Here is a 57,671-nt window from a genome sequence, read left to right as displayed (position 1 = left end):
AGCATATGGTAAGAGGGTGCGTTCTATTCGACTCGACATTAGCGATGCGAAGAGCGTAGCGGAAGCCCTACTTAGGGTGACTGCTGAAACGGAGCAGCTAGATCTGCTCATTAATAATGGCGCCATCCTGGGTAACATTACCTCCACGATTCAGGATGAGTTGGATTTCGAGGACATCGAGCAGGTGTTCCGCGTGAACACGCTAGGCGCATTGCGGATGACGAATGGCCTGATGGATCTTATTTTAAAAAGCACCGACAAAATCATTGTGAACATCTCGTCCGAAGCAGGCAGCGTCGGGGCTTGTAAGCGAACAGCTTGGTATGCCTACTGCATGTCCAAATCTGCGCTCAACATGCAATCCCAGCTCGTTCATAACCAGATTTCGCCGCAAGGCGGCAAAGTGCTGGTGGTGCATCCCGGGCATGTGCAGTCCTACATGAAGGGCGAGCTTGATGCGACCGCCAAGCTGTCGCCAGAGCAATCCGCTCAGCACATTCTTGGCCTCCTCGAGCGGCGGCTCGAACCCGATTGGCCGGATCAGGCGTTGGCACTGACCGACTACCAAGGCGGACAATGGCCGTGGTAAGACATGGCGACTTGAAGTGAAAAGGAGATGGATTCGTATGGCAAGTATACCTACCTTGCTTCTTGGCAATAACGACGATGCGCCTCACCATACGCTGCGAGCGGTGCAGGAGCTTATTATCGACAACCTTGGGGAGGCTTTTCAAGTGACAGCGGTAGAAGGGACCACTCACTTGAAATTGAACGTCCTCCAGTCCTATCCGTTAGTCGTTTCCTACTTGGATATTTGGGGGAGAGTACCCGAGGTTGAAGAAACAGCCGGCCTCCTCCAATATGTGGCTGGCGGGGGTGGCCTGCTGGTCATTCATAATGGCATCTCCATCCAGGGCAGCCCGGAGCTTAGCCAGTTGATCGGGGCTCGATTCACAGGGCATCCGGCTTACACGACACTCCCCTTCACGAAGTTGGAGAGTGATCATCCGTTGACGAACGGACTCGAGCCGTTCGTGATGGACGAAGAGCCTTACCGATTCGAACTAGACCCGTTCGCGCCGATCGAGCTCCTTCTGACGTACACACATGAAGGCCAAGAATGGCCAGCAGCTTGGACGCGCACATATGGGTTGGGCAGGGTCGTTTACCTGATGCCTGGCCATCATCCGCTGTCCTTTCAATCTGAAAGCTATGGGAAGTGGATCCGTTCTGCGGGCTTGTGGGCAGCAGGCTTGCCAGTAACCTAAGATGACAAAGAAATCTCTCCTTTATAGAATGGTTGGGTGTTACCTCCATTTTACCAAGGGGAGATTTCTTTTATTGCTGGAGAGATCCTTTGTTGTAGGCATCCTTTGCACAATTGCACGCATTTCATCCAGAAGGGTTCTAAGCTCCTGTTCAAAATTGCAAGATCTATCGCCACTTACATGGCTTTTAAAGCACCCTCTCTGGAATGTTCCATTCATCCGAAGATAACTAGCGTTTGCAGATGCAGAGGCAATTTTCCCTTTGTAAATAGTCAATTTAAAGACTTGTCTTTTATATGTCCCCTTTCATACAATAGGAGAAGATAGTAAGTAAGACCTTAGGATTGGAGCGCTGTGTGATGCGTTTTAAAGATGTGTTTTCCATCATTGGTCCCTCGATGATTGGCCCCTCCTCCTCACATACTGCGGGGGCGATTCGATTAGGCCGCGTTGCTAGGCAGCTCTTTGGCGAACTTCCGCTGAAAGCGGAGATTACGCTATACGGGTCCTTCGCAGATACGTATCGAGGGCATGGCACGGATCTCGCACTGATCGGCGGGATTTTGGATTTTGAGACGGATGATCCACGTATTCCTCAAGCAGCTGAAGAAGCGGAAGCGCTTGGCGTAGCTATAGCTTTTCAACTCAGTAAAGATAAGGCCGATCACCCGAACACGGTGGGTATTGTACTTACCTCAGAATCGCGGAAAATTAGCATGAGAGGGGCTTCGATCGGTGGCGGTAACGTAGAAATTATTAATGTTGACCAATTTGACGTGAAATTCACGGCGAATTACCCCACCCTAGTCATCTCGCATCATGATCGCCCTGGAATGATTGCGGATATTACGACGCTGTTAGGCAGCAATTTAATCAATATTGGATTTATGGATTTGGATCGGAAAGGGCGTAACCGCGAAGCGATGACGGTCATTGAGACGGATGCGTCGATTCCAGCACCTTTAGTTGAACAAATTCTGCGGTTAAACATGATCACTGATGTTAGAAAAGTGGATCTTGCAGAAAGGGGCGAGTCATGAGATTCCGGACATTAAAGCAACTTGCTGACCTATGTGCGGCGGAAGGCTTGACGATTGCGGACGTGATGCTTGCTGATCAAAGTCATGAGTCAGGAAAATCGCCCGAGTATGTTTTTGAGAAGATGCGAGCGTACTATCAAATCATGAAAGAGGCTGTGTCCAAAGGCCTGACTGAGGACACGACATCGCGAAGCGGGTTAACGGGGAAAGATGCGCAGCGTGTCGCCTCCTATCTCACAACGACAAAGGCATCGCTCGGAGAAGAGGCTTGTAAGGCGATGGCTTATGCCCTAGCAGTTTCGGAGGTTAACGCATCCATGGGACGCATTATTGCGACGCCTACTGCGGGCTCGTGCGGGATCATTCCAGGGGTATTTATTAGTTCTCAGCAGCGTTTTGGCTGGGAAGATGATCATCTGGTGAAAGGGCTGCTATGTGCAGGTGCGATAGGGTATGTGATCGCCAACAATTCATTCGTTTCTGGTGCGGAAGGCGGATGTCAGGCCGAAGTCGGCTCTGCGATCGGGATGGCAGCTGGCGCACTCGTTGAGCTGCGCGGAGGCACGCCTGAACAAGCGATGCACGCGGTAGGTCTTGCACTCAAGAATACACTCGGACTGATCTGCGATCCTGTCGGCGGATTGGTGGAAATCCCCTGTATCGTTCGCAACGGCTTCGGTGCAGTTAACGCGATGGCGGCAGCTGATATGGCATTGGCTGGAGTCAGATCTGTGATCCCTTCCGATGAGGTCGTCCAAGTGATGTACGAGGTGGGCACGGCCATGCCGGAGAAGCATCGGGAAACGGCCAAAGGCGGTTTAGCACAGACTCCGACTGGGCGGAAGATTATGAAGGAATTAAACCTTAATAAGAAGCAATAGCAGCTGTGCAAATAACCGCCCCCTCATGGAATTACCATGAGGGGGCGGTTTTGTTACCACAATAGAAAACTTTTATAGCTTTCTATTTGACGATAAAACGTTCATCTAAACGCGGCCCAAGCACAACAGTTGTGCTCAGCAGCGGTTTCACTTCCATTCCTTTTCGGTATATAGTAAAGAAATGATGTATGTGGAAGGGAGCTAGGAAGAAGATCATGCGCACAACAATGACTGCCACTATGACTGAAGAACAACAAGGTATCTTTCCAGCCGTCTGTCCTCTGGACTGTCCAGATCAGTGTGGTTTGCTGCTTCATAAAGAAGATGGGAAGATTGTTAAAATAGAAGGAGACCCTGATCACCCCGTGACACAGGGAGCTATTTGCAACAAAGTTCGCAACATGACGGCACGTCTTTATGATGATAAAAGACTACAGTATCCCATGAAACGTGTCGGCCCCAAGGGGGAAGAGGCCTCGTTCGAGCGGATTACTTGGGATGAGGCATTGGACACCATCACGAGTCGATGGAAGGAACTGATTGCCTCGGAAGGCCCAGAATCCATATTGCCGTATAGCTTCTATGGCAATATGGGACGAATCGGAACGGAAGGTATGGATCGCCGTTTCTTCCACCGAATGGGAGCGAGCCGTCTCATGTATTCGATTTGCGAATCGGCTGGCACGGAAGGATATAAATATACGATGGGCGGCAGCTATGGGACTGATCCCGAGGATACGGTGAACGCGAAGCTGATCATCATGTGGGGCATCAACGCCGTCAGCACGAATATGCATCAGGTGATGCTGGCTGAGAAAGCACGTAAGAACGGCGCACAAATCATCGTCATTGATGCGCATAAGAACCAAACAGGCCGCTGGGCGGACTGGTTCATTCCTATTTTGCCAGGGACGGACGCGGCTCTAGCACTTGGTATGATGCATATCCTGTTCGCAGAGGGGATGACAGATGAGGCATTCTTACACCAGTACGCCATTGGGTACGAGGAGCTTAGAGAGCATGTGAAGCAATACGATCCTGCCAGCGTATCCGCGATTACAGGTGTGCCTGTGGCAGACATCTATCGCCTTGCTCGCTTATATGGCCAGACTTCGCCAGCTTTTATTCGCATAGGTAACGGGATTCAGCATCACGATAACGGCGGTATGTGCGTGCGGACAATCGCTTGTTTACCCGCGTTAACAGGACAATGGCTGCATCCAGGCGGCGGTGCCATTAAAGGAAATGGCGCTTACTTGGAGCATAATTTGCCGGCCTTGCAACGACCGGATTTGCGAGCGAAGGATGCACGACTCATCAATATGAACCTGCTGGGCAGCGCCTTACTTGAGCTAGATCCGCCTATCCATGCACTATATGTATATAATTCCAACCCAGCGTTGGTCGCTCCCCATGCGAATAAAGTGAAAGAAGGGCTGGAGCGGGAGGATCTATTCACCGTCGTTCATGATCTGTTCCTTACGGAAACAGCGAAGTATGCGGATATTGTGCTGCCAGCGACGTCCTCTTTTGAAAATACGGACTTCTATCGCTCCTATTGGCATCACTATGTGCATCTTCAGCTGCCGGTGATTGCGCCTTACGGCGAGAGCAAAGCGAATGTGGACGTGTTCCGACTGCTTGCTTCGATGATGGGCTATGAGGACGAGGCGCTAAGGGACAGTGATGAGGATATGGTGCGTCAGGCTTTGAACCATCCTGGCAATCCAGCTTTGGATGACATTTCGTTCGACACGTTGTTAGATACCGGTTTCTTGAAGGCAGCGACCAAGCCCTTATTTCCCGGGAAACTGCGGACGCCTAGCGGCAAAATCGAACTGTACTCTGCCGAAATGGCGAGCAAAGGTTATCCGGCGCTACCGACTTATGTGCCGCTTGCCGAAGCCAGTGGTTTGCCATTTATGTTCATTCCGGCGCCGAATCATAACTTCTTGAATTCAACCTTTGCGCATAACGAGAAGCATGTTCGCATCGAGAAAATGCCGAAGCTGCATATGCATGAAGACGACGCATCAGATTTAGGCTTGGCCAGCGGCGATCTCGCACGGGTGTGGAACGAGCGCGGCGAGTGCGAGCTGGTCGTGATGGCTAGTCGCGATGTGGGGCGCGGGGTCGTTGTCAGTCAAGGGCTATGGGCTGATACGCCAGGAAGTAAAACGCGTGTGAATGTCCTGACGCCAGATCGCGTGGCCGATATGGGCGGTGGGGCCACCTTTTTCTCCGGACGGGTAGGCGTGGAAAAGTTGACCTGAGTTTGAACCATTGGGCGTTTGGCTGCATAGGGTACATCAGGAGATGATGATTTATGCCCATTCAGCAAAAGGCGTACGCCTTAATCGGAAGGCCTGTTGGTATTTCCCTAATGGATGGTACCGGGGTATCTGGCATTCTGTGCAGTGTACAAGGCGGCTCGATCTACGTCATTGAATATTTATACCATACGCAATTCGCTACCAAGCATTATACATTCAATCAAGTGAGAGATATTTTGCCATATCCGCAATGCCCACAGCCGTATCCGCCAGTGTTTCCGCAGCCATTGTACTAAGTGGTGGGGAAAAAGAGTTATGTAACCGATCCTTTGGGATCGGTTTTTTTGTTGGCTCTGTTAAGTTTTTTCGTCCATAGTTATCGCTTTTTCAATTCAGCCAATCTTGTGAATGGAATTATACTTAGCCGATTAGCTGGGTAATTTCAGTGCAAATACAACGGGGCAAGCCAGCAATTTTACAAGAAATCCTAATTTATCCACTCCTCGACCTAAATAAATGACAATTCAATCCAAAGAATAGCATGTATGATAATTTGTATACGCTTACAAAATTCTATGGGTAGGGAGTTTTGCTACAATGAAATTTCATTTCAGAAGAAAAAAGCTAGCGATGGTGCTCATGTTTACAATGTTGTTTTCTCTGCTCCTTCCTGTAGCAGGAATGGCCGAGGAGCTTGAGGTTGAGGTTGTGAAACTTCCCCCGGCGATGGATGCAGCGATAGCGTGGAAGAGCGGGGATACAGCTATACCAACGCTCGCGGATACGAACTATGACAGAAGGAACGGTTCAACCGACGGACTTTTTAGTACTTCATCAACAAGTACACAGAAGAAACACATGTACTTTAAATTTGATGTGACTACAGCCTCAGATCCGAGTTACAAATTTATTTTACAAGTCTCAGCTAAACTAGGAACCAATCTGACGTCAGCAGATTTGCAGGTTTTCGGATTAAGCGACAATTCATGGCAGGAAAATACGTTTACATGGAACAATGCCTCTGGCCTTCAAAAAGATCTTCAGCAAATGGAGCAGGTAGGTCAATTTACGATCACTACCTTAAATGGCGCTAAGCCGATCTATCATGATATTGATGTGTCTACTTATGTGAGACAACATTTGGCTGACGGCAGTGTTTCCTTTGTGGTCGCAGATGCGCTATCAACAGGGAAATCTGTGAACATTTATTCCAAAGATAATACCTCCGTTTCTAATCCAGAAACGCAGCTTCTTGTTAAGCGCATTGTGCAAAGCGACACTACGCCGCCACAATGGCCTGCAGGCGCTGCCTTAAAGTCAATGAATGTAGGAACAGACTTTGTGCAGCTGGTTTGGCCGACAGCAACCGATGATAGTTCCGTAGGCAACTATAAGCTCTACCAAAATGGCGCTCTTACAGCGACGATCGCGGGCAGTAACACATATACGGCTCAAGGTTTGGCACCGAATACGAGTGTAACTTATGCAGTCTATGCAGAAGACGTGGCTGGAAACTACTCCACAGAGCCATTGACTTACAACACAACAACCTTGTCAGCACCCGTTGCGCCGATTCCGATTGTCGAAGTGAATGCCAGCAGCAGTGATGGGAATGTAGAGAGCAACACCCTAGATAATAACTTGTTCAGTCGCTGGTCAGCCTCAGGCGATGGACAATATATCATGTTTGATTTAGGCCAAACACAACGAATTGGTTATGTAGGTATCGCTTTTTATAAAGGAGATCTACGTTCAACGCGACTTGATATCGAGACTTCGAACGATGCAATCACATGGGCAAATGTATTCAGTGGAAACAGTCGTGCGACCACAGCGAATATGCAAGCTTTTGATATTCCAGATACGGACGCTCGTTTCGTAAGAATCATAGGACACGGGAATTCAGATGGCAGCACGTTTACCAGCTTAACGGACGTCATGATCTATGCTCCCTATATTACAGGCGATACGCCAGTTGCGATCGTACCTAATATTACACCTACAGCCCCTCCAGGGACGGTTCCTTTCACCAAACCAGGATTAACGAATCCGGATGGTTCTGTACATGCGCTGCATACACCAAACCCTGTCACTGGAGCCAGTATTAATGTAACTAATTATGGCGTGGATCTTGCAGATAATGGGAATGATGACCGCGTTGCGATTCAAAATGCGATTAATGCCGCTTCCCCAGGGGACGAAGTTTACCTGCCGAACGGTACATATAACTTAATCACTTCACCTGATGGATTCGTGAATTTGAAGCTGAAGTCTGGCGTGAATTTACGGGGAGAAAGTGAAGCGGGTACGATTCTGAAGTCGAGTATTGATGATATTAAAAATAGTTCTGTAGTGAAGTCTTCTAGTCAACACGACATTCTGGTTTCAAATATGACGATCACTTCAACGTGGAATCGCGCATTCTCACTGGAGCACGCGACGAACAATCCAGCTGCCGGTGGCCCAGATAGCAGTATTGCAATAGCTAACTATGGAGAAATTCCGTCCTATAATGTGACGATTGATCATGTTACGGTGGAACGGTTCAGACGTATGGCGATCCGTATTGAAAACAGCCATGATGTGATCGTTCGCCATAGTACCTTCCGCAATGCGACAGATCTAGGTGGTGGCGGAGCGGGATACGGAACTTCTATCCAAGGGATGCCAAAGGTAGATCGACTAGGCTTCGACAATGATACGTATTGGAATGTGGTTGAGGACTCTACGTTTGAAGGACCTTATTTACGCCACGGTTCCCTTATTCAAAATGTCGCTCACAATAACGTTCTGCGTAACAATCATTACATCAATACCAAATTAGACGCCATCGATCTTCATGGTGAGTTGGAATACTTAAATGACGTGTACGGCAACACCATTGAGAATATTTTGACTGGCGGCGGCGTAGGCCTTGGGAATACAGGGGGGACAGCTCCATCGAATCATAGTAAGTCCGGCCCAAATAACCACATTCACGACAATGTGATTCGTAATTCACGTGAAGGCGTTGTTGTCACGATGGGCACACCCGATACCTTGATTGAGAACAATATTATTGAAAATACAACATCGGTCGAGAATGCCGTAGGTATCAATATTTTGAACGGACCAGGAACTCGTATTCTTCATAACATTATTCGAAATAATACAGCGACGAATTACTGGGGCATTATGCTGGAGCATGATAGAGGAGATCAGAATGCGAACTTTATCGGTGCTGGTGACCCTCAGAATGTACAGATTGAAGGGAATATCCTTACAGGTAACTCTAATGGGATTCAACTCCAAGCAGGAGCGAATATTGGAGTAAGTAAAAATATGCTAAACAATCTCGGTACTAACTACGATAAGGCACCTGGTGTTACCGCAACGGAAGAATGGCTTTCAACGGACAGCACATTAAGTGGTCTGACATTAAATTCGGGAACGTTAGTATTCGATCCTAATGTAACAAACCAAACAGCCAATGTATCTACATCGAATTCGAAAATCCAGATAACCCCAACCACATCAGACAGCAAGGCTACTGTGACGGTAGATGGAGTACCTGTTGTAAGCGGCGCTCCTTCCCCAACAATTAAATTGCATCCTGGTGCCAATGAGATTGCTATTGTAGTTACCGCAGAAGATTCATCCAAGAAGATTTATCACTTGACGGTCATCCGCGGTAAGGACAAAGACAAGGATAAATAAGATTGAAAAAAGCTTGATCAACCCCAACACTGGGCTTGACCAAGCTTTTCTTCTTCTTAACGATTATCGATCTTCTCCGGATAGAGATCATGGTTCATCAAGCGATGCTCTGCCATTGCTTCGAACTTCGTACCAGGTTGGCCCCAGTTGCAGTAAGGGTCAATGGAGATACCGCCGCGGGGTGTGAATTTGCCCCATACCTCGATATAACGCGGGTTCATCAACTCGATGAGATCATTCATAATAATATTGACACAATCCTCGTGGAAATCACCGTGATTGCGGAAGCTGAATAGGTAAAGCTTCAGGGATTTGCTCTCTACCATTTTGATCTCAGGAATATACGAAATGTAGAGTGTGGCGAAATCCGGCTGCCCCGTTACAGGACATAGGCTTGTAAACTCAGGGAAGTTGAATTTGACGAAGTAATCCCGATTTGGGTGTTTGTTGTCAAATGCTTCCAGGAGGGTAGGATCATAATTGAAAATATATTTCGTGCCTTGATTACCTAACAACGTAATCTCTTTCAAATCTTCATTGCTTCTGCCAGCCATGGTAAATCCTCATTTCATAGTTTTTTAGAGAGGGAGTTTGCGAACCTCTTTTCCAAAAAAAAATGTACCATACTCAGCAGCAAATTGCATCTTTATGATCGATGGGAATAATTCCTTACAAGGTGACGGGCTGCCCTAGCTCAACAGATTTGTATCCCGCCAAGGCGACAATGGTTGAACGCAAGCCATCTTCCCCAGTAATCGGTACTTGCGTGCCATTCAACAAGGCATCGACAAAGGATTTAACTAAGTAATTATCCATGGAGTCTCCCCAGAAGGTCCAGACACCTTTCCCATTCTCTTGACTGTATAAATCATTCTTCTGAGCAAAAGCATCGATGGAGAGGGTCCCTTTTGAACCGATAATCGTCATCGTGACATCTCCCCATGTAGGGAAAGCGGGGTTGCGTGACCAGCTGGTATCCAATACGCCAAAAGCCCCATTTGCGAATTTGACATGAATCATCCCGGCATCATCAACATCGAGCCCTTCGTGAAATAGGGTTGCCGCGTAGGCATAGACTTCTTTCACCTCAGACTGGGTGAACCAGTTCATCAGGTCCATGACGTGGACCGTATGGTCTAATAAAGCCCCGCCTCCAGACAGCTCGGGTTGAAGGAACCAGCCAGAAGGCAGCGAGCCGCGATTCGTGCCTTTAATGGCCAAAATCTCGCCAATTTCGCCGCGATCAATCGCTTCTTTCGCTTTAATGACGGATGCCAGGTAGCGGCAGGGGAACGCCGTCATTAACTGAACACCGTTGTCGCGGCATGCGGCTATCATAGCCTCCATTTCAGTGAGCGAAATGCCGAGCGGCTTTTCACAAAGCACGTGCTTGCCGGCTTTCGCTGCGGCGATGGTTATTTCTGCATGGCGAGCATTTTCTGCGCAGATCACAACGGCGTCCACATCGGTTGCTAGCAGATCCTGATACTTTTCATAATAAGGGAGTCCTAATTTGTTGATGACTTTCTCAACGCGGCTGTGAAGCTCATCGGAGATGCCGACGATTTCGACAGTGTCCATTGCGCTAAGCGCATTCAAATAGGAGTGGGCGTGGCCATGGGCAAAGCTGATCATGCCAATTTTTAATAGGTTCATGGTGTCTCCTCTCCGATCTTTGAGCTCTGTTGCAGCAGGACCGATTGACCTGTTCGTACCGATTCCATCGCAGCTAAGGTAATCTCTAACGCTTTATAGGCATCGAGCGCTGTGACAACCGGCTCTGAGTCTTCACGAATGCACCCAATAAAATGCGCCAATTCCAAGGCATAAGGGCTCGCATAGCCTGGACTTTGCGGCACTTCTGCAAAACGTCGACCCCCCGTGTCGGAAGGAGCCTTGCAAATATGCAAGGAGGAGCTCTTCATACTGTCGCTGCGAATAATGCCCTTGCTGCCGGCGATTTCCACCGCTGTTTGGAAAGGTCCGTGATAGCCCCAGAACGCTTCAAGGTTCGCCACGGCACCGCTTTCAAAGAGTAGCGTAACCGCTGCGTAATCAATGTCTTTCACACGTTGGTTCAAGCCATAGACAGACTTGACTTCTCCCATGGCCCAACGTAAGAAATCAATATCGTGAATCATGAGATCGGCAATGACGCCACCGCTTTTATCTTCGTCAAAGAACCAAGGTCTAGCATTTCCTGGGTGAGACCCAATGCGTTTGGCATGAGCTACACCTACGCGCCCTAGCTTCCCTTGATCAATCGCTTGCTTCATTTGAACGTATTCAGGGAAGAAACGGACAACGTGTCCGACAAAAAGCCGAACACCATGCTGTTCACAGCTGCGGATCATCTCTGCAGCATCTTCTAGATTTAAGGCAAGTGGTTTTTCACAGATCACATGCTTTCCAGCTTCTGCCGCTCTTAGTGTAAATTCTTTATGTAAATAGCTGGGTACAGTTACGCTGAGCACGTCGAAATCCGTCTCGCGGAGCATGGCTTCGAAGGAGGCAAATGCCTTGGCTCCCGTGCGCTTGGATAATTCTTGCGCTAAACTGAAATCCACATCACAGACACCGACCAGTTTCACATCTGGGATGTTCATATACCCGGAGGCGTGTACGTTTCCCATTCCCCCGCAACCAACAATGGCTATTTTCATGCTGCTTCACTCCTCAGTTTCATCTTTCATATCGGCTAACTACGATATATGATATACATATTGCCAATGATCCGAAATGCGGGCATTTATGCTTTTTATATCCAAATTCGTGCTGATTGAAAGTGAGGTGCTGGGTTTACATGCATATTTTTAAAGAACCGATCCCTTATCAAAACCCTTCACTCTGCATGAAAGTGTGGAGATTTACGGTTTCGGGTGAAGAGCGGACGAGCTCTGATATTTGGCATTATCATAAAGAAGTTGAGTTCATTTTGGTCGAGCAGGGAATCCACGAAATCCAGACGCCGAATCATACCTATGTGCTTCAAGCAGGGGACGTGATGGTCATTGGATCTTCTCAATTGCATAGAGGACGCAAACTTAGTGACAAGGATCTCAGTTATATTGTGCTGCACATCGATTTTCAGCCTTATTTTGACCCTGCTATGATGATGTACTATCGGCATTTCTTGGAGATCCTTCATCCTTTAGAAACGCTCAATTATATATTTCAGGAAAACGAAGCTGTAAGAAATGGCATGGCCAAGATTATCTCGGACACACACGATGAGGTTTGGGACAAAAGGAAAGGCTACGAAATTGCGGTTAGCATGCATATTAAGCACTTGCTCTTGCTGCTGCTTCGCCATGATACACGAGAGATGTTGACCTCGCAGGCGCATGTGGATGCGGATGTGGACGTGATTCGAGCACTTATCACCTACGTGGATGACCATTTGACTGAGAAAATAGATATGGTCGTCGCAAGTCAAATTGCGGGCATGAGCTACTCCTATTTTTCGAAATATTTTAAAAAGAAGATGGGATCGTCCTTTACGGATTACGTCAATCAAAAGCGGATCTCGAAGGCGGAACGGCTGCTCGTGACCGAAAATCGCAGTGTAAACGAAATTGCTGAGTCTGTGGGCATTGAAAATATGGCGCATTTTTACGAGCTGTTTAAGCGATTCAACGGATGTACGCCGAAACAATATTTGCGTAAAATGCATGGAATGGACGATTCCTTGTAAGTAAAAAAGAACCGAGTCTGTCGATGGACAGCTTCGGTTCTTCTAACGTCTTATATGAAATTAGGAGAGCAATTTCAAAAACTCCCGCATAAAGCCTGGTAGATCCGGCCATGCATGACCGCTGACGAGCTTGCCATCGACATGCAGGGTATCTTTGGCATATGTAGCACCAAGCGCTTCTACATCTAAGCGGCATGCATGATACGCCGTCATCGTGCGCCCTTCGAAGAAAGAATTATCTTTCAAAGCAGCGAATAATAGCGCACCATGGCAGATAGAACCAATGGGCTTATCCGCTTCAAGGAAATGACGAAGAATGCGTGGAACATCCTCATTCGAGCGAATGTATTCTGGGGCTCTGCCGCCAGGAATGATGAGCCCATCATACTTACTAGGATCAACATCGGCGAAAGCGACGTGAGAGGGAAGTAGATGTCCGGGTTTCTCGGTATACGTTTCCCAATCCTCTACGAAATCGTGAACCACTGTTCGAAGAACTTTCTTCGCAGGTGAAGCTATAACGGCGTCATAGCCTTCCTCTAACACACGGTAGTAGGGGTAGTACACTTCTAATACTTCAACAGCATCACCAGTTAGAAATAAGATCCTTTTGGACACGAGATCACTCCTTGGAAATGGATGGTAATTCATGTTTAATTATGAACAAACCTGGTTTTCTTGTATACGGGTGTAAATTGAGAGGAATTGTCGAATTGGCAGATTGAATGTTAAATAATGATGTTCAAATGATGTTCAAGGGAAAGGATAATGTTTATAATAGAACAATAATAAAAGAAGCATACAAATGTATGAGGTGAATAACTGAATTATGAAAGCATATTTAGAATTGCTTAAGGATGTCTTAGATCAAGGTGTAGAAAAGGGAGATCGCACGGGAACAGGAACGATTTCTGTTTTTGGGCGTCAGATGCGAATCAACTTGAGCGAGGGTTTCCCTCTTTTAACAACGAAGAAGCTGCACATCAAATCGATTGTTCACGAACTGCTGTGGTTCATAAGCGGCAGCACTAATGTCCAATATTTGCGCGAAAACGGTGTTACGATCTGGGATGAGTGGGCTGATGAAAATGGAAATCTTGGCCGCGTGTACGGTGCTCAGTGGCGTACATGGCTTGCTCCGAACGGGCAAGTTATCGATCAAATTGAGAAACTGATTCACCAAATCAAGACCAATCCAGATTCACGCAGACACTTGGTCAGCGCTTGGAACCCTGCGGAAGTGGATCATATGGCGTTGCCGCCGTGTCACTATGCGTTTCAATTTTATGTAGCGAACGGTCGTTTATCCTGTATGTTCCAAATGAGATCCGTGGACACGTTCTTGGGTCTGCCTTTTAATCTGGCGTCGTATGCCCTGTTAACCCATATGATTGCTCAGCAGTGTAATCTGGAAGTAGGGGATCTGATCTGGAACGGCGGGGATGTACACATTTATCAGAATCATGTTGAACAAGTGAATAAACAGTTAGGGAGAGAGCCGCAAGAGCTGCCAACGCTTCATATCAAAAGGAAGCCAGCTTCCATCTTCGACTACCAATTCGATGATTTTGAATTTCTTAACTACACACCGCTGCCAGGCATCAAGGCGCCGATTGCGATATAAGGAAGTTGCTGTAACGAAAGGAGTGTTCGTCGTATGAGTATTTCATTTATTTTTGCCATGGATCGTAACCGAGCCATTGGCGTCAATAATAAGCTGCCTTGGCATCTGCCAGGCGATCTGAAGTTTTTCAAAAACGTGACGATGGGGCATCCCATCCTGATGGGACGCAAAACGTACGAGTCCATCGGCAAGCCGCTTCCCGGTAGACGCAACGTCATTCTCACGCAAAATACTGCGTACCAGGCCGAAGGCTGCGAGGTTATTCACTCGGTAGACGAAGCGATCGACGCATTCCAGGAGCAGGAATTGTTTGTTATCGGCGGAGCAGAGATTTTCAAACTATTTGCTTCGCATGTGACTCGGATGTACATCACATACATCGAGGATGAGTTCGAAGCGGATACCTTTATGTCGGACCTCGACTTGTCCAATTGGACCTTGGTATCGTCTGAACAAGGTGAGCGTAACGAGAAGAATCCGTATGAGTACTATTTCCGGATCTACGAGAGATGAGCTTCTGGGGCCAAGTCCCCAGGGGTATTGGTCGAAGGGTTGAATTAGCTGTTAGATGGAAAAAGTACAGTTAATTTCAACGGTTTTCTCGAATAGAGCCCATTAACTGGAAAAAATGCAGCTAATTTCAGGGGATTCATCCCTTTAGGTGGATTTAATCGGAATTAACACCATATTTTCCATCTATTCGGAATAATTACTGAAAATGAGCTGGATTAGATGTACTTTTTACAGCTAAATTTAATAAAGTGCTGTGTCACACGCGCAAAGACAGAGCCGTCTGCATCCATGCGCCGAAATAGAGACGTCCATCGAATGTACCATTCGATGGACGTCTCTGTTTCTCTGTCGCGTTGCCCAAAAAAAGGACTGCCCACAAGGAACACCTTGTGAACAGCCCTTTGAAACCAATGAAACCGTTCCTATTTACGTTTTCTAACTAACGATACGATCAATGCTAACGCGCCAAGCACCACGGCAGCAATAGACAAGTACAGCGATGTTTTCGATTCCGAACTATCCCCAGCAGCAGCTGTACCAGCCGTTACATTCCCGTGACTGTCCGTAGTCGCACCAGCGGCAGCCTTCGCTTTAACGGTTGTGACAGAAGCGGGTTTGTCTGAGCCATTCGCTCCAACCCATTCCACGACAGAACCGTCCTTGTAAGTTTGGTAAGCTTTCCAGATGATTTGCGTAGCGGCATCAGCGACTTTACCTTGCATGCTGAAATCACCGAATTCAGTTGCTCCAAGTCCATCACCCGTTGCTGTCCAAGTAACGCCTGTGATTTTGCCAGCAGCATCCTTGGCGATGTCGTACTTCCAACCTGCTTTCGGTTCAAACCGTGAAACAGCCACCGAATCAAGAGGGAATTTGACCTCGACTTTCACAGTCGCACTGTCCTTCTCAGAAGGTACACGTACAGTGAAAACTTCATAGCTGCCTTGCGTAGCTTCTTTCGGATATACAGTGACGTGAGCGCTTGCGATCCCCACGAGAAGCATGGATGCGATCATCATCGAGCTTGCGGTTAACATGAACTTTTTAAACATGGAATAATATTCCCCTTTCGAAATCAACTCTTACCATGTTGTCCATCTTACCTGATAGACAAGCAGATGAGTATGACTCGACTGGGCTATTTTTTCGAAATATTAGAATTATTTGTGTCACCTAATAAATCGGTTATATTTTTGGATAAACACTGTGAGAAGTCCAAGGAGGACGATGTAGCCGTTTATTTTAACTAGTTTTGTCCTTTTCGTGTCAGACCATGCTTAATCGCAAAAGCGGTGAGTTGCACACGATTCTCTAGGGATAGCTTCACGAGAATATTTTTCATGTGATTTTTCACGGTATGCTCGGAAATGAGCAGCTTTTCGGCAATGACCCGATTATTATCTCCTTGTGCGACATACGCGGTGATTTCTTGTTCACGCGACGTCAACATGTGAGGACTCGGGCCTTCCGTGTGCGCGCCAACCGGTGAACGGAAGCGTCCGAATAGCTTGTCCGCCATCCCGCGCGCTACCTCCGAATTATCGTCAAGCAGGGCGCGCAGATAGCTGAGCCATTCATCGGGATCCATGTTTTTGAGCAAATACCCTTGCGCGCCGAATTGCAAAGCCGTAAAGAGATCGGCAACATCATCTGAAACGGTGAGCATAACGATACGTATCCCGCCATAGGTTTGTTTAATGTGTCGTGTAGCCTGCAATCCGTCCATTGGTGACATATGGATATCCATTAAAACGACGTCGGGAGCGAGCTCTCCACATAGTCGAATGGCATCTTCGCCTGTACTAGCTTCTCCAACGATGAAGAAATCAGCGCATGGCGCCAGCATGCTTTGTATGGCTTTGCGTGCTAAGGGATGATCATCAACAATAAGAACGCGAAAGGGCATCTGTTCCATCATCAGCTGTTCACCTTTCTTTCAGCTTGTACGATCAATTCCGTGCCAGCGTCTTGCTCACTCTGAAGCTCAAGTGTAGCCCCGAGCTCGGCAGCTCGTTTGTGCATAAGATCGATGCCGTAAGTCGTGCTCTTAGCATTAGCCTTCGCATTAGGCTGCAGGCCGCACCCATTATCCGTGATGTGCATTCGCCAGTGATGGTTGCCATCTTCCAAATGGAAGCTAGCATCGGTTGCCATCGAATGCTTGCGAATATTCGTGAAAGCCTCCTGCATAATGCCAAAGAGGAGTATTTCTTCATTAGGCGAGAAGCTGTTTTCGGTGATCTTCACGGTCTCCTGAAGTTCAATGCCTGTGACCAAGCGCCAGTTGTCTAAATAGGTATGAATGCGTTGCCCAAAGGAAGTACCTTCTTCTGGCGGCGTTCGGAGATTGAAAATAGCCTGACGAAGTGAATTGTCGATCTCGGAAACAGCGGCTTTCGCTTCTTCGATGTCGCCTTGACGCAGCTTCACGTTCAAGAAGAAGAGGGTCTGCGCCAAATCGTCATGCAGCTCCCGAGCCAGACGCTCTCGCTCTTCGAAGACCGCTCTGCGGGCTTCACTGAGCAGGATTTTCTCATTGCTGCGTTCCATGCTGGTAAACATCCAGGAAGCGAAGAGATACGATAGGAGCAACGTGATCACTGTAATCGTGAAATTGCCGGCTTCCATCGTCAAATAGCGCAGTAAAAACTCATGACGAATATACTCAAATCCGCCAATAATACAGACGGGGACTAGCACTGTAAAAAGCTTGTATTTACGCATAGTCATGCAGGGGATCAGCTCCTTTTTGAAATAAGTGATGGAATATGTTTCTTTAGATAAGATGGCTGTATGATTAGAACGGATTCTATTATATCATCTCTGATTTAGATTTCTTCACAAAAAATGGACGCACTACTTCTCAATGCCTGCACGTGTGTGCTACATTGTTAGTAAATCGTAACACGAATGGAAAAGGTGGGTTGAATGACTATGTGGAGATCTTTGCTGCAGGAGAGGAAAAGCTGGGCCGGATACGTTGGCTTTATCCTCCTCCTACACATATTAGGGCTGATCGGTATATACACCGTCGCCAAAACATCCCCAGCTTTCTGGGGAATTGGACTATTGGCTTATACGTTAGGGATGCGTCATGCGTTCGATGTTGATCATATTGCGGCTATTGACAATACGGTGCGCAAGCTCGTGCAACAGAAGAAGAATCCGCTTGGGGTTGGTTTTTATTTTTCATTAGGACACTCATCAGTCGTGTTTGTCATGGCGATTGTAACGGCATTCTCTGTGCAATGGGCAGCTCGTGAACTACCGTGGATGCAGCGTTTTGGCGGTGTGATCGGCGCTTCTGTGTCTGGACTATTCCTCGTCATCATTGGTATCATCAATTTGTTAATCCTTATTAGTCTCTATAAAATGTTCCTGAAGTTTCGCAGCGGCAAGCACGATAACAACGAGTTTGAAGAGCTGTTAGAATCTCGTGGGTTCATTACGCGACTCATTAAACCGCTATTCTCGTTCATTACCAAAAGCTGGCATGTGTATCCCTTAGGCTTCCTATTCGGTTTAGGCTTTGATACGGCAAGTGAAATCGCCTTACTAGCCATATCCGCGCATGCGGCGAAAGATGCAATTCCGTTCATCGGTGTCATCTCGCTGCCCCTCTTATTCGCGGCTGGGATGAGCCTATTCGATACGGCAGATGGTATGTTCATGACCAAGGCGTACAAATGGGCTTTCCATACGCCGGTGCGCAAGCTTTATTACAATTTGACCGTTACCGCACTTGCGGTTGTAGCGGCGTTAATTATTGGTGTGATCGAGCTTGGACAGGTGCTTTCCGAAGAATTCAGTATGGAAGGTACGTTCTGGACGTGGTTGCAAGAAATTGATTTCGGTACGTTAGGTTTTATTCTGGTTGGGATGTTCGTTATCGCGTGGATCGTTTCGATTGCCGTTTGGAGAGGCATGAAGATTGAGGAGCGCTGGGGCTCAAAGTACAATCCATAAAAGACATGGGGCCTCTGCGAGTGCGCAGAGGGTCATTTTTTGTGCATGGTGAACAATGGAATATGAATTTTTTCTAAAGGTAATGATAGAAAAAAGGATTTTTCAATTATTCGTTGAAAGTAGTCTGTCTAGCACTTGAAATTGTGTAAAAGAAAGTAGGACGAATCATGATTGAGTTTAAACATCTTTCAAAAGTATATCCAAATGGTACTGTTGGCCTAAATGACATTAACCTTACCATACACCCAGGGGAGTTCGTTGTAATCGTAGGATTATCAGGAGCTGGTAAATCCACGCTGCTTCGTTCGATTAATCGTTTGCATGAGACGACAAGCGGTGAGATTCTAATCGATGGGAAATCCATTACCAAAGCGAATGGCGCAGGCTTGCGTCGGATGCGTAGAGATATCGGGATGATTTTCCAAACCTTTAATCTAGTCAAAAGATCCACAGTTATCCGTAACGTCCTTTCCGGCCGCGTAGGCTACCATTCCACACTTCGCACGATGTTTGGTTTGTTCCCTAAAGCGGACATTGAGCTTTCGCTCAAAGCGTTGGAGCGGGTAAATATCCGTGAAAAAGCGTATTCGCGCGCCGATGAATTGTCCGGCGGTCAACAGCAGCGTGTTTCCATTGCTAGAGCGCTCGCACAGGAAGCCAAAATCATCCTGGCGGACGAGCCCGTTGCTTCATTGGATCCACTCACGACGCGCCAAGTTATGGATGACTTGAAACGGATTAACAAAGACCTCGGGATTACAACCGTTGTCAACCTTCACTTTATCGACTTGGCTCGCGAGTACGCGACACGCATTATCGGACTTCGTGCAGGGAAGGTCGTGTACGATGGACCTGTTGCTGATGCGACGGATGATGTGTTCTCCGAGATCTACGGCCGCGCCATCAAGAAAGATGAGCTGCTGGGGGTGCAGGAGGGATGAGTGCAGCAACCGTCAAAAAGCCTCCGCGCACTAAGTTCTATATGATCATCGTGATCATGGTGCTATTCTTGATCGGCAGTATCTATCAGACAGATGCGACGCTGACAAGATTAGCTACCGGTACGCCGGAGATCATGAAATTCATCGCAGAAATGTTTCCGCCAGATTGGCTATTCTTCGCTGATATTTGGAAGCCGATGGCCCAAACCATACAAATGTCCATTCTGGGCACAATTGTTGGCGCACTATTCGCATTCCCAATGGCGCTGCTCGCTGCGCGTAACGTAACATCGTCGCCATGGTTGTCTTATCCTGCTCGATTTATTATGAATTTTGTTCGTACCATTCCTGATTTGCTCTATGCAGCCTTATTTGCCGTATTAGTAGGCTTTGGGCCAACAGCAGGTACGTTAGCACTAATCTTCTTTACCTTTGGTATTATTTCAAAGCTTTCTTATGAATCAACTGAAGCCATCGATCCGGGTCCGCTTGAAGCGATGACGGCAGTTGGAGCTAATAAGTTGAAGCTGATCCGTTTCGGGGTTCTGCCTCAAGTTGCTCCTACGTACCTGGCGCATTTCCTGTACACGTTTGAAGTGAGCATTCGTGCATCTGCCATCCTCGGTCTGGTTGGCGCAGGTGGTATCGGCTTATTGCTCAAAAATACACTCGATCTGTTCCGTTATGATCAGTCTTGTGCCATTGTCATTTATACGTTGCTGATCGTCGTCATCATTGATTTGGTGAGCACACGATTCCGTACGTATTTGTTAAAAGGCAGTGCCAAACCCATGTCAGAAACACAAGCGAATACGTTTAAAATTATTGGTGTAGTTGCTGTGATCGGACTTCTTGTATGGGCACTAACTGGCTTGGAGCTAACTGGCTTTCAACCAACCACTTGGATTCTTACAAAAGCGATGATCAGTGGATTATTCCATCCAGACTGGGCCTATGTCTATATCCCAGAAGGGGAAGATTTACTTCGTTCCTTGCTTGAAACCTTGTCCATTTCCTATTTAGGTAACTTCGTATCTGCGATCGTTTGTCTTCCTTTTGCTTTCTGGGCCGCAGCGAATATGAGCAAGTACCGTGCTGTTTCAGGTACAGGGAAGCTATTCCTTAGCGTCGTTCGTACGATTCCGGAAATCATTATGGCCTTGATCTTTATTAAAGCAGTTGGACCGAACGCCTACGCGGGCGTAATGGCCCTTGGCCTGCATTCTGTGGGAATGCTTGGTAAATTGTATGCCGAGGCTATTGAGAACATGGATATGGGTCCTACAGAGGCTATGACGGCTGTTGGAGCGAATTTCTGGCAGCGGATGTCATTCGCGGTCATTCCACAGGTTATACCGGATTTCATTTCGTATACGTTGTATCGTTTTGAAATCAATGTGCGCTCTGCGACCTTACTTGGAGTCATTGGTGCTGGGGGGATCGGGACACCGCTCATCTTCGCACTGAATGCAAGGCAATGGCCGCGAGTAGGCATTATCTTGATTGGGATTATCGTTACCGTCTCCATCATTGACTATATCTCGGGATCATTACGAAAGCGCATCGTATAACATCGAATCACTTGTTCGAACCAAAAAGGCAGTTCCTGAAGGTTGTAACCTTCAAGGACTGCCTTTTACTTCAATAGCCATGTATTACTGATGACTCCCACCTTGCGCAACCAAGTAAAGGATACGAGGCTCACGAAGACGATGTGAAGCTTGAGTGAGGGGTTCATCCGGCCCTATAATTTCAATTTGATCTATTAGGGTGATAGGGATCATAATGTTGTTGATTTTTAAAAGCTGGAATTCTGGGTAATACTGCGCAATGACGCCTCGAACTTCATCGGTGCCGCACCGAATAATCACTTCTGTTTTACGCATGATCAGCATTTCGTACATCCCGTTTTTCACCCCACAATGAATTATGACACGACCGAATTAGTAAACATTTGATAGCCCGAAGTAAACGAAAAGCTTGGACGGGCGTGCCACATTCATAATATGCAAGGAAAGTCTGGTATAGAATGTAAATTTTAGAAGGGAAAAACCACCGCGTCATGGATGTTAGACACATGCTGCGGTGGTTTTTTCTGTCGTGTGTAATTTGATTTTAAAGTATTTTGAAATTATTTCAAGCCCATTGCTTTGTTAGCTTCACGAACGATGTTGAATTTATCATCCGTTGTAGCTACATAACCTTGGTGTGTGTATACATCAATGATCACTTTTTTGCCTTCTGGATCGTTACCGATCGCGATGAAAGCATCTTGAATTTTCTTCTTCCAAGCCGCATCCATATCGGAACGAACAGCGATGGTATCGTTTGGAATTTTGTCAGAGAAAGCAAGAACTTTCGTTTGTTTGAAGATATCTGGGTAATCCTTCAACATGTTTGTACGGATATCTTGGAACACGCCTACTGCATCAACTTGACCGTTAAGAAGTGCGATAACCGCTTTGTCATGTCCTTGGAATTGAACGCCTGTTACATCTTTCACTGGGTCAACGCCAGCTTGCTTCAACACTAGACCTGGGTATACATAACCAGCTGCGGAAGTAACACCTTGCCAGCCCATTTTCTTACCTTTCAAATCTGCAACAGATTTGATTGGAGAATCGGCTTTAACAACGATCATCGATTTGTAGAAATCGACAAGCTCAGTCGTCGGTTTTCCTGTTGCATCATCAACGCCAAAACGTTGTGCTTGTACAAGAAGATCAGCAGCTTTACGGTTATCGTGGGCTACTACATAGTTACTTGGTGGCAAGAAGCCAACATCAACTTGTTTGGAGGACATGGCTTCGATAACAACGTTGTAATCTGTGGAAACGGAAACCTTAACTGGGATTCCTAGTTTATCTGTAAGCAATTTTTCAAGTGGCTTAGCTTTTGCTTCAAGTGTCTCAGCATTTTGGGAAGGTACGAATTGTACTTTAAGTTCTTTCGGAATGAAACCTGCCGCTGCTGCTGGAGTAGCTGTTGCCGTTGCCGCTGCTGTTGCTGCTGCAGTTGATGAAGCAGCTGGAGTTTCGTCTTTTTTCGCGCAACCAACAAGAGCACCTGCAGCTACGACCATGGATAAACTTAGTACTGTTATTTTTTTCATTGTTTTTTGACCTCCGTTTAAATATTTACTTTTTATCTATGTTGTACTATAACATTATCATAAGAGATATGGAAGATAGTGTGAAGTATTTGTTAAACTGACAAATGATATGTAAAACTTTACAATAATTATGGATAGGAGTGGATCGCTTGACGCAGATTGGACAAGCACGAACTAGTCATATTACGATTTTAGAAACAAGCGACCTCCATGGGAATATGTTTCCCATTCATTATGCAAATAATCATCCCAATGATGTGGGCTTGACGAAAATCGCCACCTTAATTACACAGGAACGCGCTAAGGAAGCGCATGTCATTGTGTTGGATAACGGAGATCTGATCCAGGGGACGCCACTCGCCTATCACCATGCGCGCTTGGATAATGTACCTATTAATCCCATGGTGTTAGGTCTGAACTACTTGAAATTTGATGGGGCAGTACTAGGGAATCATGAGTTCAATTATGGCATGAATGTGCTTCAGAAAGCAGTTCGGGAATCTAATTTCCCATGGTTATGCGCCAACATTGTGAATGAGGAGACGGGAGAACCATTCTTTGGTAAGCCTTATCTGATTAAGCAATTTGCGGATGGCGTGCGTGTAGGGATTCTCGGATTAACAACTCCGTATATTCCGAATTGGGAAGACCCGAAGCATATCGTAGGCTTACGGTTTGAAGATCCGATTGCTGCAGCTCGTACATGGATACAGTTCCTCAAAGAGCAAGAACAGGTAGATGTCATTGTTGTTTCCTACCATGGTGGATTCGAAAGAGATATCGCAACTGGTGAGCCTACGGAACCGCTGACAGGCGAGAATCAAGGGTACCAGCTGTGTATGGAAGTTGAAGGGATCGACGTGCTGCTTACAGGTCATCAGCATCGAAGTATATCTGGCGCTCAAATTAACGGTGTAACCATCGTTCAACCAGGAACTGCTGGTGTTACGCTTGGCAAGGTGGACATCGTGCTAGAGCAGACAGAGGGGATGTGGCGCATTGCTTCCAAGCAATCGGAGCTTCTATCTGTTGCAAATGTGGAGCCAGATGCGGTGTTGCTGGAGCAGATCAGCTCTTACGAAGCGAAGACACAGCTGTGGCTTGATCAACCCATCGGGAAACTTACGGGGGACATGCTTGTGAAAGATCCTATGGGGATTCGTACGGAGGACAATGCGTTAATTGAGTTTATTAACAAAGTCCAGATGGAGCTGTCAGGTGCCCAGATTTCAAACACAGCGCTGTTCGATAACATTTCACCTGGATTCCCAGCGGATATTACCATGCGGGATATCGTTTCCAACTACATCTATCCGAACACCCTCAAGGTCATTCGAATCTCTGGTCAGGATATTAAGGATGCTTTGGAGCAATCTGCGGAGTATTTTGAATTAGCGGAAAATGGAGAGCTGCAAGTAAGCAAGTCCTTCATGGAACCGAAGCCTGCCCATTACAATTACGATATGTGGGAGGGAATATCCTACACGTTAAACGTATCTCGTCCAGTCGGGGATCGGGTTGTTCAGCTGGATTTTGAAGGGAAACCGATCAGGCTAGACGCCTCATTTGATGTGGTCATGAACAATTATCGCGCTGCTGGCGGGGGCAACTACGCTATGTTCCAGAATAAACCAGTTGTCAAAGATATTCCAACGGATGTAGCAGAGCTTCTGGCAGGCTACATTATGGAACGAGGTACGATCGAGGCGAGCGTTAACCATAATTGGAAAGTGATCTGGGATTAGGTCTTGTTTTATTGAAAAAGCCTTACAAGAGCGAGAGAAACGTCGTGTTCTCAGCTTTTGTAAGGCTTTTCGTTTCTGAAAAAGTTACTTTTCACGAATATAAGCACGATCTCCTGTTCGAGGATTGTAATATACCCGATAGGTGAATCCGTCTTTTGGATCTATGAAAACCTCAGCTGTAAAAAGAAAGCCATTAGGAGGCGATTGCGGTGTCGCGGTACCATTTGTTTTGTAGCGCTTGTCGTAAACGAAATAACCTAGAAGAAGTAGAATAAGGAAGCCTATAACCCACAAGCCGTATACGAGCAAAATGGAAAAGATTCCGCTCATAGCCTTCGCGTCCGAACGGCTGTGCCATACGCGACGATTTCGCTCATATTTTGACCAATATCCCCGCTGTCGAACCTCATCATGACAATCGCATCCCCGCCCATGGCAGCGGCATTCTTGACCAGTCGGTCCATGGCTTGCTTGCGGCCGTCTTCCACCATTTGCGTATACTGCGTGACTTCTCCGCCAATTAGCCCTTTTAGAGAAGCCATAATATCTCCGCCAATGCCTCTAGCCCGCACGACGACGCCAAAGGTACTGCCCAGAACTTCTGTAACCTCATAACCGGCAATGTTCTCTGTTGTAACTACAATCATTTCGAATCGCTCCTTCTGAGTTGAAATAGATGCTTTTCTACTGGATAAGGATTGGCTATTATTAACTTAGTACGTTAATCGCATGAGGGGGTTTCACATTGAACACAGGGACAACGATTGAATTATGGCCAGGAGTTACACTAGATAGTCAAGGTGAGGAGAACCAAGGCTGCCCAAGCTTAACCTTATATCCGGCTGAGGGAGATGGCTTGCATGGAGCTGTTATTGTATGTCCAGGTGGTGCATACGGCAGACGTGCCCCTCATGAAGGCGAGCCAATTGCCAAATGGCTGAATGGGTTAGGCATATCTGCTTTCGTATTGAACTATCGTTTAGCGCCATATAAACATCCAGTTCCATTGCAAGATGCTAAGCGGGCCATTCGAACCGTGAGACATCATGCGGAAGGCTGGGGAGTCGATGCTAATCGCATAGGTATTCTTGGTTTTTCTGCAGGTGGACACTTGGCAGCAACAGCGGGTACTCACTACGATGCAGGAGATCGAACGTCGTCGGATCCGATCGAGCATCATAGCTCCCGTCCGAATCTTATGGTGCTGTGTTATCCGGTTATTTCATTTGGTGTGAACGCGCACCAAGGTTCACGAATTAATTTGATAGGCGCAGATGCTAGTGAAGAGTTAGTCATGGATTTAAGCAATGAACTTCATGTAACGACAGATACCCCGCCAACCTTCCTATGGCATACGGCTGATGATGCAGCGGTTCCGGTTGAAAATAGCTTGTTGTTTGCAAGTAGCCTTAGCCGCAATAAAATACCTTTCGATCTGCATGTCTTCGAGTCAGGAGTTCACGGGATCGGAATTGCCGCTGATCATCCAGAAGCATATATCTGGACTGAGGTATGCGCAAACTGGTTGAAAAAGCAGCATTTCGCATGACCAAGCTTGCCTACGAATGCCATCCGCTTGGAGACTCAGCGATTGTGATTCGCTTAGGTACGGACATTTCGTTAACGAATCTACATAAGGTCAGGCAAGTAGTGAATTATTTAGAAACTAACTGGCAGGAAGGCTTCATTGAGCTAGTCGCCGCTTATACGACCATTACAATTTATTATGATGCATTCCGCATTTATAACTATTCTTCCGAATCTATGTTAAAAAGTGGGCGATCCCATTGGACAGCTGATTGGCTTCCATATGATTATGTCTTGCAACACATCGAGCAGTTATTAGATGCGTATCTAGAGGAAGATCGTGAGGGATTAGCCGGGCAGTTAAGAGCCGTCAAGGAGATTCCAGTCTGCTATGAGGCGGCATTTGGACCCGATCTGGCAGATGTAGCAGAGTATCATCAAGTGCGTACAGAAGAAATCGTGTATTGGCATACGTCTCGTGTGTATCCAGTTTACATGATTGGTTTCGCACCTGGTTTTCCATATCTGGGAGGTATGGATGCTAGGCTTACTACGCCGCGGAAATCAGTACCGCGCACACGAATTCCAGTTGGCTCTGTGGGCATTGGCGGGGCACAGACGGGGATTTACCCTTTTGAAACACCTGGAGGCTGGCAGCTTATCGGTCGAACGCCACTCCGATTGTTTCGTCCGGACACAGTTCCTCCATCGCTGCTCCAAGTTGGTGATCAAGTGAAATTTGTGGCCATTACATCTGATGAGTTTCATGCTTTCGAAGAAGGGAATGCGAGCAATGAGCTTTGAAGTTAGGAAACCGGGGCTTTTATCTACCTTACAGGATGAGGGGCGCTATGGTTATCGCAAACATGGGGTCATTGTGTCAGGACCGATGGATCGGTTTGCACACAGGGGAGCGAATCTGTTGGTTGGTAATGGCTTGGAAGCGGCTACCTTGGAAATGACACTTCAGGGGCCAATGCTAGTTGCACAAAAGGATATGTTGGTGGCCATTTGCGGAGCAGACATGGGCGCAGAAGTGGATGGAGTAGCAGCGCCATTATGGCAGCCATTTATACTTCATTCTGGGAATGAGTTGCACCTTCGATATGCAATCCATGGGTGTAGAGCGTATTTAGCAGTGCATGGCGGATTCAAGGCAGATTACGTGCTAGGAAGCCACAGCACTTATCAGAGAGCGGCCATTGGTGGATATGAGGGAAGAGCACTTCGTACTGGGGATGTACTGAAAGTAGAGAAGGAAGCGCTAGACTTTGAGGTTGTGAACGAAGTTGAACTACGCAGCAAGTTTGTCAGTTCAATGGTTCGTCCTGACTATCGCGACAACCCGACAATACGGATCGTGAGGGGGAAGGAAGCCTCCTTATTTACCCCTAACAGTTGGTCTAGATTGCTGGCTCAAAGCTTTCTCGTTACTTCACAATCGGATCGAATGGGGTATCGGTTGTCTAGTGATCCTAAGCTTGAGCTCGAAGCTGGCTTATCTTACGAAATGATCTCGGAAGCTGTCATTGAAGGCACAATCCAGGTCCCCTCAAGTGGACAACCCATTCTCCTGATGGCGGATTGCCAAACAACTGGCGGCTACCCGCGCATCGGTCACGTAATCACGGCAGATCTGCCGTTGGTGGCGCAGGTGAAGCCAGGTGGACAGCTGCGCTTTCAGGAGGTTACACATAGCGAAGCGCAGGAGCAGTTGTTGCTTCAGGCGATGGATCTGAAGCTGCTGGGGGCGGGAATGATGGCTTGGTTAAGGGGGTTGGGTTGACTTCACTCAACGCAACTTCACTTAAGAGTAATGAGAAATGAGTAAAGAAAGAACTAGGAAAAAAAGATTGAATAATGATGCTGGAGTGGCATTCATCTAAGCGGGGAGTGAAATTATCATGCTGCGCATTGACTTGAATTGTGACATGGGCGAAGGCTTCGGCGCGTATCGCCTTGGCCGCGACGCGGAGCTGCTTGACTATGTCAGCTCCGCTAATATCGCCTGCGGGTTCCACGCAGGCGACCCTGCAACCATGCGCAGCACAGTTCAACTGTGCCTTCGCAAAGGCGTTGCGATCGGGGCCCATCCGGGCCTCCCCGATCTGCAGGGCTTTGGCCGGCGCGAGATCGCGATCACGCCGGCAGAGGCTTACGAGCTGACGTTGTATCAGCTCGGGGCGCTGCAGGCGTTCGTCCACGCCGAAGGCGGACGCCTGCAGCACGTCAAGCCGCATGGCGCACTCTACCACATGGCCGCGAAGCGCCATGAGGTAGCCGCCGCGATTGCGGCTGCAACGGCCAGCGTCAGCGCGGAGCTGACGCTGTATGGCCCGCCCGGCAGCGAGCTGCTGCGGGCGGGCGCCGCCGCGGGGCTGCGGACCGCGAGCGAGGCATTCGCGGACCGCAGCTACCAGCGGGACGGCTCTTTGACGCCCCGCGATCAGGCTGGGGCGCTTCTTGAGAGCGCCGTCGAGGCTGCGGCGCAGGTGGAGCGGCTCGTCCGCGAAGGCATGGTGCTCTCCCTCACGGGAGAGGACCTGAGCATGCGCGCGGACACGATCTGTATCCACGGCGATGGGGCGCACGCCGTGGAGTTCGCGCGCGATATCCGCGCGCTGTTAGAGCGAAGTGGCATCGCAGTGTTGCCGTTGGGGACCTAGTGTATTCGCTAGGTCTTTTTATCAATCACTCACCAGCATAACTAAGCTGCCCAACTTAGCTCCCCAGCCACCACCAAACTCATCACTCCAACCCAAATTCTCCCCGCCAATAATCACCATTTTCATTTAATTAATCACTAGTCAATCCCATACCACTCACTCAGCTAGTAAGCAAAAACGTTCTACGAATCCTACTCATCCAGCTTGTTCAGGCTACCTTATCTTAAAGATGACGACCGTCATGCGAAGCGCGGTAGCGGAAGGGATGTGCTTAAAAAAATAACAGGAAAAACTCCAGCTAATCACAGTGTATTCCATGAAATTTAGGATATAAATGGATTTTATGTAGTTAATTTATCTGATTTCTTCATAAAAGTGGACTATATGCGAAATTTAACTGCAGGTTTTCCAGTTAAACGAGTTTTTCACAGAAAAATGAAGGAATTAACTGGAGTTTTTCCAGCTATTCGCAAACCGAATGCGGTCGCTCTTGCGTTCGCCCTTGCAGTCGCCCAAACGGTCGCCCTTGCAGTCGCCCTATCGTCGACCTAGCCTCCGCCCCCGCCTCGGCTTACTCGAAGGCATAAATTCCCTGTTCACAAGGAAAGAATCCCTATAACCATTCTTTCACTTGAGACCTGCTCAGTAATATGAGTTAATAGTGATGTAGCCGGCCGGCTAATTCCTTCGGAAAGGAGTGATCAAGGTGATTACAACGCAAACAGAGGTGATCTCTGCGTAAGCAGAGGTCACTGTTCCAAGCGAGGGCCACTAGGCCCTCGCATAACTTTTAAGATCGAGTAGACAACGAGAAGTTTTTTACATATAATGAGAAATGTGAACACGAAGTGAACACAACAATAAACTACGGTGAAGGGAGTGCTTATTAATGAACACAATGACAATGACAGTAGCGATGAATGTTGCGGCCGCCGCAGAGGTACTCGTCTCCTAACTGAATATCATTCGTGGAATAACCGTTCACCTGAATTGTATAATTGCATATACAACCGACAGGCACGATTATGATCGTGTTTTTTTTATTCCATTTTTGAGAATGGTAGGAGGTTAAGGGGCGATGAAGATACTCTCTGCAAATCAGTCAAAGTTAAGCTTTGCGACAATTTGAGGAGGTTTTCATCCATGAGTTACAAGAACGGGAAAGATGTTCTTCCCCCTAACCTATTAAAACAATTACAAGAATATATCCAAGGCGAGATCGTGTATATCCCTAAGAAAGAGCAGAAACGTGCAGGCTGGGGAGAAAATAACGGCACTCGCATCATTATTGAGCGGAGAAATCGTGAGATTTTCCGTTTGTATCAAACGGGTTCGACGGTGTTGGAGCTGATCAAGGTGTTTCATTTGTCCGAAGACAGCATCCGCAAGATTATCGTCAAAACACGTGAATTAACAGCCAATCAGGCATAGCAGCAGCATCCACCGTGATGCTGCTTTTTTTTGTAGGAAATCCTAGTTACCTTGCCGAAATTACTCATAGAGAGAATGTAAATATTTAGGAGGAGTAGAGAGATGATAACTGTATTTGTATATGGCACATTACTGGTGGGGGAAAGCAATCATCATGTGGTCTCCCCGTATTTACTAGAAGTGCAACCTGGCGCGATCCATGGACGTTTATATGATGTTGGACCTTACCCTGCATTAATTCTTACAGACGATGAACATAAGGTTGAAGGGGAATGGATTGCAGTTACCGAAGAGGGACTGGCTGCTATGGACATTTTGGAAACGTATTACGGTCCCCGTCATGCTGACAATGAATACGAGCGAATTTGGGTAAGGGATGCCACTTTGGAGCAAGCAGGTTGGGTGTATTGTTATCCTAATTCACGTGGACTCGCAGCTATTCATGGTTCCTCTTGGAAAACTTACCTGCACAATAAAAAGGTGTGATGTTATTCGAGTTTTTCCGACATTTTCCTATCTTGGCCTCAGATATGATGCTATAATTAGTACTAATTTATGGACTCGAGGAGAGAGAACATGTCAGCTTACAAAATTTTGCTAGCCGATGATGAATTGGCACTTCGCTTTCTGCTGACGGAGACGTTATCGGATGAGGGATACGTCATCACCGAGGTTGAGGATGGTCAACAAGCGATTGAGCAGTTGGGCAAGGATGCCTACGATTTAATTATTCTGGATTACATGATGCCAGAACGCACGGGCGTAGAAGTTTGCTCCTGGTTGAGACAAAGTGATAATGTGAATAAGGACTTGCCGGTGATTCTGCTGACAGCCAAAGCACTGGAGAAAGATAAAGAGAAAGCGAAAGCAGCGGGTGTCACCACATACATTGTAAAGCCCTTCAGTCCACTTCAATTATTAGATACCATCGGGCAGCTATTGCAACGCTAGCTTGGATAAATGCATGAGGGTCAGTTAGATTAAGCTTAAAAAGGGTGATTGTCTGCTATGGGCCATGGAAATATAGAGAGAGCCAAAGATTCAGCTTCCGAATCCGATCGTGATGCAAGAATCCTTAAACAAGGAAGAAAGCTGTTTATTCGTGAATATGACAAGCAACTGCAGCAGTTGCAGTCCTTGCTGACTGCAGTTCAGATGAAACCAATCCTTGAGGATTTGCGACAATGCTATCGGATTGCACATACTCTCAAAGGTAGTGCGCCAGTCTTTGGTTATATGAGAATTGGTAAACTAGCAGAAGACATGGTGCGGAAATGGGAATGGACCCTAGCCATTGAGAAACAGGATCATGAGTTGCTTCTTTCGACAAGCCCTGTACATGAAAGCATTGAGCGAACGGTTGAATTATTGCTTGAATTGAAAATGGAACTGGATATCGGTTTAACGGAAATTCAGATGGATGAGGAAAAGGATCCTGTTACAGGCTCCATGCTTCGAACACTCAAAAGTCGGATTTTACTCGTTGATGATGACGATGCGCTTCGCTTTTATTTAACTAGACGATTGCAACTCGATGATTGTGTCGTTGATGAAGCGGCTGATGTGGAGTCAGCGAAAAAATTACTTCGTGAGCATGCTTATGATCTTGTTACGCTAGATCTTATGATGCACCCCCAGTCAGGCTATGAGCTATTTGATTATCTAAAAGAAGATCCTACTTTGAAATGGCTGCCGCTTATCGTACTATCCGGTCGTGATGATATCAGCGATAAAGTTCGCTGCTTCCATCTAGGAGCGGATGATTATGTGACGAAGCCATTCCAATATGAGGAATTGGCGGCGCGTATCTATGGACTCCTCAAGAGGACCCGAAATTTCGAACAGTTGGCTTTCCGTGACCCGCTGACAGGTGTGTTTAATCGCCGCTATTTTGATCTGCAGATTGGATTAGAGCTGCAGCGTATTGAGCGCTACCCTGCGCCAATTTCTCTCGTGTTTATTGATATTGACAGCTTCAAGAACGTCAATGATACGTATGGACATCACGTAGGGGATTTGGTGCTCCAAGGCTTGGCTCATCTCATGCTGGTCAATCTGCGTTCGACAGATTTACTAGCGCGTTTTGGTGGTGAAGAGTTTGTTATCGCACTTCCCAATACGACAGTGGATCAAGCTAGATCAATCATTCAAGATATTTTGGGTAAAGTTCGTGTAAAGCCCGTAGCGCAGAATGAGGGTCAAACGTTCTCCATTACGTTCTCAGCTGGGGTAGCCGAATGGCAGGTAGGGATGACAATTGCAGAGTGGGTAGCGAAAGCAGACGATGCGATGTATCAAGCGAAGCAGCAAGGCAAGAATCGCATTGTTCTGGCCGACTTAGAAGATGAGGGTGCTCAATTCAAGAAGCTGGTTGCCCATGCGAATGCCCAGCTACAGAAGAAAAAGCTCTTGATCGTGGATGATGATCCGATTCTCAGGGCGATTCTAATTTCGCAGTTGGAGCACTTACCGATTGTGATAACGCAGATTTCTGATGGTGAAGCGGCATGGCAGCTATTAAGTGATCAAGCCTTTGATGCTTGTATTCTGGATGGCATCTTGCCTGGACTTGATGGTTATACGATCTTAGAGAAGATCAAGACAGATACGAATGAACGATTAAAAGATCTGAAGATACTGATGCTTTCTGGGAAGAAGAAGGAAGCGGATGTGGCGAAAGGTCTACAAATGGGTGCCGATGATTATATGACGAAGCCATTCTCACTCGTGGAGCTGGAGAACCGTGTCAAACAGTTAATGAAACTTGACTAGTAGGAAAGGAGGGGCGATGTCCTCTCCTTTTTGCTTTTTCGCCACAAGAAAGTCGTCTAGCGTTCAAATTCCCTTGAAGGAGGTTTGCGACTCCAGTACTTTCTGATACAGTAGAATGATAGACGAAGTTACATATGAAGGAGCAAGATGAATGTCGGACAAAGACAATCTGGTACGTTTTGGAATTTCGATGCCGCAATCTCTAATCGAGCAATTCGACCGGTTGATTGCCTTACAAGGGTATGATAATCGCTCGGAGGCGATTCGTGATCTGGCGCGCAAGGCGCTTTTGACCTCAAGCAGTATGCAGCCAACAGAAATGGTCGCAGGCACAATTGTCATGGTATATGACCACGATAGCCGAGATTTGCCGATCACTCTCATGGATCTTCAGCATGACTACCATCATGCCATCATTTCAACGATGCATATCCATTTAAACCATCAGCAATGCTTGGAAATTCTCGTCGTTCGCGGTGAAGTGCAGAAGCTCCGAGAGTTGCAGCAACGCATACAAGTGTTAAAAGGTGTTGCCTATGCGGAGCTGTCTGTTACACATGTGGACGAGCAGGGCCAAAGTCATGGACACAGCCATGGGCACAGCCATCATCATGAGGATCATCACGTTCACGAAAAGGCCGAGACGGAGTAGTGAAATTCGTAGTTCGCCTGTTTTTTTGCTAAAATAAAGGATGTGGAGGTGTGCTATGTCGGAGAAAAGATGGTTCTCTTTGGAAGAGGCCAATCATTTATTGCCATTTGTTGATGGGGAATTGAAGAAGATGCAAGCCTTGAAGCGCGAATTTGAGGACAAATATATGGAGTTACGCCATAAGAAGAATGAATATGCTTCGATGCCGGGCACGGAAAAGGATCCCTTTTTCGTTATGGAAGCTGCCTTAGAATTCCTTCAAATTGAAGCGCGTGGACTCATTCAAAGTTTTCAAAAGACGGGCATTGAGCTGAAGGATATCGATACGGGACTTGTTGATTTCCCTGCGGTCATGAATGGAGAAGAAGTGTTGCTGTGTTGGAAGCAAGGAGAGGATGAGATTCGTTACTATCACGGAGAGCAAGATGGTTTTGCTGGCCGTAGACCGATAGCGGATTAGAGGGATACTGATGACGGGATTATTACAACAACGAACCAAAATGTGGTTCCTGCGACTGCCTGTAGTCTCGATTGCTGTGTTAGCAATCATGCTTCTGTGTGCTGTCCTTGCACCTCAATCCGTCTCTGCGCATGCTTCATTAGTTGAAGCGACACCAGAAGCGGGAGCAAAGCTTGAAAGTTCTCCTGCCGTGGTGTCCGTCACGTTCAATGAACAATTAGACGGCGGACTATTTTATATTAAAGTTTATGATCATAGCGGAGCTGAGATAACGAAACGCAAAGCGACGATGAATAAGGATCAAATGGGTATTAAGCTGGATGTTCCGAAGCTGGCAGAAGGCGTGTATTTGATTAGTTACCACGTCATCTCAGCAGATGGTCATCCTGTCGGTGGAAGTTATCCGATCACGATCGGGAATCCGCCTCAGGAAGATCTACTCGATGTGCCTTCCGCTCATACAGGACATGAGCACAGTGCAGGACCACTGACGACCAAGGGGTTGCTGCAGTACGCCTCCCGCGGCCTATGGTTTCTGATGCTGTTGGCTTTGACTGGCTGGGCATTCTGGTTAAGATTGGTGAGAACCCAAGGTGAAGAAGCTCAGAAATCGGTCTCCGCTTGGTCGCTCAATCTGCAACGCGGACATCTTGTTGCCCTATTGCTGCTCATTTTTACTCATATTGAGGATCTATTGGGCGGCGGCGGTGTGGATGAAATATGGCAGTTGCTAAGCGCCACCAATATCGGGATTTCTTGGGTGCTGCTTCTTGTATTATCATTCATAGGCTTTGTATTGCTGGGCAGAGCGGCATGGTTGGATGTAAGTTGGGCTTTGGCGCTTCTAGCAGTCAAAAGCTTCAGCGGTCACGCAGCCTCCTTCTCACCTCTGTGGGCGACAATTGGGCTCGATTTTATTCATCTCGTTGCTGCAGCTTGTTGGGTTGGTGGATTAATTCTGCTGTATGTGAAGTGGCGCCATAATAAGACGGGGCTAGGCAGTTATATGCAGAAGTTTTCCAAATTCGCACTGATCTCGATACTTGTTTTAACCGTGTCAGGGATCCTTTCCGTATTGCTTTTCTTACCGAATTTGCGTTACTTAACGTACACAACATGGGGAATTCTCCTACTTGTGAAGGTAGGCGTGGTGGTGCTTGTCGCCGTGCTGGGGTTCGTGATTCGACTCTTCCTCCGCAAAAAGCAAGTCAATCAATCGATCGTTTGGGTAAAGCTAGATTTATCACTTATGGTCATCATTGTTGTGCTTGTCGGACTGCTTACCTATATGGCACCAATTCCTTCTAATGAGCCGCTACAATGGCATCAGATGGGTGAGAAGGTCCATGCATCGGTCGATATTACGCCGAAAATTCCAGGCAATAACAACTTCGTCGCCAAAGTATGGCTGCCTGAAAAATCAGGTAAACCAAAGCAGGTTCTCTTGATTTTGCATAACAAGGATGATAAGGAAATTGCACCGATTTCGATCCCACTAACGATCTATACAGATAATAAGGAAGAGGAGTCCTACGGTTTTGCTAAATTTAGTTACAAAGCGGAAGGGCCTTACCTGCCTTTTAGAGGCAATTGGGAGCTAGAAATGCGTGTCATGGATACTGAAGATAATGAGACAGTGTATACCAAAGACTTCATTGTGTATTAAGCCTGAGACAAGATAGATGAAATAAGTGAGGTAGATAATCATGGCCTGGGTTCAAATTCTAGATAAAGACCATCTTTCCGTTAAATTCGATGACAAGGATGATTCGGCTCTAATCGAGGTCAATGACGGCGGCATTTCACCGAACTATGTAACGATTCGATTGGATGAGCAAGAAGTGGATGAGTTGATAGAAGCACTCCAACGCATCAAACAATCGATGCAATGATGATGATGGTATACACTTGCACATAAGAAAGAACCTTCCCCCAGACTGAACAAAAGTCGGATAGGGAAGGTTCTTTTTATTAGCATGCAACTAGCTTTAAAACAAGCTCCAGTCGAATTCCTGCGAAAGAATGCCGAGCAGATGCACACCTGCCGTGCTGTTGCCTTTACGGTTCAGTGCGGGTCCAACGATGCCGATGCCGTATTGTCCCGGCACCATCGTCAGGATGCTGCCTGAGACGCCGCTCTTCGCAGGCAGCCCGACATTCATGGCAAATTCGCCAGAGGCATTGTACATTCCACAGGTAAACATGAAGGTCTTGGCTATTTGCACGAAACGCCGCGGGATGAGACGTTGCTTGCGAATTGGATCCACGCCGTTATGCGCGAGTACGAGGGCCATTCTAGCAAGATCCGTGCAATTCACCTCAATAGAGCAGTGGCTAAAGTAAACACGAAGGACATCGTCTACTTCCTTGTCCAAGACACCGTTATCCTTAAGGAAATAAGCCAATGAACGATTGCGGTGAGCGGTATCTGACTCAGATTTGAACACATTTTGATTGATGGAGAGCATAGGATTATCCGCAATATCCCTGAAGAAATGAAGGATACGATTAACCTGTTCATCCGTGCTATTCCCAGCGATTAATGAGGAAATCGCAATCGCTCCGGCATTAATGAGCGGATTGAAAGGGATGCCTGGCTCGATAAGCTCAAGCTTCAGCATGGAGTTGAAGTCATCGCCTGTCGGCTCCATCCCAACTCTGGAGAATACAATGTCTTCGCCATTATCCATGAGTGCAAGAATGAGTGAGAAAACTTTCGAAATACTTTGCAAGGTGAAGCGAAAGTCAGAATCACCAGATAGGATGGTTCGTCCTTCACTGTCCATCATGCATATCCCGAGAATATCACCAGAAGCGTTAGCTAGCTCAGGGATATAGGAAGCAACACGACCTTCAGTCGTATGCGTTTTGCTAACAGCAACCCATTCGTCGATGTGAGTGTGAAGCTTCTTCCAGGTTTCATCGTGCTGTTGGTGAGACATAGTGAAGTCAGTCCTTCCTCTTCCCTAGTCTTTCCAAGCTTGCGGATGATTGTCGCTGATCAGCTCTGTTGCTGCTGCATTCGCAATCACTTGCTCTGGGTTTTTGCAGCCTGGAATTACAGAGGTAACCGCATCATGCTTCAAGCACCAAGCCAATGCCCATTTAGCCATATCCATGCCTTCCGGTACTTCATTTTGCCTAATGCGTTGAACCTCTTCCAGCTTCTGTTTAACGGCATCCGCATCGTGACGATGACGAACGTCCGTGTTGCTGAATACAGCACCTGGCTTATATTTACCGCTTAAATAACCGCTGGCTAGTGGTACACGCGCAAGTACACCGAGATCTTGATCGATACAAGATTGGAAAACCTGATCTTCCGGCGCTCGATCTAGACGATTATAGACAACTTGAATCGCTTTGGAATTTACTTTACTTGAAGCCGCGGTCTGATGGATATTGGCATTGCTGCCGATTGAAGTGCCAATGTGACGGATTTTGCCAGCTTGTACTTGTTTATCAAGAGTCGTCCAGAGATCATCATTATCGAATAAAGCATCAGGTCCGGAATGGAATTGGTATAAGTCAATATAGTCCGTATGTAAAGCTTGTAGAGATGCGTCAAGCTGCTTAATGACGGCTTCGGGACTAAACTCATCAGTTCGTGTGAATAAGTCATGGAAATGATGCCCGAATTTCGTCGCTACAACCCACTTATCGCGATCGCGGCGAGATAAATAATTACCGATAAATGACTCGGAAAGGTGATCGCCATAGCATTCTGCCGTATCAATTAAGTTAATACCAAGCTCTGCAGCTTGGTCCAAAATCGCGTCGGCTTCCCCTTGTGTATAGGTTAATCCCCATTCACCGCCGAATTGCCAAGTACCAACACCAACAATGGAAACTTTCAGATCTGTTTTGCCAAGTCTACGATATTTCATGTCGTGCACTCTCCTTATTAAGGTATCCAAATTCATTATACAACAACATTTTATTTTTCCACATTAGATCGTATAGCTAAACGCGGACGCTCATCCTCGAATGACTTTGATACAAGTTTATCTCAGTTTAATGTAAGCTTTTCATAAATGGGTTACTGTGTAAATAGGACGAATTGAAGGAGAAAGGATGTAGTTGCTATTGATCAAGAAATATGTGCTAAGTCTTTTGAAAGAATGGGTGCCAACTATAGCGTTTGCTATCATCATTGCGCTTGTTGTCAATACGTATGTTGCCCAAGCGATGACCGTTCCAACAGGATCCATGTTGCCTACGATTCAATTAAAAGATGAGCTGATTGTTGAGAAAATGAAGCCTTTAACCGACTTTGATTTCGGTGATATCGTTGTATTTTGGCCGCCAATTGAGGGGAATGAGGACCGCTATGTGAAGCGTCTGATTGGATTGTCTGGCGATACGATTGAGGTCAAAGATGGCGCTTTATATAGGAACGGAGCGAAGGTAGACGAGCCTTATATCCAAGAGCCTATGACATATACCTTTCATCAAGTGACTGTGCCTGAAGGGAAATATTTCTTTTTAGGGGATAATCGCAACGAAAGCTATGATTCTCATTTGTGGCCGGCAACTCCTTTTGTAGCTGAGAAAGATATTATTGGCAAAGCCGTATTCCGCATTTTCCCTCTGAGTCAAATCGGGACCATTGATTAACATATAAGAAGCTCCCGACCTCATTTAGAGGAAGGGAGCTTTTTTCTCAATGAGCAAGATTAGGGGAAACGTGGTTCTCTTCTTCACCATCTTCTTTTTTCTTCGATTTACGGTCAGAAAGCTTGATGTTTCCGACGAATAGCGTAAGTATCGCGCCAAGCAGCACGAATACCAGACCATAGATAAACACTAGATGAAGAGAAGAAACTAGCGCATCTTTAATGATTGGCAACTTCTCCACTAATTCTTTTGGCAATTTGGCCAACGCCTCTGGACTTAATAGGGAGGAATAGAGAGACTGCGGATTCTTATGGATCATTTCAATTAAGGGACTCCCTACTTCCGCGGGGAACTGTTTCACGATTGGCTCTAGATTTTGTTCAAGTAAAACCGTTGATTTATGATTCATAATAGCGCCGAGAATCGTCATTCCGAAGGTACCACCGATTTGACGGAAAAATTGGCTGGAAGACGTTACAACACCAAGCTCCGATTTCGGGAAGCTTTCTTGTAACGCGAGTGTCAGGATCGGCATGACAAGACCCATTCCTAAACCAAGAAGAACCATGTAGCTGGATGCTATTAACTTCGTCGTAGAAATGCCCATGGTACTAAGGAAAATGAATCCAACAGCCATGACGATCATACCGATGAGCATTTGTCTACGAACACCAATCTTATCAATTAATTGGCCTGAAACGACGCTGGCAGCAATCATTGTAATCATGAGCGGTGTCATGACGGTTCCGGAAGCGGAGGCGCTAATACCGACAATCCCTTGCATGAAGAGAGGGACGAACATAATAGCACCGAACATACCAACCGCCATCAGGAACCCTACGCCGTTAATGGTGGAGAAGGTTCTATTTTTGAACAAACGAACAGGAAGGATCGGCTCTTGTGCTTTACTTTCAATGAATACGAAAGAAACTAATGACACGACTGCTAGTACGAATAGACCAATAATCTGCCAAGAGCCCCAAGCATACTCACTACCGCCAAAAGTCAGAGCAAGAAGTAAGCTCACTACACCGACAATCATCGTGACGATACCTGGGATATCGAACTTAACTTTCCCAACTGATTTATGCTTCGGTAAAGCAATAGAGATCAGAATAACAGCTAAAACACCAACAGGCAGGTTGATGTAAAACACCCAACGCCAGTCCCAAGCATCTACAATCCAGCCACCGACTTGCGGCCCGATAACAGAAGATAAACCAAAGATCGCTCCGAAAACACCTTGCCATTTGGCACGCTGCTTGCCTGTGAATAAATCCCCGATAATAATCATGGCCATTGGCATCATAATACCACCGCCAAGACCTTGCAGACCGCGGAACAAGATAAGTTCAGTCATGTTCTGAGACATTCCGCAAAGCGCTGAAGCAACGATGAAGATGATGAGTCCTGTTACATAGATGACGCGGCGGCCCATTAAATCTGCCAGCTTACCAGCGATGGGTACGATAACCGTGGAAGTCAGCATGTAAGCTGTCGTTAACCATGTCATCAGCCCGAGTCCGCCGAATTCACCAACGATACGCGGCATTGCTGTTCCTACGATCGTACCGTCCAAGGCTCCGAAGAGCATGGCAATGATCAAGCCGGTGAGGAGGAGTCCCCGATTTTTGAGCTCAGGTGCAGCTGCTTCGGAGACATCCTTAGGCGCTGCTTTTTGAATGTTTTCCATCTGTTTCACTCCTTAGATGTAATCAATTAATAAAATGAAGTAAATTTTTCGAATGCACTTATGAAAATAGGAAGTTCTTCCGGAGGAAGCTGCGATAATCCGCGGGCAATTACTTTCTTCTGAATTTCGGTAGCCTCAGCAAGGATGGCGTCTCCTTTGGCCGTATTTTCAACAAGTACAATGCGGCGATCGGTCTCATGATGCAAACGAACAACATGCCCACTTTGAACAAGACGATCAATCATGACAGTGATTGCACTCGGCTTTACACCTAATTTTTCTGCAAGCTGAGACTGTTTGGGTGATTTTTCTTTCGAGATCATCGCTAACATAAATAAATGTCGTGGCGTTATCTCGGAGTCTATTTCGGCAATTACGATATGAGCTAATTTACGATGCGCCATCTCAAATGCTGTGCGGAAGCGATTGGTGTAGTCAGTCAATTCATCTTCCAAATCATAACCTCCTTATAAATTGTTAGAATTGTCTAATAATTAAATGATATAATAATTAAATCAAGTAATATTTAAATTGTTTAACTAAAATATAGACCTGTCGACGAATGAAGTCAATAGGGAGTTTCTGAAAATTTCAGAAAACCAAGGAGTGATGTACTTGCATATCCTCTGTATCTTGCATATAATAACTGGTACATATACGTGGAAATGCTTTGACGGAGAAGAGTACGCAGTGCTTCTTGACAGGGAGGGAAAGCCGATGATTGAGAGCTGGCCCCGAGAATCAGGCTGTGGAAGTTCGCTCCCGAGCAGTCCTTTGAACAGAAGCTGTAATTAGCTTCTCATTAGAGGGAACCGGACACATCGTCCGTTATCTGGAATGAAGTGAGATTCGTTTATTTTGTCAACTGGACATAGATGAATCTAATTAGGGTGGTACCACGGCTTTTCGTCCCTTGCGAGGGAGCGGAAAGTCTTTTTTGTGTTTTCATAAAGGGTGATTCAGAGGCCTAAATCAGGAGGGATTTCGATGAAAGAGCGGTTAGAGGCTTTGAAGCAGGAAGCGCTGCAGGAGCTAAGCTTTGTTGCAAGTCAGCAGGAGCTGAACGATTTAAGAGTTAAATATTTGGGTAAAAAAGGACCGTTAACCGAGGTTCTTCGCGGCATGGGCGCGTTAAGTGCAGAAGAAAGACCGGTCATCGGCCAAGTGGCGAATGATGTCCGTGCAGCGATTGAAGCTGTTATTGAAGAGAAACAAGCAGCTTACACGAAGCAAGAGACAGAGAACAGACTTCGTGCTGAGATGATCGACGTTACGTTGCCAGGACGTCCTTCACAGCAAGGTGCAGTGCATCCTCTAAGCAAGGTTATTCAAGAGATTGAAGATATTTTTATCGGGATGGGCTACACCGTTGCGGAGGGGCCGGAGGTTGAGCAAGACTACTACAACTTCGAAGCTTTGAACTTGCCTAAGGATCATCCAGCTCGTGATATGCAGGATTCGTTCTATGTAACGGAAGAAATTTTGATGCGCACGCAAACATCCCCTGTTCAAGTAAGAACAATGGAAAAGCGTAAAGGTGAAGTTCCGATCAAAATCATCTGCCCAGGCAAAGTATACCGCCGCGATGACGACGATGCGACTCACTCTCACATGTTCCAACAAATTGAAGGTTTGGTCATTGACCGCAATGTGCGGATGAGTGATCTCAAAGGGACATTGCTTCAATTCGTACAAGAAATGTACGGCCCAGCGACCAAAATTCGTATGCGTCCTAGCTTCTTCCCTTTCACAGAGCCGAGTGTTGAAGTGGACGTAAGCTGTGCAATGTGTGGCGGCGAAGGTTGCCGTACGTGTAAGCAAACAGGTTGGTTGGAAATTCTCGGAGCAGGCATGGTTCATCCGCGCGTTCTTGAAATGGGTGGCTATGATCCGAAGGAATACACAGGCTTCGCATTCGGTATGGGTGTTGAGCGTATCGCTATGTTGAAATATGGTATCGAAGATATTCGTCATTTCTATACAAATGATTTACGTTTCTTAAAGCAATTTTTACATGTGTAAGCACTAGGAAAAGGAGGGTATAAAGCATGAAAGTTTCTTATCAATGGTTATCCGAATATGTGGACGTAACAGGCTTCACAGCCCAGGAATTAGCTGAAAAATTAACCCGCAGCGGTATCGAAGTGGATATCGTCGAGGATCGTAATAAAGGTGTATCCAATGTTGTTGTCGGGTTCGTTAAATCCCGCGAGAAGCATCCTGACGCAGATAAACTGAGCGTTTGTGTGATTGATGCTGGACAAAGCGAAGACTTGCAAATCGTATGCGGGGCCAAAAATATTGATGCTGGGCAAAAGGTTCCTGTCGCGATGATCGGTGCCGTCCTTCCAGGCGGACTAGAAATTAAACGCGCGAAGCTGCGCGGTGTGGAATCACAAGGAATGATCTGTTCCGCGAAAGAGCTAGGGCTTAACGACAAATTGCTTCCAAAAGAAATTCAAGAGGGCATCTTGGTATTGCCTGAGGACACGGAAATTGGCCAATCGATTCTAGATGTATTGGCGATAAGCGACAAAGTCATGGAGCTCGACTTGACGCCGAACCGCTCCGATTGCTTGAGCATGCTCGGAGCGGCTTACGAGATCGCGGCGATCCTTGGCCGCGAAGTGAAGCTGCCTGATGCAGAAGCTGCGCTGCAAGCGGCAGGAACTGCCGGCGTGAAAGCTGCTGATCGCATCAGTGTGAAGATCACAGCGACTGAGCAGTGCACGCACTACGCGGCTCGCCTGATCGAAGGCGTACGCGTGGGCACTTCTCCGCTGTGGATCCAGAACCGCTTGATGGCTGCGGGCATCCGCCCTATCAACAACATCGTCGACATCACCAACTTCGTGATGTTGGAGTACGGCCAGCCGCTTCACGCGTTCGACGTGGAGCAGCTGAATAACGGTCACATCGACGTACGACTCGCTGAAGCCGGCGAGAAGCTCGTCACGCTTGACGATGTGGAACGTACCCTAGAGCCGCACATGCTGCTCGTCACGGACGGCACCAAGCCTGTAGCGATCGCTGGTGTTATGGGCGGCGCGAACTCCGAAGTGACTGAGGGCACAACGCGGATTCTGCTTGAATCCGCCAAGTTCGCTGGCAGCTCCGTGCGCCGCACATCACGCCAGTTGGGCCTTCGCTCAGAAGCGAGCCTTCGCTTCGAAAAAGAAGTGAACCCGGAATCAGTGATTCCGGCACTGAACCGTGCTGCTGCGCTGATTGCGCAATACGCAGGTGGTAAAGTCGCTGACGGCATCGTAGAAGCCGCTAGCGGAACGCACAAGTCGGTCAGCATTGAGCTGGCGGCTGACCGCGTGAACAACTATCTCGGTACATCGCTATCCTTGTCCGAGATGGAGCAAATCCTTTCGCGCCTGCATTTCACATTCGAGCAAGCTGGCGAAGGCAAGCTGCTCGTACATGTGCCGAGCCGCCGCGGAGACATTACACGTGATGTTGATTTGATCGAAGAAGTAGCACGTCTCTTCGGCTACGATAACATCCCGACAACCTTGATGACCGGCGTTACGACGCCAGGGTCACTATCCAAGGAACAATCCGTCCGCCGGATTACACGGAATATCTTGACGCAAAGCGGATTGAACGAAGTGATTACGTATTCTTTCACAAACCCGCGTTCACACGGTGGCGCTGGTGCTGAAGTGAATCCTCAAGCGCAAGTAGATGCGATCCCTGGTCTATACCCGACTGCGAAGCCAATTCTACTCGCGATGCCGATGAGCGAGGACCGCAGTCAGCTGCGCACAAGCTTAGTACCGCATTTGCTTGATGTTGTTAGCTATAATCGCAATCGTACGATGGACGATGTCGCCATTTTCGAAATTGGCAAAGCATTCATTACGGATGAAGCAGCCCTTACGGTTCTACCGCAAGAAAAGCTGATATTGTCTATCGTGCTGACTGGCAAACGTCGCCAATCACACTGGGCTCAGAAGTCAGAAGCTGTTGATTTCTACGATATCAAAGGGATTTTCGATCGGTTGGTTCATTATCTTGGCATTAAAGGTCTGACTTACACATCAGCAGCGCCAGAAGGTTTCCACCCAGGTCGTACAGCTGAAATCTCACTTGCTTCTACTGAAGGTCCAATAGTAATTGGTCGTGTTGGTCAGCTGCATCCGACCGCGCAACAACAGCGTGATTTGGATGACACGTATGTGCTTGAAGTTGAACTAGCGCCTATCTTGGAAGCTGCCGGCGACGAAATTGTTTATAAGCTGTTGCCTCGCTATCCGTCTATTGGACGTGATATTGCAGTAGTGGTGAATACAAACGTCCCTGTTGGACTTATGGAACAAGCGATTTCTGAAGTTGCAGGGGAATTGTTGGAGTCAATCCAAGTGTTTGATATCTATACAGGAGAGCGTCTTGGTGCTAATCGTAAGAGCGTAGCAATCGCACTTGTGTATCGTCATGCAGACAGAACTTTGCTGGATGAAGAAGTAACTGAACTCCACGCCAAAGTTGTGTCAACACTTGAACAACAATTTGAGGCTGAGTTAAGAAAATAGTGTAACTTTCCTTATAGGTTGCAGGAATATAGGCTGGTCTTATCGAAATTATTCTCGATAGGGCCAGCCTTTCATCTTAAGGGAGGATTTAAAATTGACTATTGAAGATAAAACACGAATTACTGTTGATATATATGGACACCAATACAAGCTTAAAGCAGATACAAGCACGAATCATATGAAGCGTGTTGCTGAATATGTGAATGACCAAATGTTTCGTATTGCTAAAGGTTACCCCCGTTTGGATTCGCAGCGTATCGCTGTTTTAGCCGCAGTAAACATGGCTGATGAGTGCTTCCGAATGAATGAAATTTTGGAAGAGCTAAGTAAAGTTCAGAAAGAGCAGGAAGCGACGAAAATCGCCTACGAGAAGCTTACAACGCGGTATCATGAATTAAAGCAAGAGGATGACAAGAACCAAGCCTTACTCGCCGAGCAAAACGGAAAGCTGGAACAAATCCCAGAACTTGAAAAACAACATAAGCAAGAAATGATAAAAGCAAGACAAGAACAAGAACAATCGAATCAGCAAATGCTGCAAATGAAACAGAAGTATGAACTTGGAAAGCAACAGTTAGACCAAACCAAGTTGCAACTCGAACAAGCGAAACAACAGCAGGCTCAGGCCAAACAACAGATTGATCAAACGAAACAACAGATCGATCAAGCGAAACAACAACAAGAGCAAGTTAATAAACAAGTAGATCAAATCAAGCAACAGTTAGACCAGGAGAAGCGCCAAAGCTTACAAGTTAAACAGCAGCTTGAGCAAGAAAAACAACAACATCAACTAAGTAAACAGCAGCTTGAGCAAGCGAAACAACAGCATCAACAAAGCAATCAGCAGCTTGAACAAGAAAAACAGGAGCATCAACAAAGCAAGCAGAAGCTTGAGCAAGAAAAACAACAGCATCAACAAAGCAAGCAGCAACTAGAACAAGAAAAACAGCAGCATCAACAAAGCAAACAGAAGCTCGAGCAGGAAAAACAGCAGCATCAACAAAGCAAGCAAGAACTTGAGCAAGCGCAGCAGCATAAATCGCAACAGCTTTTGAAGCTAACTGAACAGCATAAAGTTGAGCTGGCTGCCATCGTGGAGACGCATCGCAGAGAAAATGATACCCTGCACCAACAGTTTCAGGAAGAGAAACAATCAATTATTCAGTTACATCTGCAAGATAAAGAAAACGCAGAACTCCAGCACCAAGAAGAGTTGGCACTGATGTCTAATCAAATCGGTTCTGATATCGACGGCATCCATAAACAGTACCAAGTACAAATCGAATCCATAAATGCGCAGCACAAAGAAGTACAAGCCTCCATGGTGCAAGAACATCAAGCTCAACTAGCGTCTTTGAAACAAGAGCATCAATCTGCTATTGAGACACTTACTAACGGGCATCAAGCTGCAATAGCACTTTTGGCAGAGGAACAACAAATTGCAATTGAAATTTTGACTGAAGAGCAACAGGAAGCTATAGCACTTTTAACGGAAAAGCATCAAGAGGAACTAGTAGCTATTTCAGATAGTCATCTCAATGAAATTGAAACAATTTCAGAAGAATACCAATCAGAGTTAACAGTAATTACTGATAAACTCCAAAGTGAATTAGCTAATCAAATTGACGAGCACCATTTCGAGATTGCGTCTCTGACAGAAAATCATAAAAATGAGATGGCTTCTCTCAAAAACCAACACCAAATTGAACTGAGTGCAATTTCTGAGAACCACCAAAATGAATTGAGTGCAATTACTGAAAACCATCAAAATGAATTGCATGCAATTTCGGAGCTGCACCAAAATGAGTTGAGTTCAATTTCAGAGAAGCATCAAAATGAATTGGAATCGCTATCTAAGCAACACCGAGACGAATTAACGTCGAACAATACGAAAAATCACAACGAAATAGCAGCCATCGTGCGCGGCCATCATGCTGAGATTCATGTGTTAAAACAGAAACATCAAGCAGAATTAGAAGTTGCAGCAAGCACTCATCAAGAGGATATTGACTCGCTCGCGTTGTTATATCAGGAAGAAGAAGAGGCTAAAGCTCGACGGTTTGAAGAAGCGAAGGGTGATCTAGAAGGTCACTATCAAGAACAACAAGCAACGTTCCAGCGGCAACTTGATGAACAGAAGTCAACGATCATTCAGCATTATCAAAGGAAAATAGAAGAATTACTTGAACAAATGCAGGCGGAGCGAGATACACGCACTCAAGAGTTCGAAGAAGAGAAAGAACTTATTTGGGCTCAAGCTCAGCAGGAAAAGGAAGAAATCCTACAACTGAGTATGAACGATGAAGCTCAACAAGAAGAACTTCACGCGGTCAAAGAGGAATACCGCAAATTGCTTGAAGAATATGCGAAGCTTCAAATCGAATACAACGAATGGATTGAGCTTGTAGAAGCTGATAGTCCAATTGGGTAGCGCTAAAGTGACAGTGAACCTACTTGATTACGTCTTAATGTCGGTCATTGCCTTAGGACTGTTAATTGGCTACTTTAGAGGATTTATCTCTCAGATCGTTTCGATTTCAGGTATGATCCTCGCTTATCTTGTTGCGTTTTATTTTTACAAGGACCTTGCTCCTTTCCTCAAGAGTACGATCGCTTTACCAACATATCAAAATTATCAAAAATACGAATTCATCGTAAAAGGACTTAATTTAGATACTTATATTCTAAATGCCATTGCTTTTGCGCTCCTATTTTTTGGTGTTAAACTTGCACTAATGATTATTGGAAGAGCATTGAACGTTCTTGCCAAAACTCCGGGATTGAGCGTCATCAACCGTTGGAGCGGTGCATTACTGGGGCTAGCGGAAGCGCTGCTCATCATTGTAATTGCTGTGAACGTCATGACCATCATCCCTTCAGATGGCCCTCAGAAGCTTCTAGCAAGCTCATCCATAGCTCCTTATTTAATTAACGACCTGCCGCAGGTAGCAGGCAAACTTCATGACCTGTGGAAACAAGGAATCTCCCTATAGAAACTACTGCCTTTTGCAAAAAAAAGCGGTAGTTTCTATTTATTTTGCGCGCAGACATCTTATAATGCGAGAGGGATGAGGGATGAGGGATGAGGGATGAGGGATGAGGGATGAGGGATGAGGGATGAGGGATGAGGGATGAGGAATGTGGAATGAGGAATGATGATGGAGAGTGAGAGGTAGTATTGGTGGTGGTAGGGGGAGAAGTAGAAGTAGAAGTAGAAGTAGAAGTAGAAGTAGAAGTAGAAGTAGAAGTAGAGTTGGTAGGCCGTGGGGGCAACTACATTGCAAAATACTTTTTCTGAAGTATCTACAACTTCAAATTTAGTCATTTTCCCCAATACATAACACATTCACACTCTACAGAAATGACATTCAGGAACCTTCTCAACATATGTGGGATCCAATTTCTAAAAACAACGAATCAATCCAAAGCGAGCCCGCATCGCTACACTGCACCGAAAGGACTCCTGTCCCGAACAAATCAGGTAAACAACGAATCAATCCAAAGCGAGCCCGTATTGCTACACTGCACCGAAAGGACTCCTGTCCCGAACGAATCAGGTAAACAACGAATCAATCCAAAGCGAGCCCGCAACGCAACATTGCACCGAAAGGACTCTCTGTAACGCACAAATCAGGTAAGCGATGAATCAATCCGAATCGAGCCCACTTCATCCTTCAAGGTTCCACCGCCATTCAAAACAGCTACAAATCGTCTTTCCATACGAGCCCCCACTAGTGCTGCAATAAAATTATGTTTAAACAAAGTGAACTACAACAATTGTAGATATCTCAGAAAAGATGAAACTCCGAAGTACTCTCGCTAAAATATACATTTTCTTCTTTACATGGAAACAAATGTTAGATATAATAAATATAAGAACACAAGTTCTTCTGATGGGGTGGATTCGGAAATGGACATGCATCTAATAGGTTCAATGGAGAATGCTTTCCAATCAGAGGAAGATTGTGAGCAATTCTTAATGAGTAGTCGTTGGGCAAATGGGTTCTCTTGTCCCAAATGTGATCATTATTCATTTTATAAAGTGAAGACGCGCAGTTTACTCGAATGTAAGGAATGCCGCGCTCAAATATCTATCACTACTGGAACCGTCATGCATAAATCTAAGTTGCCTTTATTAATCTGGTTCAAAGCCATTCGCATATTAATTCAAGATGAGATGATCTACTCGATTCCAGCCTTTGCAAGGTTGCTTAATGTGAACTATCGGACGGCGAAGTTGATACTTGAAAAAATTCAAATAGCCTTACACAAGCAATACGCCCGTATGGGGTATTATAAGGCAGAAAAGCTAACTGATGAGTCCATAACAAGCAATGAGCAACCAAAGAGTGAAGCGAAAAATATCAGAGTTAAGAAAAATACGAGTATTTTAACAAGGTTCCTATTTAGGACTTCAAGAAACGTTAAATTTGCAGAAGTAGATATGTTTAAAAAATGGATGCATGCGTTCTTATCTGTTTTTTTGTATCCGCATTTTTTACGATATTTTCAAGTCGTCTGAAAAAAAGAAAAAACCTTATCACAGAAATCGTGACAAGGTTTAATTGAGCAAGAACTAGTAATTATTCAACGATAAGAGTCGTTTTCATACTCGAATGGCCTGATCCGCACATGATGGAGCAAGTGATCGGGAATGAACCTGTTTTATCTGGTGTAAAAGTAGCGGTTTTATTACCGTTGTTGAGGTTAATATTAAACTCTTTAATGGATGCTCCGTGAATACCTTGAGAATTGTCGAGTGTTATTGTGACAGACTCGCCTTTTTTGATACGATATTCAGTTTTATCAAATTGAAAATTTGTGGCTTTCAATACAACTTGTTGTCCTCCGGTTGCAGCTGGTGAAGCTGTGGCTGCCGAAGTAGCTTGTGTAGATGCTGCTGGTGTAGCTGAACCTTCTGGTGTTGTTTTGGAGTCTTTGTTTCCACATGCTGTGATGGCAATAAGTACTACTAGTCCCATCATAAGAATTGTAATTTTTTTCATGGGTACCCCTCCGTATACATAATGATATCCTCATTATTGTACACGACCTATTTCCAAAATACAGTGACAAACTGGTGAAACCACAAAGAAAAGATCGGCCCGGCGAGTGAGAACGCTGCAGGCCGATCTTTTTTTTTGCTTACCTTAGCTATCAGTTATGGAAACTGACAAGTTTATCGACGATCTTCTCTGCCTGTGAGCCCTTGTTCGAAAGGGGTTTTTACAGGAATGAATAGGTCGATGATCCCAATGACTAAAGCAGCTAAAATGGCACCTATCATACTCGTAGACACATTGGTCACAATAAACTGAGCTGCCCAAATGACTAATGCGCTCACTATAAAACCTACGAGACCTCTGCCAAAAGGAGTGATTTGTTTACCGAAGATTCCTTCAATGATCCAAGCCGCGATTGCGATAACAAGCGCCAAGAAAAATGCGCTCCAGAAACCACCGACTTTAAACCCGGGAACTAACCAGCTAACAAACATTAAAACCAAAGCTGAAACAATAAACCTAACCAGATGTCCAAGAAGATGCATGTCGTGAACCTCCTTCTTTCTGTCATGGCATGTCACCATTGACAAGAAAGCGATTTTTTGAGCAAAATGCTTTGATTGTGATGATTTGCGATTCCTTTTGGCAAAGGAGTAGATGCACAACTTAGTGTAACCAAGTTTGTAATAATTATGGCAGGCGTTATCTTCCATATAATCATTGTCTCCGTAGCTAATCAGGATCTATTTGGTTTATAATATAGGTTAGAGAAAAGAGGTTGGAACATTGAATCCGAAAATAATAAAAACATTAGAATATCAGAAGATTTTACATAAAGTAGCTCACCATGCTTCGACATCATTAGGTAAAGAGGCAGCTGAGAAGCTGGAGCCTAAAGGCGATTTCGAACTCGTTAAGCTTCGGTTACAAGCTACTGATGAGGCGGTAAATGTAGAGAGGTTAAAGGGGAATGCACCTTTCGGAGGAATCCGAGATATTCGTGCGCCTCTGCATAGGGCTAGAATAGGTGGAATGCTGAATCCAACAGAGTTGCTTGAGATTTCAACGACGATGTTTGGAGCGCGTAGATTGAAGCGATTTGTACTTGCTGCCCATGAGGAATATGCGATTCCTATGTTAAAGGCGCAGGTGGAGTTGCTAACGGAAAATAAACAACTAGAAGATAAAATTAATAGCTGCATCGATGAGAATGCAGTGGTTGTAGATGGTGCAAGCCCTGAACTTGGGCGCGTTCGAAGTGAGCTTCGCACAGGTGAAGGTAGAGTTCGTGAAAGATTGGAACAAATGATTCGTAATTCTTCTGTCCAGAAGATGCTGCAGGATGTGCTCATTACAATTAGGAATGATCGTTTTGTTATTCCTGTTAAGTCAGAGTATCGCTCTAGCTTTGGTGGTATGATTCATGATCAATCGGCTTCAGGTGCGACGCTATATATAGAACCAGATGCCATAGTGCAATTAAATAATAAAATTCGTGAACTCAAATTTAAAGAAGAAGCTGAGATCGAGAAAATTCTGCGAGCATTGACTGAGCTAGTTGCTGAACAAGTGGAAGTGCTTGTTCTGGATGTGGATCAGTTGGCAGAGCTTGATTTTACTTTTGCCAAAGCAGGTTTAGCTAGAGAATTAAAGGCTACAATGCCTAGATTGAATGATAGAGGATTTATCAAGATTAAAAGAGGAAGACACCCGCTTATCGCGGCAGATGTCGTTGTACCGCTTGATCTGGAGCTGGGTAACGATTACTCACAAATTATCGTCACAGGCCCGAATACAGGCGGTAAGACTGTTTCGCTTAAAACTGTTGGACTTCTGAGTCTGATGGCAATGTCTGGACTTTTTGTACCTGCAGAAGAAGGTACGCAACTCTGCGTATTCGATGCCATTTATGCGGATATTGGCGATGAACAAAGTATTGAACAGAACTTAAGTACATTTTCCAGTCATATGACGAACATCATTAGCATCTTACGGGATATGACACCGAAAAGCTTAGTGTTGCTGGATGAGCTAGGCGCGGGTACAGATCCTGCGGAAGGGTCCGCCCTTGCGATTTCAATTTTGGACTATATTCATCAAATTGGCTGCCGCATCATCGCAACAACGCATTATTCGGAATTGAAGGCATATGCATATCAAAAGCAAGGCACGATTAACGCAAGCATGGAGTTTGATATTCAAACGCTTAGTCCTACATATCGCTTGTTAGTTGGTGTTCCTGGACGAAGTAATGCTTTTGCTATTGCTGAACGACTTGGATTGTCGCGTCGCATTATTGAACATGCTCGTACGCAAGTAGGAGAGGAAGATCAGCGCGTTGAGTCTATGATTGCATCCCTTGAGGAGAATCGTCTGATCGCGGAATCTGAGCGTTACGCAGCGGAAGAGCTGCGTAAAGAAGCTGAAGTAATGCGCAAATCGCTTGAAGCTCAGCAGCTCAAATTCGACGAGCAGCGCGATAAGCTTCTCGAGAAAGCGGAGCGCGATGCACGCGAAGCTGTTCTCAAAGCCCGCCGCGAGGCCGACGAGGTCATAGCGGATCTGCGCCGCATGGCACTGGAAGAAGCCGGTGGAGTTAAGGACCACAAGCTAGTTGAGGCGAAGCGACGTCTGGATCTAGCGACACCGGAACTGCGCAGCAAGCAAGTGCGTGCTTTGAAGAAACGCCCTGAGCGAATTGAAGCAGGGGATGAAGTTCGGGTCATTTCATTAGGACAAAGGGGACACGTTGTGGATCTTGTCGGATCAACCGAAGCCAATGTCCAGCTGGGTATTATGAAGATGAAGGTTCAATTATCTAATCTTGAGAAAACCGGCAATGCGCCACAGTCTAAGCAACCGCAGAAGGTAGCCACGACTCTCAAGCGAACTCGCGATGATAATGTCAAAATGGAATTGGACATGCGCGGCATGAATATGGAAGAAGCTTTGATTGAGGCAGATCGTTTCTTAGATGAATCATTTCTGAGTAATTTTGGCCAAGTGTATTTAATTCATGGGAAAGGCACTGGTGTGCTTAGAACCGGAATGCAAGAGTATTTACGGCGGCATCGACACGTGAAAAGCTATCGAATGGGTAACTACAATGAAGGTGGAGCTGGGGTTACGGTTGTCGAATTGAAATAACTTTTAAATTTTTAATCCTTTTTGAAACTCATTCTACGGTGATGCGTATGAAATAGATATAAAAGAGTATTAAACCTTAGGAGGAATTTTAGATGGGAATTTTCAAAAGACTTCGTGATATGACTATGGCTTCAATTAACGATTTATTGGATAAGGCAGAAGATCCTGTCAAAATGTTAAATCAGTTTTTACGTGATATGGAAGAAGATATCTTAGAAGCAGAATCCGCAGTAGCGAAGCAAATTGCCATTGAGAAGAAGTTCAAGCTGCAAGTGGAAGAGTCTGAAGAGATGGTAACAAAACGTACAGAGCAAGCGATGAAAGCTCTTGAAGCGGGGAATGAAGACCTAGCCCGCCGCGCACTGCAAGATAAGAAAGAACATCAAGGTCGTTATGATGAATTGAAACGTCAATATGATCTGTCCAAAACGAGTGCGGACCAGCTTCGTGCACAATTGACAGAGATGAAAGACGAGTTCACGAAAATGAAAAACAAGAAGGATTTGTTAATTGCTCGCGCTGAAACAGCAAAAGCACAAAAACAAATCAACCAAGCAATGTCGGGCTTTGGGACAGACAATGCGGCTAAGGGCTTTGATCGCATGAGTGAAAAAGTCCTGCAAATGGAAGCTGAAGCACAAGCTAGCGGTGAGATTCGTGCTAAAAACCGCAGCTTAGACGATGAGCTGGATGGCTTAGGCGCAAGCAGCAGCGGGATTGATGATGAATTGGCAGCTATGCGTGCAAAGCTTGCTGAAAAAAAACAATCCTAATGTTATACTAGTTGTACCTGCGAGAGACTGAGTCTTACTCAGTCTCTACTACCATATATAGGGAATAAGGGAGTTAGTTTCAGTCTCTCTACTTGTGTAAAGGAAGGCAGGAGATGATATGAACGAAGAGGTGGATGTCTTGTTAAGTAATCCGTATTTAGCTACGCTAGCTTTTTTTGCTGTAGCAGTGGTCGCGCTTGTTGTTTTCCTTACCATCTTCGAAATGGTTACGAAGTATGATGATTGGGCTGAAATTAAAAAAGGTAATCTATCGGTCGCCATGGCAACTGGCGGGAAAATTTTTGGAATTTGCAACTTGTTCCGTTTCGCCATTTTAAACAATGATACCATGATTCACTCTCTCGTTTGGGCCGGGTATGGCTTCGTTTTGCTGTTGGTTGCGTACTTTATTTTTGAGTTCCTAACCCCTTATTTCAAAATAGATGAGGAAATTAAGAAGGATAATCGTGCGGTAGGTTTCTTATCCTTGACGATATCTGTCTCCTTATCCTATGTAATTGGGGCATGTGTAACATAGTATCATACATAGTCTTGGAGGCTTGAATAATGAAATACCTGTGGGGAACCTTGTTTGCTATCGCGCTTGTATTTGTAGCGGCAGGGGTTTATTATGTATGGAAATATGCCTAGATGCAATTAGCTGGAGGATTTCGCAATGAGTAGCAATGAAGAAGTCGTATGTCCGTGGTGTCAAACCGAGATCGTGTGGGATCCCGAGATTGGTCCTGAAGACGAGTGTCCGCACTGTTTTAATGAATTGAATGATTACCGCAGCATTGATCTGAAGGTTAAGCAGACAGGGCAGAAGCTTCGTTTCAATGAGCAAGAATATGCCGAATCCGATGAGGATTTATCATTGGCTTGGGATGATTCCGATGAGCCGCTTGATAAATATGGCGAAAAGGTTCAACAAATATCAGATGAACAAGAAGAAGCACCCGAGTGTTCCAGTTGTCATGAGTTCTTGCTCCTTGCTGGAACTGAAGTAACAAGCGGAGCTTCCTTTACACCTAGTATTCCCAAAACGTTGGGGAGTGCGTTTTTAACAGGCCCTTTCACGACTGATGTCTATGTGTGTCCTTCTTGTTTTAGGGTTGAAAAAGTGCTCTCAGATACGGACCGATTACTGATGGTTGAACGTATCAAATCAGAATAAGATTGTTGGAATTAAAACCGAGTCCTCGTGGATTCGGTTTTTTTGCGTACATGTGCCTCATATTTTCACTCCAAAGGGGAAGCTTAACAAGAGCCCATATTCGGTCTTAGTTAGGAGGAGGAGTATGCAAACGAATCAAACGAATGTGAGTAGCAAAGGGAAGTTGGATGCTCAAGCGATCCTACTGCTAGTTGTTCATGCGCTATTTGGCGGAGCCAATGCTTTATCAGGTACGTTCGTCGGCGTTTACTTATGGAAAGCCAAAAATGATTTTACGTTAATCGGCTGGTTCACCTTAACGACCCATTTGACAATGGCCATTACCTTTTGGTTGGCAGGAAAGTGGGTGAAAGAACACAATAAGATGAATTGCTTGCGTATTGGTGTATCCATTTCAGCATGTTTTTACATGCTGGTGCTTTGGATGGGGAAGAGCAGTGTCCACTACTTCGTATGGTTAGGCATGGTCCAAGGAATCTCTGTAGGCTTGTTCTGGATTGCCTTCAACGTTGTTTACTTTGAAGTGACAGATCCGGATAATCGGGATCGATTCAATGGTTGGGTTGGCCTATTGGGTGCGGGTGCTGGTATTATTGCGCCGTGGATTTCAGGTTTACTCATCGTTAATTTGGGGGATGGAGCTGGCTATCGTCTCATTTTCTCCATCTCGCTAGGCATATTTCTATTAGGCGTCGTGATTAGTTTTTTTCTGAAGAAAAGAAAGTTGAGCGGAGAATACGAATGGCTCCTGTCTCTGCGAATCCTTAGGCAACCCAAAACACCTTGGAAGCGAGTGAGTCTGGCTTTACTATTTCAAGGAGTGCGTGAGGGTGTATTTGGATTTATGATTGGATTGCTCGTGTACATATCGACTTCAAGTGAAGCAAGTTTAGGTAATTTCGCTCTAATTACTTCTTCTGTCGCGCTAGTGAGCTTCTGGGCAGCAGGGCGTTTCATTCGTCCATCTTTTCGTAAAATGAGTATGTTTATCGGTTCGGTCATGGTTGTGCTCGTAATATTGCCATTTTTTTGGAAAGTAACATTCAGCACCTTGTTGATGTTTGGGATTGGTTCTGCCCTCTTTTTTCCAATGTACTCGATTCCAATGGTATCCGCAGTGTTTGATTTGATTGGATCGGATGATGAAAGTGCGAAACAACGGGAAGAGTACATTGTCCTGCGTGAATTATCGCTGAACGTTGGGCGCGTATGCGGCGTACTGTTATTTATATGTGTTATTTCTTGGAGTAAGGAGCCGATTGTCATTAATGTGCTATTACTCGTAATCGGAAGCTCAACATTCTTCTCGTGGGTATTCATTAGAAATCAGCTGCCGACAGCTAAGCCTTGACAGTGACTGGGTTTCGGTATGAAAATATGAGTAGCATGAATATGGGATGAGGAGGGGGCACCAATGTCGCCAAAAATGGTGAATAGCATCACAGAGCTGATCGGAGATACCCCCGCGGTGCGTGTAAATCGTTTATTGGAACGCGAGGTCGCTGAGTTGTACGTGAAATTGGAATATTTCAATCCGAGTGGAAGCGTGAAGGACCGAGCTGCATGGAATCTCATTGTTCAGGCTGAGAAGTCAGGACAACTTGAGCCAGGAGCGACTATCATTGAGCCGACAAGCGGAAATACGGGGATCGGACTCGCGATGAACGCAGCGGCCAAGGGCTATAAGGCCATCTTGATTATGCCTGACAATATGAGCAAGGAACGAATAAATATCTTGAAAGCCTACGGCGCCGAAGTCGTTCTAACGCCAGCCGCTTTGCGGATGCCAGGTGCAATTGCGAAAGCTGTGGAATTACGGGATCAAATTCCCGGAAGCTTTATCCCTCAGCAGTTTGAGAATCCGGCGAATCCAAGTATTCATCGAAGGACAACTGCGCCTGAAATTTTGCAGCAAATGGAGGGCAGGCTGGATGCTTTTGTTGCTACATCAGGAACTGGAGGTACAATTACAGGGACGGGTGAAGTCCTTCGGGAGCATTTGCCGAATATCCAGATTTATGTGGTGGAGCCGAAAGGGTCACCTGTACTGTCTGGTGGAAGTCCTGGACCACACAAGCTTGTGGGGACAAGTCCAGGCTTTGTTCCGGCTATTTTGAACACAGGCATCTATGATGAGATTGTACAGGTGGCAGATGAGGATGCTATCCAAACGATGAGGGATTTGGCGAGCAAGGAAGGCATCCTTGTCGGTCCTTCTGCTGGAGCCTCAGTATGGACGGGGATGCAGGTTGCAAGAAAGCTCGGGGCAGGAAAGCGCGTGCTGTGTATAGCACCAGATACAGGTGAGCGATATTTAAGTATGGATCTCTTTTAACCTTGAAAGAGGTGAATTTGGAAGCAAAGAGCCACTCGGATGGGTATCCAGTGGCTTTTATTATGCCAATCAAAGTGGAATTTTCAAATATATATAAATATTCTGCCTTTCTTCTGCGATCAGT

General features: G+C 46.0%; 57 protein-coding genes and 1 riboswitch (1 of these 58 cut by a window edge). Of the genes, 39 read left to right on the top strand and 18 right to left on the bottom strand.

Features of this window, described 5'->3' with window-relative positions; genetic code table 11:
* From ASG89_RS32615 to ASG89_RS32585, 7 genes are all read left to right on the top strand, one after another.
* A protein-coding gene (locus ASG89_RS32615; RefSeq protein ID WP_057315495.1) for an SDR family NAD(P)-dependent oxidoreductase crosses the window boundary here: on the top strand, nucleotides 1-589 show its 3' portion. The gene continues 143 nt to the left of window position 1, outside the view; only the last 589 of its 732 coding nucleotides appear in the window; the start codon falls outside the window, past its left edge; it ends in the stop codon at nucleotides 587-589.
* A gap of 37 nt (nucleotides 590-626) precedes the next feature.
* Entirely contained in the window at nucleotides 627-1,268 is a 642-nt protein-coding gene (locus ASG89_RS32610) for a ThuA domain-containing protein (protein WP_057315494.1), read from the top strand.
* 359 nt (nucleotides 1,269-1,627) lie between these two features.
* Nucleotides 1,628-2,308 carry an L-serine ammonia-lyase, iron-sulfur-dependent subunit beta gene (gene sdaAB, locus ASG89_RS32605; protein ID WP_057315493.1) on the top strand — a complete coding sequence of 227 codons (681 nt, stop codon included), beginning with the start codon at nucleotides 1,628-1,630 and terminating at the stop codon, nucleotides 2,306-2,308.
* Nucleotides 2,305-3,189 carry an L-serine ammonia-lyase, iron-sulfur-dependent, subunit alpha gene (gene sdaAA / locus ASG89_RS32600; RefSeq protein ID WP_057315492.1) on the top strand — a complete coding sequence of 295 codons (885 nt, stop codon included), beginning with the start codon at nucleotides 2,305-2,307 and terminating at the stop codon, nucleotides 3,187-3,189. The genes sdaAB and sdaAA overlap by 4 nt, the downstream gene beginning before the upstream one ends.
* 215 nt (nucleotides 3,190-3,404) lie before the next feature.
* The gene (locus ASG89_RS32595; RefSeq protein ID WP_235550010.1) at nucleotides 3,405-5,462 is read left to right on the top strand and encodes a molybdopterin-dependent oxidoreductase; all 2,058 of its coding nucleotides are present in this window, start codon (nucleotides 3,405-3,407) and stop codon (nucleotides 5,460-5,462) included.
* 53 nt (nucleotides 5,463-5,515) lie between these two features.
* Nucleotides 5,516-5,758, top strand: coding sequence for a hypothetical protein (locus tag ASG89_RS32590; RefSeq protein WP_057315491.1), 243 nt, complete (start codon nucleotides 5,516-5,518; stop codon nucleotides 5,756-5,758).
* Between the two features lie 301 nt (nucleotides 5,759-6,059).
* On the top strand, nucleotides 6,060-9,158 hold the full coding sequence (locus tag ASG89_RS32585) for a cadherin-like beta sandwich domain-containing protein (protein WP_057315490.1): 3,099 nt from the start codon (nucleotides 6,060-6,062) through the stop codon (nucleotides 9,156-9,158).
* A 56-nt stretch (nucleotides 9,159-9,214) separates the two neighbouring features.
* Here ASG89_RS32585 and queF read toward each other — a convergent pair whose 3' ends face one another.
* From queF to ASG89_RS32570, 3 genes are all read right to left on the bottom strand, one after another.
* The gene (queF, locus tag ASG89_RS32580) at nucleotides 9,215-9,712 is read right to left on the bottom strand and encodes a preQ(1) synthase (protein WP_057315489.1); all 498 of its coding nucleotides are present in this window, start codon (nucleotides 9,710-9,712) and stop codon (nucleotides 9,215-9,217) included.
* 10 nt (nucleotides 9,713-9,722) lie between these two features.
* Nucleotides 9,723-9,766, bottom strand: a riboswitch (PreQ1 riboswitch).
* A 61-nt stretch (nucleotides 9,767-9,827) separates the two neighbouring features.
* Nucleotides 9,828-10,814, bottom strand: coding sequence for a Gfo/Idh/MocA family protein (locus tag ASG89_RS32575; protein WP_057315488.1), 987 nt, complete (start codon nucleotides 10,812-10,814; stop codon nucleotides 9,828-9,830).
* On the bottom strand, nucleotides 10,811-11,821 hold the full coding sequence (locus ASG89_RS32570) for a Gfo/Idh/MocA family protein (RefSeq protein ID WP_057315487.1): 1,011 nt from the start codon (nucleotides 11,819-11,821) through the stop codon (nucleotides 10,811-10,813). Before ASG89_RS32570 ends, ASG89_RS32575 begins: the two co-directional genes overlap by 4 nt.
* A 188-nt stretch (nucleotides 11,822-12,009) precedes the next feature.
* Here ASG89_RS32570 and ASG89_RS32565 point away from each other — a divergent pair, with 188 nt between their 5' ends.
* Nucleotides 12,010-12,852 (top strand): helix-turn-helix domain-containing protein, encoded by an 843-nt coding sequence (locus ASG89_RS32565; RefSeq protein WP_235550009.1) that lies wholly within the window; start codon nucleotides 12,010-12,012, stop codon nucleotides 12,850-12,852.
* Between the two features lie 60 nt (nucleotides 12,853-12,912).
* On the opposite strand, the gene ASG89_RS32560 is transcribed toward ASG89_RS32565, so the two are convergent.
* A complete protein-coding gene (locus ASG89_RS32560) occupies nucleotides 12,913-13,470 on the bottom strand; it encodes a DJ-1/PfpI family protein (RefSeq protein ID WP_057315485.1) in 558 nt (185 codons plus the stop codon).
* A 211-nt stretch (nucleotides 13,471-13,681) separates the two neighbouring features.
* Here ASG89_RS32560 and thyA point away from each other — a divergent pair, with 211 nt between their 5' ends.
* Both thyA and ASG89_RS32550 read left to right on the top strand, forming a co-directional pair.
* Nucleotides 13,682-14,476 carry a thymidylate synthase gene (gene thyA / locus ASG89_RS32555; RefSeq protein WP_057315484.1) on the top strand — a complete coding sequence of 265 codons (795 nt, stop codon included), beginning with the start codon at nucleotides 13,682-13,684 and terminating at the stop codon, nucleotides 14,474-14,476.
* A 33-nt stretch (nucleotides 14,477-14,509) separates the two neighbouring features.
* On the top strand, nucleotides 14,510-14,989 hold the full coding sequence (locus tag ASG89_RS32550) for a dihydrofolate reductase (RefSeq protein ID WP_057315483.1): 480 nt from the start codon (nucleotides 14,510-14,512) through the stop codon (nucleotides 14,987-14,989).
* A gap of 422 nt (nucleotides 14,990-15,411) precedes the next feature.
* Here the strand turns inward: ASG89_RS32550 and ASG89_RS32545 are convergent, their stop codons facing one another.
* From ASG89_RS32545 to ASG89_RS32535, 3 genes are all read right to left on the bottom strand, one after another.
* Nucleotides 15,412-16,041 (bottom strand): YcnI family protein, encoded by a 630-nt coding sequence (locus ASG89_RS32545; protein WP_057315482.1) that lies wholly within the window; start codon nucleotides 16,039-16,041, stop codon nucleotides 15,412-15,414.
* Nucleotides 16,042-16,235: 194 nt separating this feature from the next.
* On the bottom strand, nucleotides 16,236-16,907 hold the full coding sequence (locus tag ASG89_RS32540; protein ID WP_414813314.1) for a response regulator: 672 nt from the start codon (nucleotides 16,905-16,907) through the stop codon (nucleotides 16,236-16,238).
* Nucleotides 16,907-17,719 carry a sensor histidine kinase gene (locus ASG89_RS32535; RefSeq protein ID WP_057315481.1) on the bottom strand — a complete coding sequence of 271 codons (813 nt, stop codon included), beginning with the start codon at nucleotides 17,717-17,719 and terminating at the stop codon, nucleotides 16,907-16,909. The genes ASG89_RS32540 and ASG89_RS32535 overlap by 1 nt, the downstream gene beginning before the upstream one ends.
* 198 nt (nucleotides 17,720-17,917) lie before the next feature.
* Between ASG89_RS32535 and ASG89_RS32530 the strand changes: the two genes are divergently transcribed.
* The 3 genes from ASG89_RS32530 (at nucleotide 17,918) to phnE (ending at nucleotide 21,467) form a co-directional block, all read left to right on the top strand.
* Nucleotides 17,918-18,955: a HoxN/HupN/NixA family nickel/cobalt transporter gene (locus tag ASG89_RS32530; protein WP_057315480.1), complete on the top strand. Its 1,038-nt coding sequence runs from the start codon at nucleotides 17,918-17,920 to the stop codon at nucleotides 18,953-18,955.
* Nucleotides 18,956-19,122: 167 nt separating this feature from the next.
* On the top strand, nucleotides 19,123-19,896 hold the full coding sequence (phnC, locus tag ASG89_RS32525; protein ID WP_057315479.1) for a phosphonate ABC transporter ATP-binding protein: 774 nt from the start codon (nucleotides 19,123-19,125) through the stop codon (nucleotides 19,894-19,896).
* The gene (gene phnE / locus ASG89_RS38790; protein WP_082593750.1) at nucleotides 19,893-21,467 is read left to right on the top strand and encodes a phosphonate ABC transporter, permease protein PhnE; all 1,575 of its coding nucleotides are present in this window, start codon (nucleotides 19,893-19,895) and stop codon (nucleotides 21,465-21,467) included. Before phnC ends, phnE begins: the two co-directional genes overlap by 4 nt.
* Nucleotides 21,468-21,551: 84 nt before the next feature.
* Here the strand turns inward: phnE and ASG89_RS32515 are convergent, their stop codons facing one another.
* Nucleotides 21,552-21,782 (bottom strand): hypothetical protein, encoded by a 231-nt coding sequence (locus ASG89_RS32515; RefSeq protein WP_235550008.1) that lies wholly within the window; start codon nucleotides 21,780-21,782, stop codon nucleotides 21,552-21,554.
* A 245-nt stretch (nucleotides 21,783-22,027) separates the two neighbouring features.
* Nucleotides 22,028-23,008: a phosphate/phosphite/phosphonate ABC transporter substrate-binding protein gene (locus ASG89_RS32510; RefSeq protein ID WP_057315477.1), complete on the bottom strand. Its 981-nt coding sequence runs from the start codon at nucleotides 23,006-23,008 to the stop codon at nucleotides 22,028-22,030.
* Between the two features lie 149 nt (nucleotides 23,009-23,157).
* On the opposite strand from ASG89_RS32510, the gene ASG89_RS32505 reads away from it, so the two are divergent.
* A complete protein-coding gene (locus ASG89_RS32505) occupies nucleotides 23,158-24,753 on the top strand; it encodes a bifunctional metallophosphatase/5'-nucleotidase (protein ID WP_082593749.1) in 1,596 nt (531 codons plus the stop codon).
* 84 nt (nucleotides 24,754-24,837) lie between these two features.
* Here ASG89_RS32505 and ASG89_RS32500 read toward each other — a convergent pair whose 3' ends face one another.
* Together ASG89_RS32500 and ASG89_RS32495 are read right to left on the bottom strand one after the other, a co-directional pair.
* Nucleotides 24,838-25,083 carry a hypothetical protein gene (locus ASG89_RS32500; RefSeq protein WP_057315476.1) on the bottom strand — a complete coding sequence of 82 codons (246 nt, stop codon included), beginning with the start codon at nucleotides 25,081-25,083 and terminating at the stop codon, nucleotides 24,838-24,840.
* Nucleotides 25,080-25,400 carry a heavy metal-binding domain-containing protein gene (locus tag ASG89_RS32495; RefSeq protein ID WP_057315475.1) on the bottom strand — a complete coding sequence of 107 codons (321 nt, stop codon included), beginning with the start codon at nucleotides 25,398-25,400 and terminating at the stop codon, nucleotides 25,080-25,082. The genes ASG89_RS32500 and ASG89_RS32495 overlap by 4 nt, the downstream gene beginning before the upstream one ends.
* A 98-nt stretch (nucleotides 25,401-25,498) precedes the next feature.
* Here ASG89_RS32495 and ASG89_RS32490 point away from each other — a divergent pair, with 98 nt between their 5' ends.
* The 13 genes from ASG89_RS32490 to ASG89_RS32435 all read left to right on the top strand — a co-directional run bounded on the left by ASG89_RS32490 (nucleotide 25,499) and on the right by ASG89_RS32435 (nucleotide 36,153).
* A complete protein-coding gene (locus tag ASG89_RS32490; protein ID WP_157276890.1) occupies nucleotides 25,499-26,302 on the top strand; it encodes an alpha/beta hydrolase in 804 nt (267 codons plus the stop codon).
* Nucleotides 26,266-27,084, top strand: coding sequence for a 5-oxoprolinase subunit PxpB (gene pxpB / locus ASG89_RS32485; RefSeq protein ID WP_321166547.1), 819 nt, complete (start codon nucleotides 26,266-26,268; stop codon nucleotides 27,082-27,084). The genes ASG89_RS32490 and pxpB overlap by 37 nt, the downstream gene beginning before the upstream one ends.
* A complete protein-coding gene (locus ASG89_RS32480; RefSeq protein WP_235550007.1) occupies nucleotides 27,065-28,066 on the top strand; it encodes a biotin-dependent carboxyltransferase family protein in 1,002 nt (333 codons plus the stop codon). The genes pxpB and ASG89_RS32480 overlap by 20 nt, the downstream gene beginning before the upstream one ends.
* 118 nt (nucleotides 28,067-28,184) lie before the next feature.
* A complete protein-coding gene (locus tag ASG89_RS32475) occupies nucleotides 28,185-28,946 on the top strand; it encodes a LamB/YcsF family protein (protein ID WP_057315472.1) in 762 nt (253 codons plus the stop codon).
* 384 nt (nucleotides 28,947-29,330) lie between these two features.
* Entirely contained in the window at nucleotides 29,331-29,498 is a 168-nt protein-coding gene (locus ASG89_RS38065; protein WP_235550006.1) for a hypothetical protein, read from the top strand.
* Nucleotides 29,499-30,089: 591 nt separating this feature from the next.
* The gene (locus ASG89_RS32470; RefSeq protein ID WP_028556449.1) at nucleotides 30,090-30,377 is read left to right on the top strand and encodes a CD3324 family protein; all 288 of its coding nucleotides are present in this window, start codon (nucleotides 30,090-30,092) and stop codon (nucleotides 30,375-30,377) included.
* 102 nt (nucleotides 30,378-30,479) lie between these two features.
* A complete protein-coding gene (locus ASG89_RS32465) occupies nucleotides 30,480-30,863 on the top strand; it encodes a gamma-glutamylcyclotransferase (protein WP_057315471.1) in 384 nt (127 codons plus the stop codon).
* A gap of 90 nt (nucleotides 30,864-30,953) precedes the next feature.
* Complete coding sequence (locus ASG89_RS32460) at nucleotides 30,954-31,328, top strand: response regulator (RefSeq protein ID WP_057315470.1); 375 nt, start codon at nucleotides 30,954-30,956, stop codon at nucleotides 31,326-31,328.
* A gap of 57 nt (nucleotides 31,329-31,385) precedes the next feature.
* Complete coding sequence (locus tag ASG89_RS32455) at nucleotides 31,386-33,149, top strand: response regulator (RefSeq protein WP_057315469.1); 1,764 nt, start codon at nucleotides 31,386-31,388, stop codon at nucleotides 33,147-33,149.
* A gap of 151 nt (nucleotides 33,150-33,300) precedes the next feature.
* A complete protein-coding gene (gene nikR / locus ASG89_RS32450; RefSeq protein WP_057315468.1) occupies nucleotides 33,301-33,801 on the top strand; it encodes a nickel-responsive transcriptional regulator NikR in 501 nt (166 codons plus the stop codon).
* Between the two features lie 55 nt (nucleotides 33,802-33,856).
* A complete protein-coding gene (locus ASG89_RS32445; RefSeq protein WP_057315467.1) occupies nucleotides 33,857-34,261 on the top strand; it encodes a DUF2203 domain-containing protein in 405 nt (134 codons plus the stop codon).
* 10 nt (nucleotides 34,262-34,271) lie between these two features.
* Nucleotides 34,272-35,927, top strand: coding sequence for a copper resistance CopC/CopD family protein (locus ASG89_RS32440; RefSeq protein ID WP_057315466.1), 1,656 nt, complete (start codon nucleotides 34,272-34,274; stop codon nucleotides 35,925-35,927).
* 40 nt (nucleotides 35,928-35,967) lie between these two features.
* A complete protein-coding gene (locus ASG89_RS32435) occupies nucleotides 35,968-36,153 on the top strand; it encodes a hypothetical protein (RefSeq protein WP_057315465.1) in 186 nt (61 codons plus the stop codon).
* A gap of 96 nt (nucleotides 36,154-36,249) precedes the next feature.
* Here ASG89_RS32435 and glsA read toward each other — a convergent pair whose 3' ends face one another.
* Together glsA and ASG89_RS32425 are read right to left on the bottom strand one after the other, a co-directional pair.
* Nucleotides 36,250-37,203, bottom strand: coding sequence for a glutaminase A (gene glsA / locus ASG89_RS32430; RefSeq protein ID WP_057315464.1), 954 nt, complete (start codon nucleotides 37,201-37,203; stop codon nucleotides 36,250-36,252).
* A 24-nt stretch (nucleotides 37,204-37,227) separates the two neighbouring features.
* Nucleotides 37,228-38,148: an aldo/keto reductase gene (locus ASG89_RS32425; RefSeq protein ID WP_057315463.1), complete on the bottom strand. Its 921-nt coding sequence runs from the start codon at nucleotides 38,146-38,148 to the stop codon at nucleotides 37,228-37,230.
* 193 nt (nucleotides 38,149-38,341) lie between these two features.
* Between ASG89_RS32425 and lepB the strand changes: the two genes are divergently transcribed.
* Nucleotides 38,342-38,878, top strand: a complete 537-nt coding sequence (gene lepB / locus ASG89_RS32420; protein ID WP_235550005.1) for a signal peptidase I — start codon at nucleotides 38,342-38,344, stop codon at nucleotides 38,876-38,878.
* Between the two features lie 46 nt (nucleotides 38,879-38,924).
* On the opposite strand, the gene ASG89_RS32415 is transcribed toward lepB, so the two are convergent.
* Both ASG89_RS32415 and ASG89_RS32410 read right to left on the bottom strand, forming a co-directional pair.
* On the bottom strand, nucleotides 38,925-40,472 hold the full coding sequence (locus ASG89_RS32415) for an MDR family MFS transporter (RefSeq protein WP_057315522.1): 1,548 nt from the start codon (nucleotides 40,470-40,472) through the stop codon (nucleotides 38,925-38,927).
* A gap of 125 nt (nucleotides 40,473-40,597) precedes the next feature.
* On the bottom strand, nucleotides 40,598-41,026 hold the full coding sequence (locus ASG89_RS32410) for a MarR family winged helix-turn-helix transcriptional regulator (RefSeq protein ID WP_057315462.1): 429 nt from the start codon (nucleotides 41,024-41,026) through the stop codon (nucleotides 40,598-40,600).
* Nucleotides 41,027-41,558: 532 nt separating this feature from the next.
* On the opposite strand from ASG89_RS32410, the gene pheS reads away from it, so the two are divergent.
* The 4 genes from pheS to ASG89_RS32390 all read left to right on the top strand — a co-directional run bounded on the left by pheS (nucleotide 41,559) and on the right by ASG89_RS32390 (nucleotide 48,105).
* On the top strand, nucleotides 41,559-42,593 hold the full coding sequence (gene pheS, locus ASG89_RS32405) for a phenylalanine--tRNA ligase subunit alpha (RefSeq protein ID WP_057315461.1): 1,035 nt from the start codon (nucleotides 41,559-41,561) through the stop codon (nucleotides 42,591-42,593).
* A 26-nt stretch (nucleotides 42,594-42,619) separates the two neighbouring features.
* On the top strand, nucleotides 42,620-45,112 hold the full coding sequence (gene pheT / locus ASG89_RS32400) for a phenylalanine--tRNA ligase subunit beta (protein ID WP_057315460.1): 2,493 nt from the start codon (nucleotides 42,620-42,622) through the stop codon (nucleotides 45,110-45,112).
* Nucleotides 45,113-45,206: 94 nt separating this feature from the next.
* Nucleotides 45,207-47,543, top strand: a complete 2,337-nt coding sequence (gene zapA / locus ASG89_RS32395; RefSeq protein WP_057315459.1) for a cell division protein ZapA — start codon at nucleotides 45,207-45,209, stop codon at nucleotides 47,541-47,543.
* Between the two features lie 7 nt (nucleotides 47,544-47,550).
* The gene (locus tag ASG89_RS32390; RefSeq protein ID WP_268795692.1) at nucleotides 47,551-48,105 is read left to right on the top strand and encodes a CvpA family protein; all 555 of its coding nucleotides are present in this window, start codon (nucleotides 47,551-47,553) and stop codon (nucleotides 48,103-48,105) included.
* Between the two features lie 59 nt (nucleotides 48,106-48,164).
* On the opposite strand, the gene ASG89_RS36875 is transcribed toward ASG89_RS32390, so the two are convergent.
* A complete protein-coding gene (locus tag ASG89_RS36875) occupies nucleotides 48,165-48,437 on the bottom strand; it encodes a hypothetical protein (protein WP_157276889.1) in 273 nt (90 codons plus the stop codon).
* 519 nt (nucleotides 48,438-48,956) lie between these two features.
* On the opposite strand from ASG89_RS36875, the gene ASG89_RS32385 reads away from it, so the two are divergent.
* A complete protein-coding gene (locus ASG89_RS32385) occupies nucleotides 48,957-49,634 on the top strand; it encodes a transposase (RefSeq protein WP_082593745.1) in 678 nt (225 codons plus the stop codon).
* 61 nt (nucleotides 49,635-49,695) lie between these two features.
* Here the strand turns inward: ASG89_RS32385 and ASG89_RS32380 are convergent, their stop codons facing one another.
* On the bottom strand, nucleotides 49,696-50,118 hold the full coding sequence (locus tag ASG89_RS32380) for a cupredoxin domain-containing protein (RefSeq protein WP_057315457.1): 423 nt from the start codon (nucleotides 50,116-50,118) through the stop codon (nucleotides 49,696-49,698).
* A 173-nt stretch (nucleotides 50,119-50,291) separates the two neighbouring features.
* Nucleotides 50,292-50,660, bottom strand: a complete 369-nt coding sequence (locus tag ASG89_RS32375) for a phage holin family protein (RefSeq protein ID WP_057315456.1) — start codon at nucleotides 50,658-50,660, stop codon at nucleotides 50,292-50,294.
* A 241-nt stretch (nucleotides 50,661-50,901) separates the two neighbouring features.
* On the opposite strand from ASG89_RS32375, the gene ASG89_RS32370 reads away from it, so the two are divergent.
* From ASG89_RS32370 to cysK, 6 genes are all read left to right on the top strand, one after another.
* Nucleotides 50,902-53,262: an endonuclease MutS2 gene (locus ASG89_RS32370; protein WP_057315455.1), complete on the top strand. Its 2,361-nt coding sequence runs from the start codon at nucleotides 50,902-50,904 to the stop codon at nucleotides 53,260-53,262.
* A gap of 92 nt (nucleotides 53,263-53,354) precedes the next feature.
* The gene (locus ASG89_RS32365) at nucleotides 53,355-54,035 is read left to right on the top strand and encodes a PspA/IM30 family protein (RefSeq protein ID WP_057315454.1); all 681 of its coding nucleotides are present in this window, start codon (nucleotides 53,355-53,357) and stop codon (nucleotides 54,033-54,035) included.
* Nucleotides 54,036-54,153: 118 nt separating this feature from the next.
* On the top strand, nucleotides 54,154-54,573 hold the full coding sequence (locus ASG89_RS32360; RefSeq protein WP_057315453.1) for a DUF350 domain-containing protein: 420 nt from the start codon (nucleotides 54,154-54,156) through the stop codon (nucleotides 54,571-54,573).
* A gap of 138 nt (nucleotides 54,574-54,711) precedes the next feature.
* The gene (locus ASG89_RS32355) at nucleotides 54,712-55,212 is read left to right on the top strand and encodes a hypothetical protein (RefSeq protein ID WP_057315452.1); all 501 of its coding nucleotides are present in this window, start codon (nucleotides 54,712-54,714) and stop codon (nucleotides 55,210-55,212) included.
* A gap of 124 nt (nucleotides 55,213-55,336) precedes the next feature.
* The gene (locus tag ASG89_RS32350; RefSeq protein ID WP_057315451.1) at nucleotides 55,337-56,563 is read left to right on the top strand and encodes an MFS transporter; all 1,227 of its coding nucleotides are present in this window, start codon (nucleotides 55,337-55,339) and stop codon (nucleotides 56,561-56,563) included.
* A gap of 63 nt (nucleotides 56,564-56,626) precedes the next feature.
* Complete coding sequence (gene cysK / locus ASG89_RS32345; RefSeq protein WP_057315450.1) at nucleotides 56,627-57,547, top strand: cysteine synthase A; 921 nt, start codon at nucleotides 56,627-56,629, stop codon at nucleotides 57,545-57,547.
* Nucleotides 57,548-57,671: the final 124 nt, after the last annotated feature.

This window comes from Paenibacillus sp. Soil766, assembly GCF_001428105.1.
In the GTDB taxonomy this organism is placed as follows: Bacteria; Bacillota; Bacilli; order Paenibacillales; family NBRC-103111; genus Paenibacillus_E.
Note: the sequence above shows the minus strand (reverse complement) of the source record. Positions and strands in the feature narration are given on the sequence as shown.

Coding starts and splice junctions, on each gene's coding strand:
- ASG89_RS32610 (WP_057315494.1), top strand. CDS start 627: ATGGCAAGTATACCTACCTTGCTTCTTGGCAATAACGACGATGCGCCT.
- sdaAB (WP_057315493.1), top strand. CDS start 1,628: ATGCGTTTTAAAGATGTGTTTTCCATCATTGGTCCCTCGATGATTGGC.
- sdaAA (WP_057315492.1), top strand. CDS start 2,305: ATGAGATTCCGGACATTAAAGCAACTTGCTGACCTATGTGCGGCGGAA.
- ASG89_RS32595 (WP_235550010.1), top strand. CDS start 3,405: ATGCGCACAACAATGACTGCCACTATGACTGAAGAACAACAAGGTATC.
- ASG89_RS32590 (WP_057315491.1), top strand. CDS start 5,516: ATGCCCATTCAGCAAAAGGCGTACGCCTTAATCGGAAGGCCTGTTGGT.
- ASG89_RS32585 (WP_057315490.1), top strand. CDS start 6,060: ATGAAATTTCATTTCAGAAGAAAAAAGCTAGCGATGGTGCTCATGTTT.
- queF (WP_057315489.1), bottom strand. CDS start 9,712: ATGGCTGGCAGAAGCAATGAAGATTTGAAAGAGATTACGTTGTTAGGT.
- ASG89_RS32575 (WP_057315488.1), bottom strand. CDS start 10,814: ATGAACCTATTAAAAATTGGCATGATCAGCTTTGCCCATGGCCACGCC.
- ASG89_RS32570 (WP_057315487.1), bottom strand. CDS start 11,821: ATGAAAATAGCCATTGTTGGTTGCGGGGGAATGGGAAACGTACACGCC.
- ASG89_RS32565 (WP_235550009.1), top strand. CDS start 12,010: ATGAAAGTGTGGAGATTTACGGTTTCGGGTGAAGAGCGGACGAGCTCT.
- thyA (WP_057315484.1), top strand. CDS start 13,682: ATGAAAGCATATTTAGAATTGCTTAAGGATGTCTTAGATCAAGGTGTA.
- ASG89_RS32550 (WP_057315483.1), top strand. CDS start 14,510: ATGAGTATTTCATTTATTTTTGCCATGGATCGTAACCGAGCCATTGGC.
- ASG89_RS32545 (WP_057315482.1), bottom strand. CDS start 16,041: ATGTTTAAAAAGTTCATGTTAACCGCAAGCTCGATGATGATCGCATCC.
- ASG89_RS32540 (WP_414813314.1), bottom strand. CDS start 16,907: ATGATGGAACAGATGCCCTTTCGCGTTCTTATTGTTGATGATCATCCC.
- ASG89_RS32535 (WP_057315481.1), bottom strand. CDS start 17,719: ATGACTATGCGTAAATACAAGCTTTTTACAGTGCTAGTCCCCGTCTGT.
- ASG89_RS32530 (WP_057315480.1), top strand. CDS start 17,918: ATGACTATGTGGAGATCTTTGCTGCAGGAGAGGAAAAGCTGGGCCGGA.
- phnC (WP_057315479.1), top strand. CDS start 19,123: ATGATTGAGTTTAAACATCTTTCAAAAGTATATCCAAATGGTACTGTT.
- phnE (WP_082593750.1), top strand. CDS start 19,893: ATGAGTGCAGCAACCGTCAAAAAGCCTCCGCGCACTAAGTTCTATATG.
- ASG89_RS32515 (WP_235550008.1), bottom strand. CDS start 21,782: ATGCGTAAAACAGAAGTGATTATTCGGTGCGGCACCGATGAAGTTCGA.
- ASG89_RS32510 (WP_057315477.1), bottom strand. CDS start 23,008: ATGAAAAAAATAACAGTACTAAGTTTATCCATGGTCGTAGCTGCAGGT.
- ASG89_RS32500 (WP_057315476.1), bottom strand. CDS start 25,083: ATGAGCGGAATCTTTTCCATTTTGCTCGTATACGGCTTGTGGGTTATA.
- ASG89_RS32495 (WP_057315475.1), bottom strand. CDS start 25,400: ATGATTGTAGTTACAACAGAGAACATTGCCGGTTATGAGGTTACAGAA.
- pxpB (WP_321166547.1), top strand. CDS start 26,266: ATGCGCAAACTGGTTGAAAAAGCAGCATTTCGCATGACCAAGCTTGCC.
- ASG89_RS32480 (WP_235550007.1), top strand. CDS start 27,065: ATGCGAGCAATGAGCTTTGAAGTTAGGAAACCGGGGCTTTTATCTACC.
- ASG89_RS32475 (WP_057315472.1), top strand. CDS start 28,185: ATGCTGCGCATTGACTTGAATTGTGACATGGGCGAAGGCTTCGGCGCG.
- ASG89_RS38065 (WP_235550006.1), top strand. CDS start 29,331: ATGCGAAATTTAACTGCAGGTTTTCCAGTTAAACGAGTTTTTCACAGA.
- ASG89_RS32470 (WP_028556449.1), top strand. CDS start 30,090: ATGAGTTACAAGAACGGGAAAGATGTTCTTCCCCCTAACCTATTAAAA.
- ASG89_RS32465 (WP_057315471.1), top strand. CDS start 30,480: ATGATAACTGTATTTGTATATGGCACATTACTGGTGGGGGAAAGCAAT.
- ASG89_RS32460 (WP_057315470.1), top strand. CDS start 30,954: ATGTCAGCTTACAAAATTTTGCTAGCCGATGATGAATTGGCACTTCGC.
- ASG89_RS32455 (WP_057315469.1), top strand. CDS start 31,386: ATGGGCCATGGAAATATAGAGAGAGCCAAAGATTCAGCTTCCGAATCC.
- nikR (WP_057315468.1), top strand. CDS start 33,301: ATGTCGGACAAAGACAATCTGGTACGTTTTGGAATTTCGATGCCGCAA.
- ASG89_RS32445 (WP_057315467.1), top strand. CDS start 33,857: ATGTCGGAGAAAAGATGGTTCTCTTTGGAAGAGGCCAATCATTTATTG.
- ASG89_RS32440 (WP_057315466.1), top strand. CDS start 34,272: ATGACGGGATTATTACAACAACGAACCAAAATGTGGTTCCTGCGACTG.
- ASG89_RS32435 (WP_057315465.1), top strand. CDS start 35,968: ATGGCCTGGGTTCAAATTCTAGATAAAGACCATCTTTCCGTTAAATTC.
- glsA (WP_057315464.1), bottom strand. CDS start 37,203: ATGTCTCACCAACAGCACGATGAAACCTGGAAGAAGCTTCACACTCAC.
- ASG89_RS32425 (WP_057315463.1), bottom strand. CDS start 38,148: ATGAAATATCGTAGACTTGGCAAAACAGATCTGAAAGTTTCCATTGTT.
- ASG89_RS32415 (WP_057315522.1), bottom strand. CDS start 40,472: ATGCTCTTCGGAGCCTTGGACGGTACGATCGTAGGAACAGCAATGCCG.
- pheS (WP_057315461.1), top strand. CDS start 41,559: ATGAAAGAGCGGTTAGAGGCTTTGAAGCAGGAAGCGCTGCAGGAGCTA.
- pheT (WP_057315460.1), top strand. CDS start 42,620: ATGAAAGTTTCTTATCAATGGTTATCCGAATATGTGGACGTAACAGGC.
- ASG89_RS36875 (WP_157276889.1), bottom strand. CDS start 48,437: ATGACTAAATTTGAAGTTGTAGATACTTCAGAAAAAGTATTTTGCAAT.
- ASG89_RS32385 (WP_082593745.1), top strand. CDS start 48,957: ATGGAAACAAATGTTAGATATAATAAATATAAGAACACAAGTTCTTCT.
- ASG89_RS32380 (WP_057315457.1), bottom strand. CDS start 50,118: ATGAAAAAAATTACAATTCTTATGATGGGACTAGTAGTACTTATTGCC.
- ASG89_RS32375 (WP_057315456.1), bottom strand. CDS start 50,660: ATGCATCTTCTTGGACATCTGGTTAGGTTTATTGTTTCAGCTTTGGTT.
- ASG89_RS32365 (WP_057315454.1), top strand. CDS start 53,355: ATGGGAATTTTCAAAAGACTTCGTGATATGACTATGGCTTCAATTAAC.
- ASG89_RS32360 (WP_057315453.1), top strand. CDS start 54,154: ATGAACGAAGAGGTGGATGTCTTGTTAAGTAATCCGTATTTAGCTACG.
- ASG89_RS32355 (WP_057315452.1), top strand. CDS start 54,712: ATGAGTAGCAATGAAGAAGTCGTATGTCCGTGGTGTCAAACCGAGATC.
- ASG89_RS32350 (WP_057315451.1), top strand. CDS start 55,337: ATGCAAACGAATCAAACGAATGTGAGTAGCAAAGGGAAGTTGGATGCT.
- cysK (WP_057315450.1), top strand. CDS start 56,627: ATGTCGCCAAAAATGGTGAATAGCATCACAGAGCTGATCGGAGATACC.